Annotated in this window: 53 protein-coding genes, 3 pseudogenes and 1 other annotated feature (1 of these 57 running past the window's edge); of the genes and pseudogenes, 47 read left to right on the top strand and 9 right to left on the bottom strand. The window is 37.6% G+C overall.

The window, feature by feature from the left end; all coding sequences use genetic code 11:
• Positions 1 to 1669, top strand: partial view of a type 2 lanthipeptide synthetase LanM gene (gene lanM / locus P7J49_RS07865; RefSeq protein ID WP_408570350.1) — the 3' portion only. Its footprint begins 1277 nt before the window's first position; 1669 of the gene's 2946 nt are visible here — the last part of the coding sequence; its start codon lies beyond the left edge, outside the window; the stop codon is at positions 1667 to 1669.
• Positions 1670 to 1791: 122 nt separating this feature from the next.
• On the opposite strand, the pseudogene P7J49_RS07860 reads toward lanM, so the two are convergent.
• Positions 1792 to 2988, bottom strand: a pseudogene (locus P7J49_RS07860) (IS110 family transposase).
• A 420-nt stretch (positions 2989 to 3408) separates the two neighbouring features.
• On the opposite strand from P7J49_RS07860, the gene P7J49_RS07855 reads away from it, so the two are divergent.
• The 17 genes and pseudogenes from P7J49_RS07855 to P7J49_RS07775 all read left to right on the top strand — a co-directional run bounded on the left by P7J49_RS07855 (position 3409) and on the right by P7J49_RS07775 (position 21224).
• Positions 3409 to 5526 carry a peptidase domain-containing ABC transporter gene (locus P7J49_RS07855; protein WP_024394060.1) on the top strand — a complete coding sequence of 706 codons (2118 nt, stop codon included), beginning with the start codon at positions 3409 to 3411 and terminating at the stop codon, positions 5524 to 5526.
• Between the two features lie 1647 nt (positions 5527 to 7173).
• Entirely contained in the window at positions 7174 to 7362 is a 189-nt protein-coding gene (gene slmA, locus P7J49_RS07850) for a salivaricin M family lantibiotic (RefSeq protein WP_024394059.1), read from the top strand.
• 15 nt (positions 7363 to 7377) lie between these two features.
• Positions 7378 to 7560, top strand: a complete 183-nt coding sequence (slmA, locus tag P7J49_RS07845) for a salivaricin M family lantibiotic (RefSeq protein ID WP_024394058.1) — start codon at positions 7378 to 7380, stop codon at positions 7558 to 7560.
• An 80-nt stretch (positions 7561 to 7640) separates the two neighbouring features.
• The gene (slmA, locus tag P7J49_RS07840; protein WP_024394057.1) at positions 7641 to 7823 is read left to right on the top strand and encodes a salivaricin M family lantibiotic; all 183 of its coding nucleotides are present in this window, start codon (positions 7641 to 7643) and stop codon (positions 7821 to 7823) included.
• Between the two features lie 93 nt (positions 7824 to 7916).
• Positions 7917 to 8093, top strand: coding sequence for a salivaricin M family lantibiotic (gene slmA, locus P7J49_RS07835; protein WP_024394056.1), 177 nt, complete (start codon positions 7917 to 7919; stop codon positions 8091 to 8093).
• A gap of 263 nt (positions 8094 to 8356) precedes the next feature.
• Positions 8357 to 9091 (top strand): ABC transporter ATP-binding protein, encoded by a 735-nt coding sequence (locus P7J49_RS07830; protein ID WP_024394055.1) that lies wholly within the window; start codon positions 8357 to 8359, stop codon positions 9089 to 9091.
• 11 nt (positions 9092 to 9102) lie between these two features.
• A complete protein-coding gene (locus P7J49_RS07825; RefSeq protein WP_029187297.1) occupies positions 9103 to 11124 on the top strand; it encodes an FtsX-like permease family protein in 2022 nt (673 codons plus the stop codon).
• Positions 11125 to 11210: 86 nt separating this feature from the next.
• A complete protein-coding gene (locus P7J49_RS07820) occupies positions 11211 to 12785 on the top strand; it encodes a sensor histidine kinase (protein ID WP_408570349.1) in 1575 nt (524 codons plus the stop codon).
• Positions 12766 to 13362, top strand: a complete 597-nt coding sequence (locus tag P7J49_RS07815) for a response regulator transcription factor (RefSeq protein WP_029187296.1) — start codon at positions 12766 to 12768, stop codon at positions 13360 to 13362. The genes P7J49_RS07820 and P7J49_RS07815 overlap by 20 nt, the downstream gene beginning before the upstream one ends.
• Positions 13363 to 13440: 78 nt before the next feature.
• Entirely contained in the window at positions 13441 to 13656 is a 216-nt protein-coding gene (locus tag P7J49_RS07810; protein ID WP_024395821.1) for a helix-turn-helix domain-containing protein, read from the top strand.
• Positions 13657 to 13929: 273 nt separating this feature from the next.
• Complete coding sequence (locus P7J49_RS07805) at positions 13930 to 14070, top strand: hypothetical protein (protein ID WP_032499446.1); 141 nt, start codon at positions 13930 to 13932, stop codon at positions 14068 to 14070.
• Positions 14071 to 14168: 98 nt separating this feature from the next.
• A complete protein-coding gene (locus P7J49_RS07800; protein WP_029187295.1) occupies positions 14169 to 15743 on the top strand; it encodes a recombinase family protein in 1575 nt (524 codons plus the stop codon).
• Positions 15743 to 17359 carry a recombinase family protein gene (locus P7J49_RS07795; protein ID WP_029187294.1) on the top strand — a complete coding sequence of 539 codons (1617 nt, stop codon included), beginning with the start codon at positions 15743 to 15745 and terminating at the stop codon, positions 17357 to 17359. The genes P7J49_RS07800 and P7J49_RS07795 overlap by 1 nt, the downstream gene beginning before the upstream one ends.
• Entirely contained in the window at positions 17352 to 18788 is a 1437-nt protein-coding gene (locus P7J49_RS07790; protein ID WP_099810551.1) for a recombinase family protein, read from the top strand. Before P7J49_RS07795 ends, P7J49_RS07790 begins: the two co-directional genes overlap by 8 nt.
• A gap of 109 nt (positions 18789 to 18897) precedes the next feature.
• Positions 18898 to 19242: pseudogene (locus tag P7J49_RS07785) on the top strand (8-oxo-dGTP diphosphatase); the annotation flags it as partial.
• A gap of 200 nt (positions 19243 to 19442) precedes the next feature.
• Entirely contained in the window at positions 19443 to 20252 is an 810-nt protein-coding gene (locus tag P7J49_RS07780; RefSeq protein ID WP_079267489.1) for a transporter substrate-binding domain-containing protein, read from the top strand.
• Between the two features lie 171 nt (positions 20253 to 20423).
• On the top strand, positions 20424 to 21224 hold the full coding sequence (locus P7J49_RS07775; RefSeq protein ID WP_408570348.1) for a transporter substrate-binding domain-containing protein: 801 nt from the start codon (positions 20424 to 20426) through the stop codon (positions 21222 to 21224).
• 127 nt (positions 21225 to 21351) lie between these two features.
• Here the strand turns inward: P7J49_RS07775 and glgB are convergent, their stop codons facing one another.
• From glgB to P7J49_RS07750, 5 genes are all read right to left on the bottom strand, one after another.
• Positions 21352 to 23190 (bottom strand): 1,4-alpha-glucan branching protein GlgB, encoded by a 1839-nt coding sequence (gene glgB, locus P7J49_RS07770; RefSeq protein WP_408570347.1) that lies wholly within the window; start codon positions 23188 to 23190, stop codon positions 21352 to 21354.
• A gap of 72 nt (positions 23191 to 23262) precedes the next feature.
• Entirely contained in the window at positions 23263 to 24708 is a 1446-nt protein-coding gene (gene glgA, locus P7J49_RS07765) for a glycogen synthase GlgA (protein WP_099876364.1), read from the bottom strand.
• A gap of 8 nt (positions 24709 to 24716) precedes the next feature.
• Complete coding sequence (glgD, locus tag P7J49_RS07760; protein ID WP_009909890.1) at positions 24717 to 25832, bottom strand: glucose-1-phosphate adenylyltransferase subunit GlgD; 1116 nt, start codon at positions 25830 to 25832, stop codon at positions 24717 to 24719.
• Positions 25833 to 25844: 12 nt separating this feature from the next.
• Positions 25845 to 26972 (bottom strand): glucose-1-phosphate adenylyltransferase, encoded by a 1128-nt coding sequence (locus P7J49_RS07755; protein WP_408570346.1) that lies wholly within the window; start codon positions 26970 to 26972, stop codon positions 25845 to 25847.
• A 162-nt stretch (positions 26973 to 27134) separates the two neighbouring features.
• Positions 27135 to 28046, bottom strand: a complete 912-nt coding sequence (locus P7J49_RS07750; RefSeq protein WP_105108212.1) for a LysR family transcriptional regulator — start codon at positions 28044 to 28046, stop codon at positions 27135 to 27137.
• 174 nt (positions 28047 to 28220) lie between these two features.
• Between P7J49_RS07750 and P7J49_RS07745 the strand changes: the two genes are divergently transcribed.
• From P7J49_RS07745 to P7J49_RS07680, 14 genes and pseudogenes are all read left to right on the top strand, one after another.
• Entirely contained in the window at positions 28221 to 29033 is an 813-nt protein-coding gene (locus P7J49_RS07745) for a dihydroorotate dehydrogenase electron transfer subunit (RefSeq protein ID WP_408570356.1), read from the top strand.
• 9 nt (positions 29034 to 29042) lie between these two features.
• Positions 29043 to 29984 (top strand): dihydroorotate dehydrogenase, encoded by a 942-nt coding sequence (locus tag P7J49_RS07740; protein ID WP_105257668.1) that lies wholly within the window; start codon positions 29043 to 29045, stop codon positions 29982 to 29984.
• A 164-nt stretch (positions 29985 to 30148) separates the two neighbouring features.
• Complete coding sequence (gene pyrF, locus P7J49_RS07735) at positions 30149 to 30844, top strand: orotidine-5'-phosphate decarboxylase (protein WP_408570345.1); 696 nt, start codon at positions 30149 to 30151, stop codon at positions 30842 to 30844.
• Entirely contained in the window at positions 30837 to 31163 is a 327-nt protein-coding gene (locus P7J49_RS07730; protein WP_408570344.1) for an inorganic diphosphatase, read from the top strand. Before pyrF ends, P7J49_RS07730 begins: the two co-directional genes overlap by 8 nt.
• A gap of 137 nt (positions 31164 to 31300) precedes the next feature.
• A complete protein-coding gene (gene pyrE, locus P7J49_RS07725; protein WP_014637891.1) occupies positions 31301 to 31933 on the top strand; it encodes an orotate phosphoribosyltransferase in 633 nt (210 codons plus the stop codon).
• 108 nt (positions 31934 to 32041) lie between these two features.
• Entirely contained in the window at positions 32042 to 32968 is a 927-nt protein-coding gene (locus P7J49_RS07720; RefSeq protein ID WP_408570343.1) for a glycosyltransferase family 2 protein, read from the top strand.
• Between the two features lie 9 nt (positions 32969 to 32977).
• Entirely contained in the window at positions 32978 to 33631 is a 654-nt protein-coding gene (locus P7J49_RS07715) for a uracil-DNA glycosylase (RefSeq protein ID WP_408570342.1), read from the top strand.
• A 39-nt stretch (positions 33632 to 33670) separates the two neighbouring features.
• A complete protein-coding gene (locus tag P7J49_RS07710) occupies positions 33671 to 34939 on the top strand; it encodes a dihydroorotase (protein WP_408570341.1) in 1269 nt (422 codons plus the stop codon).
• A gap of 130 nt (positions 34940 to 35069) precedes the next feature.
• The gene (gene nt5e, locus P7J49_RS07705; RefSeq protein WP_408570340.1) at positions 35070 to 37184 is read left to right on the top strand and encodes a cell surface ecto-5'-nucleotidase Nt5e; all 2115 of its coding nucleotides are present in this window, start codon (positions 35070 to 35072) and stop codon (positions 37182 to 37184) included.
• 51 nt (positions 37185 to 37235) lie between these two features.
• Positions 37236 to 37883 (top strand): annotated as a pseudogene (locus tag P7J49_RS07700) (Maf family protein).
• Between the two features lie 51 nt (positions 37884 to 37934).
• Entirely contained in the window at positions 37935 to 38423 is a 489-nt protein-coding gene (locus P7J49_RS07695) for a YkgJ family cysteine cluster protein (RefSeq protein WP_002936504.1), read from the top strand.
• A gap of 99 nt (positions 38424 to 38522) precedes the next feature.
• A complete protein-coding gene (gene ylqF, locus P7J49_RS07690; protein WP_408570339.1) occupies positions 38523 to 39374 on the top strand; it encodes a ribosome biogenesis GTPase YlqF in 852 nt (283 codons plus the stop codon).
• Entirely contained in the window at positions 39361 to 40134 is a 774-nt protein-coding gene (locus P7J49_RS07685; RefSeq protein WP_408570338.1) for a ribonuclease HII, read from the top strand. Before ylqF ends, P7J49_RS07685 begins: the two co-directional genes overlap by 14 nt.
• 2 nt (positions 40135 to 40136) lie before the next feature.
• Positions 40137 to 41147 carry a YdcF family protein gene (locus P7J49_RS07680; protein WP_408570337.1) on the top strand — a complete coding sequence of 337 codons (1011 nt, stop codon included), beginning with the start codon at positions 40137 to 40139 and terminating at the stop codon, positions 41145 to 41147.
• A 34-nt stretch (positions 41148 to 41181) separates the two neighbouring features.
• Here the strand turns inward: P7J49_RS07680 and trhA are convergent, their stop codons facing one another.
• The 3 genes from trhA to P7J49_RS07665 all read right to left on the bottom strand — a co-directional run bounded on the left by trhA (position 41182) and on the right by P7J49_RS07665 (position 42781).
• Positions 41182 to 41832, bottom strand: coding sequence for a PAQR family membrane homeostasis protein TrhA (gene trhA, locus P7J49_RS07675; RefSeq protein ID WP_408570336.1), 651 nt, complete (start codon positions 41830 to 41832; stop codon positions 41182 to 41184).
• Positions 41822 to 42373, bottom strand: coding sequence for a DUF1836 domain-containing protein (locus P7J49_RS07670; RefSeq protein ID WP_099810565.1), 552 nt, complete (start codon positions 42371 to 42373; stop codon positions 41822 to 41824). Before P7J49_RS07670 ends, trhA begins: the two co-directional genes overlap by 11 nt.
• 96 nt (positions 42374 to 42469) lie before the next feature.
• A complete protein-coding gene (locus P7J49_RS07665) occupies positions 42470 to 42781 on the bottom strand; it encodes a rhodanese-like domain-containing protein (RefSeq protein WP_408570335.1) in 312 nt (103 codons plus the stop codon).
• Positions 42782 to 42910: 129 nt separating this feature from the next.
• Between P7J49_RS07665 and P7J49_RS07660 the strand changes: the two genes are divergently transcribed.
• The 15 genes from P7J49_RS07660 to P7J49_RS07590 all read left to right on the top strand — a co-directional run bounded on the left by P7J49_RS07660 (position 42911) and on the right by P7J49_RS07590 (position 57621).
• Positions 42911 to 43522, top strand: a complete 612-nt coding sequence (locus tag P7J49_RS07660) for a sugar O-acetyltransferase (protein WP_408570334.1) — start codon at positions 42911 to 42913, stop codon at positions 43520 to 43522.
• A gap of 144 nt (positions 43523 to 43666) precedes the next feature.
• On the top strand, positions 43667 to 44509 hold the full coding sequence (gene dprA, locus P7J49_RS07655) for a DNA-processing protein DprA (protein ID WP_408570333.1): 843 nt from the start codon (positions 43667 to 43669) through the stop codon (positions 44507 to 44509).
• Between the two features lie 92 nt (positions 44510 to 44601).
• Entirely contained in the window at positions 44602 to 46695 is a 2094-nt protein-coding gene (gene topA, locus P7J49_RS07650) for a type I DNA topoisomerase (protein ID WP_408570332.1), read from the top strand.
• 447 nt (positions 46696 to 47142) lie between these two features.
• Positions 47143 to 47277 (top strand) — a sequence feature (ribosomal protein L10 leader region).
• 26 nt (positions 47278 to 47303) lie between these two features.
• On the top strand, positions 47304 to 47798 hold the full coding sequence (rplJ, locus tag P7J49_RS07645) for a 50S ribosomal protein L10 (protein WP_002936486.1): 495 nt from the start codon (positions 47304 to 47306) through the stop codon (positions 47796 to 47798).
• Positions 47799 to 47863: 65 nt separating this feature from the next.
• Positions 47864 to 48229, top strand: coding sequence for a 50S ribosomal protein L7/L12 (gene rplL, locus P7J49_RS07640; protein WP_002936483.1), 366 nt, complete (start codon positions 47864 to 47866; stop codon positions 48227 to 48229).
• A gap of 206 nt (positions 48230 to 48435) precedes the next feature.
• Positions 48436 to 49395 carry a DUF6017 domain-containing protein gene (locus P7J49_RS07635; protein WP_408570331.1) on the top strand — a complete coding sequence of 320 codons (960 nt, stop codon included), beginning with the start codon at positions 48436 to 48438 and terminating at the stop codon, positions 49393 to 49395.
• Positions 49392 to 49739: a YSIRK-type signal peptide-containing protein gene (locus tag P7J49_RS07630; protein ID WP_408570330.1), complete on the top strand. Its 348-nt coding sequence runs from the start codon at positions 49392 to 49394 to the stop codon at positions 49737 to 49739. The genes P7J49_RS07635 and P7J49_RS07630 overlap by 4 nt, the downstream gene beginning before the upstream one ends.
• An 83-nt stretch (positions 49740 to 49822) precedes the next feature.
• A complete protein-coding gene (locus tag P7J49_RS07625) occupies positions 49823 to 51988 on the top strand; it encodes a G5 domain-containing protein (protein WP_408570329.1) in 2166 nt (721 codons plus the stop codon).
• A complete protein-coding gene (locus P7J49_RS07620; protein WP_408570328.1) occupies positions 51981 to 52475 on the top strand; it encodes a PcfB family protein in 495 nt (164 codons plus the stop codon). The genes P7J49_RS07625 and P7J49_RS07620 overlap by 8 nt, the downstream gene beginning before the upstream one ends.
• A 29-nt stretch (positions 52476 to 52504) precedes the next feature.
• Positions 52505 to 54274 (top strand): VirD4-like conjugal transfer protein, CD1115 family, encoded by a 1770-nt coding sequence (locus tag P7J49_RS07615; protein ID WP_408570355.1) that lies wholly within the window; start codon positions 52505 to 52507, stop codon positions 54272 to 54274.
• A 72-nt stretch (positions 54275 to 54346) separates the two neighbouring features.
• On the top strand, positions 54347 to 54655 hold the full coding sequence (locus P7J49_RS07610) for a single-stranded DNA-binding protein (RefSeq protein WP_024378687.1): 309 nt from the start codon (positions 54347 to 54349) through the stop codon (positions 54653 to 54655).
• Entirely contained in the window at positions 54655 to 54870 is a 216-nt protein-coding gene (locus P7J49_RS07605) for a Maff2 family mobile element protein (protein WP_014637003.1), read from the top strand. Before P7J49_RS07610 ends, P7J49_RS07605 begins: the two co-directional genes overlap by 1 nt.
• Before the next feature lie 8 nt (positions 54871 to 54878).
• Positions 54879 to 55742, top strand: a complete 864-nt coding sequence (locus P7J49_RS07600) for a VirB6/TrbL-like conjugal transfer protein, CD1112 family (protein ID WP_024378688.1) — start codon at positions 54879 to 54881, stop codon at positions 55740 to 55742.
• 12 nt (positions 55743 to 55754) lie between these two features.
• A complete protein-coding gene (locus P7J49_RS07595; protein WP_408570327.1) occupies positions 55755 to 56123 on the top strand; it encodes a PrgI family protein in 369 nt (122 codons plus the stop codon).
• Positions 56080 to 57621: a VirB4-like conjugal transfer ATPase, CD1110 family gene (locus P7J49_RS07590; RefSeq protein ID WP_408570326.1), complete on the top strand. Its 1542-nt coding sequence runs from the start codon at positions 56080 to 56082 to the stop codon at positions 57619 to 57621. Before P7J49_RS07595 ends, P7J49_RS07590 begins: the two co-directional genes overlap by 44 nt.
• The last annotated feature ends 50 nt before the right edge of the window (positions 57622 to 57671 follow it).

The raw sequence follows: 57671 nt of genomic DNA, 5'->3' as shown, positions 1-57671 counted from the left end.
TAGATACGAGGGTGAGAATATCTCTTGTTCTAATTATTTACCTCAAGTTCAACAGGGATTTGAAGAGATTTATAGAATCTTTGTTGATAATAAGTCAGTTATCTCAAAAATGATTAAGAAATATTTTAATAATTGTGAAACGAGATACATTTATAGGAATACTAATATATATGTACAATTACTAGAGACAAGTCATCACCCAGAACTATTAAAAAATCGTTATGATTTTGAAATGTATTTTCTTAGATTATATGAATATGGTGATATTTCAAATGAATTTGATAGTAAAATGATTCATGATGAGATTAATCAATTGAAAAATGATGATGTTCCGATTTTTTATTCCGATTCATCTAATAATAATATTTCAAATGGAGTTAAGGAGTATATTTTATCACTTGAGGGTGAAAGTATTGTAGAGAAAATTTTAAATAGAATAAAAATAGCATCTACTTCAAACTTAGTTCGTCAGAAGAGAATCATTAATATGTCTTTTATGGGAACAGAATTATTTGTAAAAAATATTGAACCACTTAAAAGAAAAGACTTTGGAAGAGAATTATTTGTAAAAAGACTATTATCTAGTAGGTTTGAACATGATGGCGAAATTAGTTGGTTAGCAATGCTAGCTATGGATAAAAATTATGACATATCACCTATGAAGTATGATTTATATTCAGGTACAGCAGGTATTTTACTTGGAATCAATAGTTTAGAAATCAAGGAGTTAGAAGAACTTTTTTCTGGAGTAATGAAATACACTGTTAACTACATAAAGGATTTTAGTTCTGATATTACGTATCAAAATATTGGGGCTTTTACTGGAATTTATGGCTATCTATATGCATTGTGTGTATTAAAGGAGAGTAATAAAGATATTCCTTTAGAGATTGAAACATGTATCTTTGAAACCATTTTTAGAACTAAAGATATAGTTTCAAATTTAGATAATTTGGATATTATAGGTGGGATTTCTGGTATTTTAGGTGTTTTATTGAAAGTCAATAGTACATTTAAAGGAAATTTAGATATATTAAATTTAACAGATAAGTTGATGAAACTAATTGTTCAACGTCTGCTTAAAATATATGCTGAAGAAGGGGGCTGGATTTCAGAAGATCCAGGGTATGCTCACGGGAATTACGGTGTAATTGTTCAGTTATATAAATATAGTTTAAGTTTAAGTACAGATTCAAATATTAGAAAAATGATTATTCAGTGTGTACAAGACTATTTAAGGAAAGAGAGAGAGGAGCTAGATCACAATAGAGTTCTAAAATTAAGAAAAAATGCTAAATACTACTCATGGTGTAATGGTATTGTTGGTATTGTAAAAGCTAAGCATTATTTGTTAATTAATGGGTTATCAGACAAATTGTTATCTGAAGAAGTGGAATATTACAGCAAAGATATACTAACTAATGGATTAAATTTGGATAATTCAATTTGTCATGGGAATGTGGGTAATTTGGTGATTTTGGATTCAATTTTACCTGTTCAAACTAATCAATTTGAAAATGCGATACATCAGGAAAGCAATCAATATTTATTAGAAAAAATGACCTATGAAACTGATGATTGGGGTGTTTTGACAGGTGAAATGGGAATATTGATGGCTAATTATAAGGCAGGTAGAAAATGTCTTAATGAATTGCTATTATTAAATTAAGTGGTAAAAAGTTAATAGAAAGTTGATTAATTTTTAGTTGATTTTTTAGAAAAAAGGGTGCACTAAAAACACCTAGCGAAAAACGTTTTTTCGCCAGCTTATCCAAGGACATGTGCCGATAATCACTTATCTTCCATAAGCCTCCTTGGTGGCGTATAGAGTTGGCGGTTGCGTAGTAGCGCATCCACCAGACGCACAAATTTTCTAGCGGTTAAGACGATGGCTCGTTTGTGTTGATGTTTAGGAACTTCTTGATACTTCTTCATATAAAAGGTTTGATACTCACTATCATGTCGCCTCACCGAGTTGGCGGCTTCAACTAAGTAATAGCGAAGATAGCGATTGCCTCGTTTTACAAGTTCCGTATTTTGAGAGTTAGTGTTCCTAGATTGATACTGTTTCCAATTCAATCCTGCATATTTAGCGACTTGAGGATGATCTCTAAATCGCTAAATCTGTCCAATTTCAGCGATAATTCCTGCAGCGTAAACTTTACCAACACCAGGCATAGAAGATAAACACTGGTATTCGGGAATAACTTCTACCATGTCTTCAATAGCTTTATCAATATCCTTAATCATTTGTTCCAGATTTCTGATTTCTCGAGCTAATAGCCCAAGAATGACATTGACAGAATCCTGTTGGAGTTTAGAGAGACGATAAGAACCACGAATGACCGCTTGAATAGCTTTCGCTAGCTTTTCAGTAGCTTTGAATCATCCTCTTCCTAGTTTCTGGAGAAATTCTGCCAGATCTTCGAGAGCAATAGTGGCTAATTCGTCTAGGGAGTAGTCTTCTGTCATAAGAGAGATGATTGTACTAGACCAGAGATTGGTCGAGAGGTTCTCATTCTTGATTTCAGTTGATAAGGTATTGCACTTGTAGTAGATGTTCTCAATAAAGTGCTGCTTGGTCTTGGTCAACTGCTCAATGAGTTGAAGCCTGGTTCTGGTCAAGTGCTGGAGCGCCATGTATTTCTCTTCCTTGAGAAAAGCAGGTGAGAATCGCTCGATACGGAAATAATCGGCAATATAGAAGGCATCAAGGGTATCATTCTTGTTTTCTTCAAAGGCTTCCCATTTCTTAATCTTATTGGGCTGTTCGACCATGACCTCAACCTTTAGAGCTTTCAAGTCGCTGTCTTCATGAAAGAACATGGCAGGGTGAAAGCTGTAGAGACTGGTGGCTTCCAAACCAATGACGATGCGTTCAAATGAATAGGAGTCATTGAGTTCAAGAATTTGTTTCTTGATTTCAGAAGCACCTACTAGGTCATTGGGAAGAGAAGCTGTAAAGGGAGTTGTTGTATCACTAAGCATGATTCAGACATCTAATTTGGTAGAGTTAACATCTAAACCGACAAAACATTTCATTTGGAAGGTCTCCTTTCATTTGTATTTGGAAAGTTTCTTGACTACTGTAAGGTTCCCCAGAAACACGTTGGACCAACAGCCTCGCATAAGAGAATTCTAATCACTAGCTCACCTGCCGCCTGTACGCTACTACGTACAGAAGTGAGCATAATGGAAACAGCTAGTGTGTTGGAAGTAGGAACAACGCTTGGGTAACAGACTTTAAAATGAAGTCTAAGCAACAAGGAGGAAAAGAAACAACCATGAGTCCATTCCATGACTCTATTGTTCTGGAAAACCTTGCAATAGTCAAGTTAACGTTTTTACAATTATTAAAAATTTGGAATTGAAAAATCCCCATAAACTTATTTTACGAGGAGGAATGTAATGAAGAGAAGAGTACCATTTATAGAACAGCATCAAAAAACAGAGTGCGGTTTATGTTGTGTAGCAATGGTATCAAGTTATTTTGATCATGAGATTTCTGTCAAAGCTTTACGTAATATTCAAGAAACCGGAAGGGATGGAACAAATTTTGGAAATTTAATTGATATATTAGAAAATATTGGATTTTCTATTAAGTCGTTTCGTTATCCTAAAGAACAAGTTGAAAATTTCTCTAAAATTTTGACTCCAGCAATTGCCTTATGGCAAAGTAAACATTTTGTAGTAATTGAGAAGGCAAATGAAAAATTTGTATGGATTGTCGATCCAGAGCTTGGTAGAATTAGATATAGTTTGGAAGAATTTTCAGAAGGTTTTTCAGAGTATCTAATCAGTATAGTAGATAGTTCACAAGTATCTAGTAGAAAGAGTAAAGAAAACTTTCAAGTAGTTTATAAACAGTTGTTAAAAACTTGGTCATATTTTATTCCATTACTTTTTTTAACACTAGGTAGTTATGGAGTAAATTTTATTTTTCCTCTATGGATGCAACAAATTTTAAACGAAGTATCGCAGGGAGTATTTATTAAACAATTCGATTTATTACTTAGATTCTTAGGTTTTGTCTCCATATATTTTATTATCATGTTGTGCCAGAGATATTTTGCAATTATATTAACAAGTACTATTGATGAGGGACTAAACAATAGTGTGATAAGTAACCTATTTAAATTACCTTATAAATTTTTTTCTACTAGAAGTAGCGGAGATTTAATCTACTCAATAAATGGTTTGTCTAGAATCAGACAGTTATTTACAAATCAGTTTATACTTGGGATTTTAGATATAGGGTTTGCTATTTGCATTTTAATCTATTTTGCTAGATTTAATTATATTATATCCTTATTAGCTATTCTATTGCTTTTTTTGAATCTTTCTATATTATTCTTGACCAAACAGAGTTTAGAACAAAGAAATAAGTCATTTATAATTTCTCAAAATGACTTACAGAATAAACAAATTGAAATGGTTTATTCTATGATGGGAATTAAAATGGAAGGTTTTGAAGACCAGACATATAAGCAGTGGAAGAGTTTATTTGATAAAAATATATATAGGTATAAATGTAGCGAAATTTTTTCAGGATTTGTGAATTCGTTATTTACTATTATCACATTTATTTCACCTTTTGTATTGCTATTTGTTTCCTTACAATCAAATAGTAGTGTTGGTATAGGAAGTGTATTTGCACTTTATTCTTTAAGTACTCTTTTATTCAGTAAAACTAATAATATTTTTGAAACAGTAGTATCATTTTATAATAGTAAAACGTTTTTAGCTAGGATAGTTGAAATTTTAGAAGAAGACATGGAGGAAAATGGACAATTAAAATTTGATTTAAAAGGTGATATTGAATTAAGAAATGTATCATTTTCATATACAAAAGATAGTAAAAAAGTTTTAGAAAATATTTCTTTAGAAATAAAACAAGGAGAGCAGGTTGCAATTGTCGGATCATCTGGTTCTGGAAAAAGCACTCTATCTAAGTTATTAATTGGTCTATATCCAGCAAGTTCAGGAAAAATATTGTTTGATAATATAGATTATGATGAATTTGAGAAAAAATACTTACGTCAACAAATTGGAATTGTGCCTCAAGATATGACGCTTTTTAATAAAACTATTCTTGAAAATATTATAGGTGATAATATTATTTCACAAGAAGAAGTAGAGGAAATTTGTAAATTAGTAAATATTCACGATGAAATCCAAAATATGCCTATGGGGTATCATACGATAGTTTCGGAGATGGGATTGAACTTGTCTGGTGGGCAACGTCAAAGAATTATTTTGGCTAGAGCATTAGTCAAGAAACCTCGAATTATGCTCTTAGATGAAGCGACAAGCTATTTAGATAATGTAAACGAAAAACAAATAATGAGAAAATTTAAAGAGCAGAATATTACTATAATTTTGATTGCACATCGTTTATCTACAATTATTGACTCTGATCAGATTTTTGTTATGGACAATGGAAAAATTTCTGAGAGAGGGACGCATAGAGAGCTATTAAATAATAGAGATGGTTTATACAGTCAACTTTATCAAATGAATTATTAATTTTAATAAAAAATCTCAAGTTTAAGTTATTTTGCATCAAATGAGTTGATTATGCTTATCATTTGTATCATACTTCCAAGAAAAGTAAGAATAATCTTATGTTTCAGAGATATGGAGTTTAATTTTATAGTATCACTTACTAACAATATTGGAAAATGTAAAAAAAATTGAAAAGAATCCTACTTCGTCAAGGATAGTGAGTGATTTACCATAACATACGAGAGAATCAAGATGGTTCTCTCTTTTTATTAGATTTCCTGCAAAACAAAATAATTATTTAGAATTTTAGAAAATTTTGCAAAACCTCATTTGTCAAATTAAGTTAGATATTTTGAAATAACTCAGAAAAACTTGGTGTAGAGTTTGGTAGTTCAAGGATTTTCTAGAAATTAGATTTCTTTTACCGATTATAGCTGATAATAATTCTTGGGAAATCTTATTGAAGGCTATCTGATTTGGAAGCCCATGTTTCCGTAGTGAGCCAGGATGTTCATTGAAGCCTCGTTAACCAAGGGGTTGTATTGACCCCAAAAAGTTGGATACTTAATAAATGCTTGCTAGACTTTAAAATCTCGGAAATCTCTGTTACAATAGTCATAAGTTTTATATCTTTCTAAGGGAATGTGGTGTTCTCCTAGGATATAGGACTTTTTTCGTTTTGTAAAGGTGTTTCCGAGATTTATTTTACACTAACTGAGAGTATACTGTCATTTGGGAGAGCGTAATCGCGTGAAACTTGTCTTAAAGAATAGCTCTGAAGGGACACTGTATCCATTATTTCTTTAACTCAAGAGAGTAGTATGTATTTTTGGTCTTTTTGACCACTTCAATACCATAGCGGTCCATCAAGCGAATCAGATACTTCAGTCCACTGACGTTGACATCAAATTGGCTACAAATCTGTGACCAACTAACTCCTTGTTTTTTTAGCTTGTATATCTCTAATTTATCCTCATGGGTCAATTGGAGATTTTTCGTTATCGGTGATTGTCTTGTATAATCTTAGCTTATGTAAATAGGCTCTTAGAACTTCTTTTTGTTAGTGTATTCTCATTGGGAAAATGTTTTAGAAGATAGGTGGTATATTTTTCTAAATCAAGCTTATGTTGCTTGGTAATTGCCAAGAGGTTCATAATGATATTTCTCTGAAAGAATAGCCAATTTTGTTAGTCAAATTGCCATAGATTAATACCTTATTCAAAATGGTTTCTATTGTTTCTTGATTGAGAGCTTGAAACAAGGTAAGTTTTAATTTAATTTTCTAATACGAACTTTAAGAACAGATTATTTTTGTTTTTCTGATAACAACGACAAGATTGTGGAATTTCCAAAGAAATACTCCATTGTGACATCAATATAGCCTCCAACTTTAGCAGTATGCTGAAGGTGTGAGAATTATGATAGATACATTGTCATAGAGCTAAATTGATTGTTCCATTTTAATTGTTCAAGCTAGCTTGACATAGATAGAAAAAGATACTTCACACGGAGTCTATTACTATATTAGAATATATAGCTAATCAATCTGTATTGTCATTTTTAAAGCGTTCAATATTATTGCACGATTTACTCATTACTAAAGCTATTTAACGATGTATACTTAGTAGTGTAAAGATGATCATCTAAAAAAAGAAAGGAGAGTTGTTTATGACTAAAGATATTCATAAACGTGAAGAAATTGATAGTCTTGATTTTGAAGTAAACGAGCAAGAGCTTTCAGGCAAATCAGGTTCAGGCTGGTTCACGGCAGTTCAATTAAGTCTAGCAGGTCGTTGCGGTCGATGGTTTACGGGTTCATTTGAATGTACTAGTAACAACGTAAGTTGTGGTAAATAAAAATAGGAGAAAACGATGGAAAACAAGAAAATGTCATCAGAGATTGATAATTTGGATTTTGAAGTAAAAGAACAAGAACTTTCGGGTAAATCAGGTTCAGGCTGGTTTACGGCAGTTCAATTAAGTCTAGCAGGTCGTTGTGGTCGATGGTTTACAGGTTCATTTGAATGTACTAGTAATCATGTAAAATGTGGTTAACTAAGGATTAGAAAATTTTATTCTGATAAATAGAGTTTGTTAAATTTACTATAAACAAGGAAAGTTTTGCGAGGGACAATATGAAAAATAAGCAATATAATTCAGAAATTGACACTTTAGACTTTGAAATTAGCACTCAAGAATTGGAAGGAACTTCTGGTGCAGGAGGCTGGTATTCAGCATTTAAAATGACTCTGGCTGGTCGCTGCGGTCGATGTTTCACATGTTCTTATGAATGTACAAGTAATAATGTTAATTGTTAATTTAGGAAGTATATATGTTTCTTGAGATGTGTAAACTTTCCTTGTTATAGTTGACAGAGATAGAGTTAAATGATAAATTATAGGAGGAACAAAATGAAAGAAAATTATGTAGAAGTTGATAGCTTGCGTCATGAAATTGACAATCAAGAACTATCAGGTAATTCCGCAGCTGGATTCAGAACTGCAGTTCGAATGACTAGTCAAGGTCGCTGTGGGTGGGCTTTCACTTTTTCTTATGAATGTACATCACCAAATGTCCGCTGTGGATAGAATGAACAAGATTGGAGGGTAAGATGGAAGGAATTATTGGAACACTTGAGTTTTATGCTCCCGTATTGATTTTAGGAGTATCCATTATTGGTGTCGTCTACGTTATGAAAAAACGGAAAGAACGGAAATGATGTATATTTAAAAAGCCATACTAGTTTATGGCTTTTTTACTTGTCTTTAGAGAGATTATGCACGAATTACTCATGATATTAAAGAACAGATTGATTATAATAGTCTTGTAAAATAGAAATGGAGGAATACTTATGTCACAATTAGTTGTAAAAAATTTAAATAAAGAGTTTGGGGAGGGAGATAGTCTAGTTCATGCTTTATCGGATGTTAATCTCTCTGTAAAGACAGGAGAATTTCTTGCTATCATGGGAGCAAGCGGCAGTGGAAAAACAACTTTGTTAAACTGTATTTCAACAATTGATAAGCCGACGTCAGGTGATATTTCCTTTGAGGGATTTGATATAATCAATGCAACAGATAATCAGTTGGCAAACTATCGCTCACAAAATATTTCCTATATCTTTCAATCTTATAATTTAGTTGAAACTTTAACAGTTTATGAGAATATTGTCTTACCGTTACAGATTCAAGGAAAAAAAGTTTCTGATTGTCATTTAAAAATAGAAAATATCCTAGAAAAATTATCAATTGGTCAATTACGAAATAAATTTCCCAATCAATTATCAGGAGGACAAAGACAGCGTGTTGCAACTGCACGTGCTCTAATTGACGAATCTAAACTGCTTATTGCAGATGAACCAACAGGTGCTTTAGATTCGGCTAACTCAGAAAATTTAATGGCTCTTCTGCAAGATATTAATCAAGATTTTGGCATTACCATTTTAATGGTGACACATGATCCAGCAGCAGCTAAGTATTCATCACGGATTATTCTATTAAAGGATGGGCAAGTTACAGCAGATATGTACCGCCACTCTTTATCAAATGAAGAATATTTACAAGAAATTTATAAACATACACGATAAGGAGAAGTAAGATGTATCCAAAATTAATTCTTAGAAATGTTCAAAGAAATTTACAGACATACACAGTTTACTTTCTTAGTTTGACGTTAATTTATAGTCTACTCTATGCATTTAATGCTTTGCCAAATCATCCTGTCATGCAAAGTTTATCAGGTGCTAAGGAGATGATGACAACCATTATGACACAATATATGGGGCTATTATCTTACGTTGTATTGAGTACAATTGCTTTTTTAGTTGTTTACTCCACTGGTTTCGTATTAGGCCGAAGAAAACAAGAGCTAGGTCTATACGCAACATTGGGGATGAAAAAACGTCATATTGTAGGAACGCTTTTCTGTGAGACAATGGTTGTTAATCTGTTTGCTTTGCTTGCAGGATTTATTTTAGGGTTAGGAGTACTGATTGTTCTAGCACATATTGCCTCTAATTTTTTTATGGGGAATTATTTTGGTAATATGTTTTTCCTAGACATGAAATCAGTGAATTTACTAGGAATATCATATTTAGCAACAAGTGTAATTATTGGTGTGATGGACATATTTACCTTTAGAAAGCAAGCTATTATTTCTCTTATTCAAGAAAATGGTGTTAAAAGTTCTATTTTTTCGAAAGGAGAAACAAAGTGGCAAGTGCTATTATTTATCTTATCGGCACTAGTTATTTGCTTTGGATGTGTCTATCTATCAGACTATACTCATATTTCAATTCTTAGAAATTGGGGAATGTTACTTATAACACTGTTTGTACTAGTTATATTTATTTTTTACAGTACATTAAGCCATTCTTTGATCCGCTTAACTTATTCATTGCCAAATTGGTATTTCAAGAAATATAATTCATTTAAACTCAGACAACTATCTAAACAGGCAGATCGTAATTCGGTGACTATATCGGTATTATCGCTTTCCTTGACATTAGCAACTAGCTTATTGATTTTTAGTGGTAGCGCCTACAGTTCATTGAGTAATGATTTAAATAAATTTATTCCTTATGATATTGATGTGCAGATGTTTAAGGGAGAAAAATACCATTATAACAATATAGATGTAAAGAGTAAGTTAAAAGAAGATGGTTTTGACTTTTCGATTATTGATAAAGAGTTTGAGTATCCAACTTATATAAGTGAATTGACTTATAAAGATATTATTGATACAAGCAATTTATGGGATTTAGATAAAGAATTAGGAGATTCGTTCGTTAATATTGTTTCGCTTACTGATTACAATTCTTTATTAAGACTTCAAGGGAAAAAAGAAGTCAGTTTGTCAGACAATGAATTTTTAATAAATGCAAACTATAAAGGCACTAGGAAGCAGATTAGGGAATTTCTCTCTAAAAATAACGAATTGACTGTTTCCGGTGTAAAGTTAAGGTCAAGTTCTAAAAGTGCTTTGGAAAATGTTTATTTTGTTACTACAGTAGAAAATAATGATCGAGGGACATTGATCGTTCCTGATAAAGTAGCGAAAAAATTGACTGTTAACAGTTTACATTATGTAGCCTTATATAAAAAAGGGATTGATAAACGAAATGTTGAATCATTTTTAGAGAACTGGATTGAAAATTATTATTTTACGGATCAAGAAGGAAATCAATCTGATTTTGTATATCAAACAAAAGTTCGATCAGCAGAACTATATCTAGGATTTATGGGAGTCATTGTGTTAGTTCTAATTTTTGTGGGAGTTATTTTTACAGTCATCACATTGAGTATTCTGTCGTTGCAGGCTTCTACAAATGCATTAGAAAGCGTTAATGATTACAATATACTTTATTTACTAGGAAATCAAAGAAAGCAAAATAAAAAAATTATTTTTCAACAGATTCTTGCCTATTTTCTAATCCCGTTGCTAATAGCTGTTCCATTGAGTTATTCACTTAGTAACAGCTTATTAGGCTACTTTGAAAATTTCGCGAATACGACAGTTGTCATTGATGCAAAATATTTATTGTTTATGATTGGCTTATTTGCAGTTTATATCTATTTTACCTATAAAGTTTGTTTAAAGGCTAGTAATCAGACCCGATGAGTGAAAACCAGAATAGGATATTAGCTATCCTTATTCTGGTTTTGTGATATAATGATAATAAAAAATCATAGTAGGAAATTTTAAATATGAAGACGTGGTTAAAGAATATTTCTGATAACTCACTATTGTTATGGTGGATCACTTTAATAAATCATTTTATATTAATGATTTATATATACCTTCAAATTCCATTTGACTTTTCATCAACTTTTACTCAAAAATTTGCAGTTGTTTTTATTATTTTGTTGATTATTTCTACTTACATTTGTAATTTCTTAAAGTTTAAATATAGTGAATTGAAGTTGTGGCTATTACTATCGCTATTTTTAATTAGTTGGCAATTGGCTCTGAATTTGAATGTTGAACACACATTATTCCATTTTTTAGATTTACTTCATCCCATTAATTCTTTTCTATTAGTTTATAGTTCAGTATCTATTATTTTGTTAGGTAAAAAAATAGGTGAGGAACTATTTTTTGTAACTTTTATTGTTATAATTATTACAGAGATATCTTATTTTTTTAGCAAGCCCCTCTTTTTATTTTTATCTATATTTACATCATTTTTCATTTCTTACTTACCTATTATTCTGTTAATGATGTATAAAAAAGAGTTGAAATCTTTTTTAAATTACCAGAGGAAAAATTTAACCTTCCTTTCATTTTTCCTACCAGTTACTTATATTATTTTATATATTAATACGACTGATATTGGTATTTTAAACTTTTTATGGTATGTAGAAATTCTTTTGGTACTTGTTGCGTTCCACTTGAAAACAATTTATATGAGTTTTCAAAAAAAGATAGATGAGTTGAAACTATTATATATTGAGGCAAGTTTAAAAGTACTACTGGGGGTAAGTATCCTTTTGGTTACTACATTTATTATTGTAAGGCTAGACTTAAAACAAAGTTTTATTTGTTTTAATTTACTTGTGCTGATAGTTGGATTTCTAACGGAAGAATTTATTAGATTATTTAGAGGTAAGCGGCTAACGGGTGCAAAAGATTATTTAGAAGTTTTATTTTTGAAAAGAAATAAGATGGTGAAGAATTTGTTAGCTAATGAAGATATAGAGCAACAATTCGCAGAATTTCTTCATAACGAAGTATTACAAAGCGTGATGGCTATTAAAAATTTTAATAAATATGGAGAAGATGAGAAGTTTAGAACTCAGATTGGATATGTCTCAGATGAACTAGTTCAACGTATCCGAGAGAGAATGGATTATTATCAACCAATGAGTAGTGGCAATGAGGAGTTAACTAAAAAATATACATCATTAATTGATAGAATATTGAGGAGATATGAGACTATGAAAAAAGTTGAAACAGATTTTCAGTCTGATTTTTTTCTAATGGAACCGTATGATAAGATTCTTTATCGCTTTATTGAAGAGTTAGTGACCAATGCTGTTAAATATTCGTCAGGCCATATTATTTCGTTATCTCTCTCTGTATCTGACGATATTATTTATTTATCTTGTAAAAATGATTATGATATTTTTAGTAACCATCTTGGTTATGGGTTAAAGAATTTAGAAAATCGTGTCAGTGTTTTAGGTGGAACAATAGAAATTCAGACAATGGATGCTATGTTTCAAGTAGAAATCCAATTACCAATAGATAAGGAGTTATGCTATGAAAATTTTATTAATTGATGATCACAAGTTGTTTAGTCAGAGCATAAAAATGATTTTAGAGCTATCAGAAACAATTGATTATGTTGATTTAATTGAAAATTTTCAATCAGTAGATGATATTGATTATAGTCGATACGATATCATTTTGATAGATATTAATTTGACTAGTATTTATGAAACAGATGGATTAGCCTTGGCAGAAGAAATGATAAAAAAAGAACGAGGTATTAAAATCGTTATTTTAACAGGATATAGCAAAAAAATTTATGAATATCGAGCTCAGAAGATGGGAGCTTATGCTTTTATTGATAAAAGTATCGATCCAGATAAGCTTCTTACTCAATTAAAAGGTATATATAGTGGAAAAAAGTATTTTTCGGTAGAAGAAATCGTGGATATCTTGTCTGAACGAGAGATAGAAGTGTTAGAATCGGTCAGAAATGGTTTAACAATTGATGAGATTTGTGAAACCTTATTTTTAAGCAAACGGACTGTTTCGAATCATTTGGCAAATGTATTTTCAAAGCTAGGTGTTAATAATAGGCAGGAGGCAATCCATAAAGCAGAACTTTTAGGATATTTCTCTCCAGAGTAGGATTATCTGTTATGCCAATTTGGCATAAAATTTAAGATTCGTTCAAATCTTAATTATAATTTCATTAGGAGTGAACGAATGTATAGGCGACTAAGAGATTTGAGGGAGGATTCTGACTATAGTCAAGAGTTTATTTCAAATTATTTGAGTTGTAGTCAATCCTTTTATTCTAGAATAGAAAGTGGCACCAGAGAATTGCCAGTAGATATTTTGATTAAGCTTTCAAATCTTTATAGTGTGAGCACGGATTATTTGTTACATCTAACAGATTTTCGTAAAAGAATACAAAAATAGAAGTCTCTCCTTGTTTGTTCATTGACAACTGAATAAACCAAGGTGGGACTTTAATCATTTGTGGAGCAATTTAGCCTGGTACGCCGTGAGATGAGCGAGAATTATCGGCTATAAAATAGGTTGGTTACCTATCTGCCATGAGACAAATGAGGATAATGATACTTCTGAACGTTCAGGCTGCCATCGAGAAAGGACAGCGGGTGCAATCCCCATGTAGGACTTAACCAGTTCTTCCCACTGAGGTCAATATTTTGAAGTAAAGGAAAAACGTTTATGGAAAAAATACAAACAGGTGCGGAATTACCGCAGGTTGTGATTGAGGGTTATAAGGTGACGGTGCAAGTGACGAATAAGTCACTTAGTCTGACGGATATTTTAGATGATTTATTAGGTCGAAAGCTTGAAAAAATTTGAGGTTTTAGCGGACATGTTTTTAGAAATGATGTAAAATAGAGTTGTAGAACCTCAATCCTTAATCGGTAAGCACCTAAATACTGATTAAGGAGATACATATGACAAAAACCTGTATTTATTTACGCTTATCACGAGATGATGGGGATAATGTGGAAAGTAATTCCATCATCAACCAACGCTCACTTTTGAGAGATTATGCCAGAAATCATGATTTCACCATTTTAGAAGAATTTATGGATGATGGTATTAGTGGCTTAACCTTTAACCGCCCTGACTTTAACCGTATGATGGCTATGGTGAATGATAAGACAATTGATACTATTATTGTTAAGGACTTGTCACGCTTCGGTCGTGACTATATTGAGACTGGGAAATACCTTCAGCGAATTTTTCCTGCTATGGGAGTTAGGTTTATCTCGGTTAATGATCACTATGATAGTATGACTGCTGATACAAATGAAACACACTTGGTTATGCCCATTAAAAGTCTAATTAACGATAGCTACTGTCGAGACATTTCAACCAAAGTTCGAAGCACTCAAAAAGCTAAACGACAAAAGGGCGAGTTTATTGGAGCTTTTGCCCCTTATGGCTATCGCAAAGATGAAAAGCAACGGAATCATCTAGTGGTTGATGAGAATGTACGCCCTACTATTGAGAAAATCTTTACTCTTAAATTAGAGGGATATTCGTCAAACGCTATTGCAGGGTTTCTTAATCAAGCTGGGGTAGAAACGCCTCTACAACGTAAGAAAGCCTGTCAAGAAAAGATTAAAGGTTTTCATGGTCATAACTACAAGTGGGACACGAAAATGGTCAATCGTATTTTGACAAATCGTGTCTATACAGGTAGTTTGGAACAGGGGAAGCAAACCAAACTCAATTACAAGTCACAAAAGTCTGTAGCTGTGAATCCAGCAGATTGGGTACGAGTTGATGATACACATGAGGCGATTATCTCAAAAAGTACGTTTGAGCTTGCTAATAATCTCTTACTCAGAGATGTCAAACATGGGAAGAAGCTGCCTGACCTATTTGCAGGATTATTATTTTGCAGCGACTGTCAAGCTCAGCTTGTACAACGAAAGCTCCGCTACAAGGATAAAGAGACTGTTCAGTATATTTGTAGCACCTACAATAACGGAAGAGGATGTAGTCGCCATGCAGTCAAGCAAGTGATATTACTTGACTTAGTATCGACCTTTATTCATCAACATCTTGACTGGAAGTCTTATCTGATTAAAGCAGTTCCTGATTATGTTAATCAAGAACAGTTTTTGGAAGTCGATTTTACTTCTCTACTTGAGAATCGCAAGAAGTACGAACAGTTGCTCCAGTCCTTGTATTTGGATTTAGACGACGGTTTGATCAATGATACAGAATACCAAGAGTTTCAGCGATGCTATCGCCAAAAACTAAATCAAATTGAAGACACAATCATTCAAAAGAAAGAGTTAGCTCAAATCCTGTATGATAAACTTCAGGATAAGGAGAAGTGGTTAGACCAGTTGAGTACCATACAAAATAACCGAGAGCTCAATCGCCTCACTCTAGTTTCCTTGCTTGACCGCATTGTCATTCACGAAAATCAGGAGCTGACCTTGGTGTTTCATGATATGGCAGAACTCGAAGTCCTCCAGCAGTTTTCTCATCGAGAGAAGGAGGTGGTCTAATGGCACGTACCAAGAACCGCTACCGTAAGGAAACAGAAGAAGGGTTATCTCTTAAAACCTATCGAACAGGCATTTACATTCGTTTGTCGAATGAACGTACAGAAAGTTGGCGAAACAAATCGCACTCCTTAGAAACGCAAGAAAGTCTGGCTAGGAACTTTGCCAAGGAAAGGGGGCTATTTGTAACCAAGTGTTACATCGACTATGAGTATTCTGGGACAAACTTTAATCGACCTGCCTACCAGGACATGATGGAAGACCTCAAAAAAGGGATTATCAACTGTATCTTGATTCGAGACTTATCCCGCTTGGGTCGAAACTACATTGAGATGGGACGACTGATTGACAAAGTATTCCCCTTTATGGGGGTTCGCTTTATCTCAATCAATGACAATTTAGACACACTCAACGGATTAGAAGATAAGAAATCCTTTGAAGTGGAAATCAAGAATTTGGTCAACGACTTATATTCTAAGGATATTTCAAAGAAAGTTACCGCTAGTCATATTCAGAAAGCAAAGCAAGGTTATTTCATCGCTGGCTTTGCTCCCTATGGATATAAGTTAGAAAGAAGAGAGGGTGGTAATCGTTTAGTCATTGATGCACTAGTTCAACCTGTTATGGTAGATGTCTTTGAAAAGTTAATGGCAGGCCAATCTATCAACCAGGTGACAAAATACCTTAATCAGCAGAAAGTTGCTACGCCAATGGCCTATCGCCAAACAGGAGAAAGGTATAGAACAGAGAATGATACACGACAATGGCAAAGTGCGAACCTTCAGCGACTTGTTCAAAATCCTGCGTTTTATGGTAGCCTCATTCAACGTCGGCATAATAAAACTTTATCTGAAAAAGATTTTATTCAAGTAGATGATTGTCATGAGGGTTATATTACAAAAGAAGAATATCAAACCCTTCAAAAACTAATCAGGGAACGTCGTTCCATAAGAAAACAGACTCAACCTCGTACTACTAATCGTTATAAGGGGCTTATCTATGTCAAGGGGCAATCAACTCAAATGCGAAGGTACTGTAAGCATTTCTCAAATTCCAAATCAGAGTATGATTACTATTACTTTATGGAATATCTTCATGGTTCAGCACCTTCAGAGAAACAAACTGTCTATATCAGTGAACAAGCCTTAGATAAGATTGTGTTGAGCTTGGTTCAGGCAGAGATGAATCGGCTTGGCACGGTTAAAAACTTATTGCCCAAATTAGAAATGAAGAGGAATGAATATCTTAGAGATTGCCAAAAGAAAATAAAAAAATTTCAAAGGACTTTGGCTAGTCTACAAGCTGAGCAAAGCGAGCTTTATCTGAATTACCGCCTTGAGGCTCAGGAACGAGAGACTTATTTGTCTCAAAAGGCGACGATTACCTCAAAAATTGAAACCCTCTCAACAGAAATAGCCCATTATGAGGCTTTAGCGATGAAAATTGAGGAGAAACACAGTCAGCAGGTCAGTTGGGTTAAACATCTTGCTAAATGCCAAAATCAATCAGTTTTAACGGCAGAACTGCTTAATGAAGTGATAGAACGGATAGATGTTGAAGTGGATAAGTCTGTGATAGTAACTTTTACCTGCCTGATGGGAGGTGATGACCATGTCTAAAATGGCTTTATACCTTCGTCTTTCCGTCGATGAGGACGGGACAGACGAAAGTAACTCCATTACCAACCAACGCTATCTTTTGAATCAGTACCTTGATCAGTCATCAGACTTTAATCATTGGGAACGCTTGGAGTTTGTGGACGATGGTTTTTCAGGAACAAGTCTTAATCGGCCTGCTTTCCAACGCTTAATGGCTGATGTAAAGTCGGGAATTATCCGTCATATCATTGTTAAGGATTTGTCTCGTTTTATGCGTGATTATCTGGAACTAGGGAATTATTTAGAAAATATTTTCCCTTTTCTCGGAGTTCGCTTCATAGCTATAAATGACCAATATGATAGTTTGACATCTGAACAAAATGGACTGGATATTGATGTTCCGTTTAGAAACCTCCTCAATGATTTCTATGCCAAGGATGTTTCTGAAAAGGTTAAGAGTGCGATGAACAGCATGAAACGCTCGGGCAAAAACATGAGCTGGTTGCCCCCATTTGGTTATCTCAAGGATCCAGAGGACCGTTTCAAGATTATTATTGACGAGACAGTTGCACCAATTGTTCGACGGATTTTCACCTTGTATCTTGATGGTAATAGTTACCAAACAATTGCTCGACTCCTGAATGAAGAACAAGTCATTACTCCAGCAGAACGAAAGATGCAAATCAGTCAGGCACGTTACGCAAAGTCACTCCGTTTAACAACTGAGCAAAAACGAAATGTTTGGAGTAGCACTACCGTTGGTCAAATTTTAAAGAATGAAGCCTATAAGGGAACTTATCTGTTTAATACTCGGACGTATGTAAGGGGGAAGCATGTTTTCAGACCAAAATCAGAGTGGGAGCGGATTGAGAACAATCACGAAGCGATTATTTCATCAGAACTATTTGAACAAGTTGCTCGATTAAAAGCTAAGAAGGTTATCCAGAAAAAACACTCTCATCCTCCGAAAATTCCTAGCATTTTAACAGGACTGATTCGTTGTGAGCATTGTGACCATTCTTTGATTGGTTCATATAACCATCAAGGTTATCAGTATTTTTCCTGTCGCTATTGTAAAGGACAGGGAGAAAAAATGAAGTCATGCCGAGCAGACAAGATTGAGCAAGCAATCAAGGAGAAACTTGGGTATGAGGAGGATAAGTCCCGCCCAAAAGCTTCTAAGACTAGAGTTCTTAGAGAGATTGAGCGATTAAAGAGACAAAAACTATCCTTTTTCCAAGACTACAAGGATAGCCTGATGACTAGGGAAGATTACATTACTAAGAAAATGGTAATAGACAAAACTGTTAGGAATTTAGAAGAACAGCTGAAAGAAGTTAATACATTTCAGTTGTTGAGTAATGATAGGTTAACAAAAGAAATAGTTAGCACTCACATTGAAAAAGTAGTTGTTGACTGCCTCGGATTTTTTACAGTTATCTATAAATAGTTGAAGAGGAGACTTGAATCGTATCAAGTCTCTTTCTTGATAGGTTGATTTGTGATACAATTAGTGTGAAATCTAGTAAATAAATAGTGTCAGTTACTTGACATAAGAGGGACATATTGAAGAAGGCGAGAATTTCCATGATTCGGTTGTTCGTGAGGTCTTTGAGGAGACCGGCTTGACGATTGGAAATGCACGATTAGTCGGAATAAAGCATTGGCCGGACAAGGAAGGGCATCGTTACATTGTATTTCTCTATAAGGCAACAGAGTTTACAGGAGCTATCCGATCAACTGAAGAAGGTGAAGTGCGTTGGGTCGAGAAGTCGGACCTGCCTCAGATGGATTTGGCCTATGATTTGCTAGAAATACTGAAAGTCATGGATGAGCCAGATTTGTCCGAGTTCTTTTATACTAGAAAAAATGAAGATGGAGAGTGGGATAAGAATTTTAGGTAGAAGCTAGAAATAGCTTCTTTTTTATGTTGTTTGAATAAAAATACAATAAATAAGTTGACAAATGTATAAAAATGACATAAAATGTTTTTATCTTTCAAAAAAGGAGAAAAAATATGCATTTCACTACAATGAAAGTCCGATGTTTTATATAAAAAAACGGTATAAGTATGCACAGGATTATTTTAAAGGAGAATATGATGATGAAAAAATATATTATGACAGGCTTGGTTTTACTAGCAACGATGACCCTAAGCGCTTGTAGTGGAAATGCTACTCAAGAAGATACTTCTTTGAAGGATGTTCAGGAAAAGGGAAAACTAATTGTTGCATTAAATCCAGAATTTCCACCATTTGAGTTTAGAACACTGGTTGATGGCAAAGATACAATCGTTGGAGCTGACATTGAGCTTGCAAAAGCCATTGGGCAAGAATTGGGTGTAGAAGTCGAATTTTCAGCGATGAGTTTTGATAATGTTTTGAACAATGTCCAGTCAGGGCAATCGGATATTGCCATTTCAGGAATTTCAGCCACTGAAGAGCGTGCAAAAGTGTATGATTTTTCCATTCCTTACTACACCTCAACCAATAAAGTTATTATAAATAAAGAGGATTTTGCACAATATACATCGCTTGATTCTCTAGCTGAGGCAAATATAGGAGCACAAAAAGGTTCTATTCAAGAACAAATCGTTAAAGAACAGCTTCCGTCTTCCACGGTTATTGCTCTAGCTTCGAACGGAGAGCTGATTAATCAATTAAAATCACAGAAGGTAGAAGCAGTTATTTTTGAAGAGCCGATTGCGAAAGCCTATGTTGCTAAAAATGATGATTTGGTTATTTTAGATACTGAGATAAAAAGTAGCTATTCAGATGCCTATGCTATTGCCTTGCCAAAAGGAAGTACAGCTTTAAAGGAAAAAGTTGACTCTGTCATTACAAAACTAGTAGAATCTGGACAGATGGATCAATTTGTTCAAGAAGCCTATGAATTATCCATTGCTAACAATTAAATTTTATACAATTAAAGTGAATAAAAATAATATTTTCTTGACAAATGTATAAAAATGAATTAAAATGAGAATACATTCTGAAAAACTGCAAGAAAATACAATGAAAATCAAAAAGCTTGTGTTTTTTAGAATAGGTATTTTATTAAAATAAAGAGAAGGTAGTTAGGAAATATGAAAAAAATCTTGGCATTAGTAGCAACAGTTTTAGCAGGACTGACATTGGCAGCTTGTTCTTCGACGTCATCACAATCTGCATTAGATAAAATTAAAGAAAAAGGAACATTGGTAGTGGCAACTAGTCCGGACTATGCTCCATTCGAGTTTCAGGCACTAGTTGATGGAAAGAATGAAGTTGTTGGTGCAGATATGATGTTGGCTCAAAAAATAGCCGACGAACTTGGGGTCAAGCTTGAAGTTTCAGCAATGAGTTTTGACAATGTATTGTCTAGCGTTCAAAATGGCAAAGCTGATATTGCAATTGCTGGTCTTTCTTACTCTGATGAACGTGCAAAAGTTTTTGACTTCTCAGAAAGTTACTATCAAATTTCTGATGTATTACTTATCAAAAAAGATAATGCCAGTTCACTCACTTCAATTGATGCTATGAGCGGAAAAACTCTCGCTGTACAAAAGGGGTCAACACAGGAAGCTTACGCACAGGAAAATATTAGTCAAGCTAACCTAATTTCTTTAACCTTGATGGGTGAAGCTGTAAATGAGCTCAAATCAGGAAAAGTTGATGCTATTTTAATGGATTCTCCAGTTGCTGCTGGTTATGTTTCACAGAATTCAGATTTAGCCGTTGCATCCGTTGAATTTCCAACGATTGATGAGAATTCGAAAGTCATTGCTTTGCCAAAAGGTAGTACAGAACTAAAAACTGCGATAGACAAGGTTATCGCAGAAGTAAAAGCAAGTGGTGAGTTTGATACTTTCCTTGAGAAAGCTGCAACATATACAAGTGTTGAATAAGAGAAACGAACAATCATCGGAAACGGTGGTTGTTTTTGCATGCAAAAAGAATGGAATAAGTGAGCCACACCCCAAAAGTTAGACAGAAAATTGGGGTCGGTTCAATACTCCATTCTCATATATTATATTATTTCACACGCTCTAGATAAAAACTGGTCAAACGTGGTACAGTAATTCTAGCTCCATTTTCATCGGGATAGAGGCTAAATGTGTCCATTGGAATAGCATTAGATGAGAAGACAAGTTTATATTCGCTGTCAGCTGGCAAATCCAAGTGTACATCAAATAGTTCTTGATCATTAAAGTTATGAATAGTCAAGATTTCTTGCTCATCACTAGTGCGAGAAAAAGCATACAGGCTTGCTTCTTCATCTATTTTTACCCAATTAAATCCTTTTTCATAGGCTTGGTAGTCATATTTCCAGAAAGCATCATGTTCTTTATAGAAAGTAGATAATGTTTTCATCATTTGATAGAAAGAATGGTGGATTGGAAATTGTAGCAGTCCCCAGTCCATTTCTGTATATTCGTGCCATTCACGGATATGACCCCATTCATTTCCCATGAAGAGTAATTTCTTTCCAGGATGGGCAAAGTAAAAGCTGTAGTAGACTCGAGCCAGATGGAACTTATCTTCGTAGTCGCCATTCATCTTCTCGATAATGGAGTGCTTCCCATGAACAACTTCGTCGTGCGAAAGTGGTAGTAAGAATTGCTCGTTTTGGTTATAGTACATACCAAAAGTGATTTCATTTGAGTGATATTTTCGATAAATAGCAGGGCGTTCCATGAATTTTAGTGTATCATTCATCCAACCCAAATCCCATTTCATATCAAAACCGATACCACCTTCTTCTAAAGGATGGGTTACTTTAGGGAAACTTGACGAATCTTCCGCAATCATCAAGACACCCTTATAGTCTGTATGAACCATGGCATTGACACGTTTGATAAAGTCAATAGCGGCATGATTTATCTTATCTTCATCTGTTTCACCACGCCAATAGAGGAGATAAGATAGTGCATCAACACGGATGCCATCAAAATGGAAATATTCCAACCAGTATTTTAAATTAGAAAGAAGGAAAGAACGAGTCAGTCCTTTTCCAAGGTCAAAATTAGCAGTCCCCCACTGGTGGTTTTCACGATCTTGTTCGTAGGAGTATTCGTATAGCCAACTACCATCAAACTGGTAGAGCCCATGAGCATCTTTACAGAAATGAAGTGGTACCCAGTCAAGAATCACTCCGATTCCTGCTTGGTGACATTGGTCAACTAAATACTTAAGTTCATCTGGCTTGCCATAGCGACTAGTTGGACTGTAGTAGCCTGTTACCTGATAGCCCCAAGACGCATCGAGAGGATGCTCGGTAATTGGCAATAATTCAATATGTGTGTAGTTATTTTCCTTGATATGTTCGATGAGAAGTGGAGTAATTTCCTTATAACTATTGAAAGCTTCCACAGGAGCTCCTCCTTCATTCTTATTAGCAAATTTTTGCTTCCACGAACCTAAGTGCACCTCGTAGATGGATACTGGCTGTTCTTTAAAATCATAGTTAACACGATGATACATCCAGAGGTCATCTTTGAATTTATAACGCGAATTGTAGGTTGTAGAGGCAGTGTCTGGACGAACTTGGCTGAAAAATGCATAAGGGTCAGCCTTATATATTTCACGCCCATCGTGTGTGATAATCAGATATTTATAATCTTCAAGGGATTTTAATCCGTCTACATAAAGTTGAAACACACCATCAATTTCACGCTCCATAGAGTGACTGCGTTGCCACTCATTAAAGTTGCCAACTAAGAATACTTCTCTGGCATTTGGGGCATAGACACGAAATTGGGTTCCGATAATTTTGTTTCCTTCTTTTATAATATGAGCACCCATTTTTTCGTAAAGAGTGGTATGCTCACCAGCATTCATATAATATAAATCTAGGTCAGTAAATTCTGTCATAGCAATCTCCATTGCCGAAAAGGAGTGGACTAGGGTCCCACTCCGATTCAGTTTATTTTTTCATCTTATTTCCTAACCACTAATTTCACGGTAGAGCCAGATGTATTTCTCTGCCGAAGCTGTCCAACTAAAATCACGCTTCATAGCTTGTTCAACCATGGCATGCCAGTCATCGGGACGATCATAGTAGGTTTGAAGGGCTAAATCATAGACTTGTCGCATATTGTAAGCGTCACGCCCTCCAAAGCTAAAACCAGTTCCTTCTTTGGTAGACATATTGTATGGTGCTACAGTATCAACCAAGCCACCTGTTTCACGCACTAGAGGGAGTGTTCCGTAATGCATTGAAATCAACTGGCTAATGCCGCATGGTTCAAACATAGAAGGCATGAGGAAAAGATCGCTTGCTGCATAAATTTGGTGGGCAAGTGGTTCATTGTAACCACGGTAGAATGCAAATTTATCAGGATAAGCGTGTTTAAAGTGATTAAAGGCATTTTCAATGTCTTCCTCACCATTGCCTAAGATAACAAATTGGACATGGGCTTGAAGAAGATGACCAAGTACCTCGGTCAAGAGGTAGAACCCTTTTTGCCATGTCAAACGAGAGACGATACCTATCAATAGGACATTCTCATCTTGTGGAAGGGCAAATTGTGCTTGCAGGGCCAGTTTATTAGCCTTTTTACTTTCAATCGTTTCAAGACTATAATTTCTCACAAGGTACTGGTCTGTTTGACTATCCCAACTGTCATAGTCGATACCATTGACAATACCAACCAAGTCATATTTGCGCAACTCTAGTACATGTTGCATGTTTTCGCCGAATTCTTCCGTTAGGATTTCGCGAGCATAAGTTTCAGAAACTGTAGTAACCTTGTCAGCGTATAGAATACCAAGCTTCATGAAGCTGATACATTCATCATGAAAACGAGCAATACCATCCAAATAGTAGCTATAGTCCATGCCAAGCGCTGACCAAAGTGCTTGTTTGTGGAAAATTCCCTGAAAAGCCAAGTTATGAATAGTGAATACATGCTTGATATTGCGGAATTCTTCGCGGTAGCTATAGAAAGTACGGCAAAGGAATGGAAGGGCAGCAGTGTGCCAGTCATGTGTGTGCATGACATCCGGGAAGAAATGAAGTGCTTCTAACAGACGACATGTAGCATGTTGGAAATAGCCAAAACGCATAGCATCATCGTCGTATCCATATAGTTCATCGCGTTCAAAGAAATCGCGGTGCTCAATAAAATAGAATGTCACTCCATCAACAACCTGACTGTAAACATTTGCCATAGATTGGATGTCGCCAGCCCGCACATCAAAACTTGATACGTAATCGAAATCAGCATGGTTATTGATAGCAATTTTCTTATAGAGAGGAAGTACCACTCGGACGTCCAACCCCTGTTTTACCAATTCTTTAGGTAAGGAACCGATTACATCGGCCAAACCACCAGTCTTGATGAACGGAAGTCCCTCGGATGCTACAAAGAGAACAGATTTTTTTGTCATGTTAGCTCCTAAATGATTTGGTGTGGTTTCAAGTATGAAGGCGAAGTTTCGCTTCCCTTGATGTCAATTGGGTGAATAATTTTAGTTGCTTTATCGATAATTGCATTTTCAATATTTGCCCCACTCTTGATTGTCACGCCATTGAGAATGATTGAGTTTTTGATAACAACGCCTTCTTCGATGATAACATCGCGGTCAATGACTGAATTTTCGACTTGACCATTGATGTTTGCCCCGTTTGAAATTAGGCTACGTTTGACCTCTGCCAATGGACCATACAAACATGGTGAGCTATCACTTGTTTGGGTATGGATTGGCCAATCATGTTTGAAGAGGAGTTTGCGGGTATCTTGGTCAATCAATTCAATTTGAGTATTGAAGTAGGAAGCAGTCGTATTGATACATGCGACATAATCACGATGTGCATAGCCCATAATCTTGTACTGGTCAACTGTATCACGTAAAATATCTTTTAACCAGTAGAGAGACGACACTTTGTTAGCACGTTTAATCAAGTCGATAAATGTAGTCCGTTTCATAATGTAGGCTTCAAGGGAAACGGGACGGTTTTTATATTTACCATGGTTTTCCTCAAAAGCTACGACACGATGGTCTTCACCAAATTTGAGAGTTTGGCAGCCGATGAAATTTTCTTTAGCATCTGAAACGTTTTTATAAAGAACGGTAATATCAGCATCCGTTGCGATATGGTCATCCATGACTTTTGAAAAATCCTGGCTATAGATAAAGTAAGATGGAGCAACTAGCACATAATCTTTTGTAGAATTTTCGATGTAGTGGATGTTTTCTGTGAAGGCATTAATATCATGACGATAGACACTATTTGGGTCTGTTGCGCTATTGAGCAAGCGAAGGGTACCGCGTTTACTGTTGATATTATAGTGTTTGCCTGTACCAACGTGCTGAATTGTTGAACGCATTTCGGCAGGCATGTACACTTGGAATTCTGTAATTCCAGAGTTTGACATATTGGATAGAGCAAAGTCAATTAGGCGATAACGACCTAAGAAACCGAAAGCTTGTACGCCACGGTGCTTCATCACATCACCAAAATGTACATTGTTTCCTTCAATATTTACAATTCCGAGAGTATTTCTTAGCATAGCAGTCCTTTCTTACTTGGTCACATTCTTGTCAATCAAGAGGATATGGTCGATGTCTCCTGTGAGTTTAACTCCGTCGGCAATTTTAATATTTTCAGCGACGATGACGTAGTCAAGTTCAACTCCTTCACCAATAATAGCTCCCGGTAGAAGAACTGAATTTCTTACAACAGCATCTTGGTTTACTTGCACATCTGTAGAAATAACAGAGTGTTCAATTGTTCCGTCAATGACAGCCCCCTTATCAATATAGGCTGATTTTACAGTTGCAGTTGCACCAATTACTTGAGCTGGTGAGCCCTTGTCTTCGGAATAGATTCTCCAAGAACGGTCGGACAAGTCTAAGTCACCTGCATGGTCAATCAAGTCCATATTAGACTCCCAGAGGCTATTGACAGTACCTACGTCTTTCCAATAGCCACGGAATGGATGTGCAATCAAAGTACGGCCATCTTCAAGGTATTTTGGAATGATATCATGTCCAAAATCGTGTGAAGAAGTATCTAATTTGTCATCTTCCTGGAGGTATTTTTTCAAGGTCTTCCATGTGAAGATATAGATACCCATTGAGGCCAAGTTACTCTTTGGATTTTCTGGTTTTTCTTCGAATTCTTCAATGCGGTAATCTTCATCCGTATTCATAATACCAAAGCGAGAGGCTTCTTTGATTGGTACTTCGATAACAGCAATTGTCGCATCAGCTTTTTTCTGAATATGAGTATCAAGGAGTTTGTCGTAGTTCATCTTGTAGATATGATCTCCTGAAAGAATGAGGACGTATTCAGGGTCATGAAGATCGATGAAGTCAATATTTTGAGTGATTGCATCAGCTGTGCCCTTGTAAAGACCAAAACCTTCAATCTTCTCACTTGGTGGCAGGACAAAGATACCAGAACCTTGTACGTCCAAGCCCCAACGTTGGGATTGTGCAACATAAGAGTTTAATAGTACAGGTTCATACTGGGTCAATACACCGACAATATCGATACCAGAGTTGGCACAGTTACTGAGGGGAAAATCAATAATACGGTATTTTCCTCCAAATGCGACCGCTGGTTTAGCGACTTTCTTTGTCAAACCTTCAAGACGAGTACCACGTCCACCAGCAAGAATCATAGCTAACATTTTATTTTGAGCCATCTAACCACTCCTTAATATATATGATACATGTATTATAGCATAAACTATAAAAAAATGAAAGCGTTTCCTAGAAGAAAAGTGAAATATTCCAAATTTCTTTTCAAAAGCTTTCATAAATATATTATAACATATTGTTTTGTGTATGTCTATATAAGAATAGATTTATTTTTTACCGAATTTTACTTCTTCAAGCAAGTAATTGATAAATTTTTCACCCATGTCTGATAACATGGCTTTCTCATGTTGAATGTAGACCAATTCAATCTCATCATCAAATTCAAGTGGAATAGATACGATATTATCTCCATTAAGATTTGAATTGAGGATACCTGTTGCGATTGTATAGCCATCCAGACCGATTAAGAGATTAAAGAGGGTGGCTCGGTCGGAAACAACGATCGATTTTTTATGGTGTTCCTGAGCCAAAATCTCTTCGGCAAAGTAGAAGGAGTTGTGGATACCTTGCTCATAGCTGAGATAGGGGAAATCCACTAAATCATCAAGAGTGATTGATTTCTTCTGTGCTAAAGGATTTGTCTTGCTGACAAATACATGTGGTTTCGCAGTAAATAGATGCGTATAAGATAGGCGGTTATCGTCCAAGAGTTTTAACAAAACATCTCGGTTGAAATGGTTGAGGAATAGGACACCGATTTCTGAACGGAAGTTCTTAACGTCATCAATGATTTCCCATGTCCGCGTTTCCCGTAGAAATAGTTCGTAATCCTCCAAGTCTGTCTCTTTCAATAAAGAAACGAATGCGTTGACCACAAAGGCATAGTGCTGGGACGATACACTAAATAGCTGCCGTTTGGCATTTGGATTTTTATAGCGATCTTCCAATAGTTCTGTTTGTTCTACGATTTGACGGGCATAGGAAAGAAACTCCATACCATCTTTGGTCAGTGTAATCCCTTTTGAATTGCGTAGAAAAATCTTGATATCCATTTCTTTTTCCAAGTCACGAACGGCATTGGAAAGGCTGGGTTGGGTGATGAAGAGTTGCTTGGCAGCCTCATTCATACTGCCAGTTTCTGCGATTTTGATAATATAGTATAATTGTTGGATTCTCATACTTCTATTGTAACATGATTTGACAAATTATTTTAAAAAATGTATAATTCTAACAATTTATCCTTTAACTGAGTCCAGAGAGGCGAAGAAGGGAACGTGATAAATAGGGCAAATGCTGCCTTCTTTTCGTGTAACCTTGCTAGCCAGCAAGGTTTTTTCTCTATATCGACTTTCTTGTTTTCTGTGTCATTGTTATATAGAATAGGAGAAAAGATGATTTTAAAAGAACAGATGTTACTGGTGGACCAAGTCCAACTAGCGCCACGAATTTTTGCTATGACCTTGCAGGGTAATATGGTCCAAGATATGAAAATGGGTCAGTTTATCCATATTCGTGTCCCAGATGATTCCATGCTCTTGCGGAGACCAATATCTATTTCCGAGATTGATAGGAATAAGTCTCAATGTCGGATTATTTACCGAGTGGAAGGTCAAGGGACGGAAGTCTTTTCGAAAATGACTGTTGGGCAGTATTTGGATGTTATGGGACCGCTTGGGAAAGGGTTTGAAGTAGACTTTCTCAAAGAAGATGACCGCATTCTCATCATTGGAGGAGGAATCGGTGTTCCTCCCTTGGTGGAAGTGGCGAAACAGGCGGCGAACCGTGGCGCCAAAGTCACGTCAATCATTGGTTTTGCCACCAAAGAGGCCGTCATTTTGGAAGAGGAACTGGCAAGCTACGGGGTGGTCTATGTCACAACGGATGATGGTTCCTATGGGCGTAAGGGGAATGTCGCAACGGTCGTTGAACAGCTGACAAACGAGTTTGCAGCCATTTACTCATGTGGGGCGCCTGCTATGATGAACTATGTTGACCAACGCTTTCAGGACCATCCTCATGCCTACATTTCACTGGAGGCTAGGATGGCTTGCGGGATGGGGGCGTGCTATGCCTGTGTTGTCAAACCTAAAGAGGGACAAGAACACGAGAACAAGCGTGTCTGCAAGGAAGGTCCAGTCTTTGCGACTGGCAGTCTGATTTTATAGGAGGTTGAAATGACAAAACGATTAGCGATTTCCTTACCAGGCTTGGACTTGAAAAATCCCATCATTCCAGCCTCTGGCTGCTTCGGTTTTGGTCAGGAGTATGCAGATTATTATGACCTTAACCAGCTTGGTTCCATTATGATTAAGGCGACTACCCGTCATCCTCGTTATGGCAATGCGACTCCCCGTGTAGCCGAGACACCAGCAGGTATGCTCAATGCCATTGGACTTCAAAATCCAGGTGTTGATGCAGTCTTATCCGAAAAATTACCATGGCTAGCGCAACATTTTCCAGATTTGCCAATCATTGCCAATGTGGCTGGTTTTTCTAACGAAGAATATGCCTATGTATCTGGAAAGATTTCAAAGGCCCCAAACGTAAAAGCTATCGAGCTGAACATTTCCTGTCCCAATGTGGACCACGGAAATAATGGTCTCTTGATTGGACAGGTGCCAGAATTAGCCTATCAAGCAGTAAAAGCAGCAGTCGAAGCCTCATCTGTACCTGTTTACGTTAAGCTGACACCAAGTGTGGCAGACATAACCTTGTTGGCCAAGGCTGCTGAGGATGCTGGAGCGACTGGCTTGACGATGATAAATACCTTAGTTGGTATGCGATTCAATCTCAAAACTCGACAACCAATCTTGGCAAATGGTACAGGAGGAATGTCAGGTCCAGCAGTTTTTCCGGTTGCTCTCAAACTCATTCGTCAGGTTGCTCAGATGACTGATTTACCGATTATTGGTATGGGTGGTGTGGATACGGCGGACAAGGCTATAGAGATGATGGTTGCAGGAGCTTCAGCTGTAGGGGTAGGAACAGCCAACTTTACAGACCCATTTGCTTGTCCAAAGATTATTCAAGACTTGCCAAAACGCATGGAAGTTTATGGTATTGATAGTTTGGAAGGTTTACGCCGAGAAATCAGACATAGCTTGGGTAAGCGTTGACAAAGGTAAAATAAAAGAGTAATATAAAGAAAATATCTCCTTTAACTAAGTCCAGAGAGGCTAGGAAGGTGTCATGTAATAGGCTTGAAAGGTGATTTTCAAGCTGAATTCGTGCACATCCCTGACCGATTTGGCAGGGATTTTTGTGTAAATGAAAGGATTTTATGAAAGAAACAAGACCAATTATTGCCCTTGACTTTGCAGGAATAGAAGAAGTTCAGTCTTTTCTGGAACAGTTTCCAGCAGATGAGAAACTCTATGTAAAGGTTGGAATGGAGTTGTATTATGCGGAGGGACCAGGTATTATCAATTATTTGAAAGGCTGTGGTCACAGTATTTTTCTAGATTTGAAACTGCATGATATTCCTAATACCGTCGAGTCTGCTATGAAAGTCTTGGCAAAACTCGGTGTGGATATGACCAACGTTCACGCTGCTGGTGGTGTTGAGATGATGCGGGTAGCACGAAGGGGATTGGGTAAGGATGCTGTTTTAATAGCGGTCACTCAGTTGACCTCTACCTCAGAGGAGCAGATGAGAACAGACCAGAATATACAGACTAGTTTGCAGGAAGCGGTTGTTCATTATGCTCAAAGAGCACAAGAAGCTGGTCTTGATGGGGTGGTTTGTTCAGCGCATGAGGTGGCTTTGATTAAAGATGCCACAAGTTCTGATTTTGTGTGCCTGACGCCAGGGATTCGTCCGACTGGCGGTGAAGTAGGCGATCAGAAACGAGTTATGACACCAGCAGATGCTGCTCGAATCGGTAGTGATTACATTGTGGTAGGGCGTCCGATTACAAAATCAGAACAGCCTTACCAGACCTATTTGTCTATTAAAGAGGAATGGAATCGTGAATAAGGTTTATCAGGTTATAATCGATAGACCTATCGGGTATATTGATAAATTTGGCAACCAGTACCCCATCAATTATGGCTACATTCCAAATCTATTGGCTGGAGATGGTGAAGAGCAAGATGTTTACATCATTTCCAAAGATGTTCGGCAGCCTTTGACAGCTTTCGAGGGGAAATTGGTCACGATTATCCATCGCAGAGATGATGTTGAGGATAAATGGGTTCTGACAGGTCTTGATGAAAAACTTACCGTGACAGAAATAAAAGAGAAAACCAATTTCATTGAACAGTATTTTAATTCATGGATTGAAATGGTGGACTAGGAGAAGTCTGTAAGAATTCAACAGGGATAAATATAGTTTTTTGTAGGGTTCATAGATTGAACCAATACTTTAGGAGTGACAGGCTATTCGGCGGGATGGTCATGTTGGAATGGTACGCATTTAGAAGGAGGTCTATTATGACACTAGCAACAGAAATCGCATCACACTTATTGGATATTAAGGCAGTTCATCTGCGCCCTGAAAAGCCGTTTACATGGGCATCAGGTATCAAATCCCCTATCTATACAGATAATCGTATTACACTATCTTATCCTGAAACTCGAAATTTGATTGAAGATGGCTTTGTCCAACGCATTGAAGAGGAATTTCCTGAGGTTGAGGTGATTGCCGGAACGGCCACAGCAGGTATTCCTCATGGCGCTATCATTGCAGATCGGATGAATTTGCCATTTGCTTATATCCGTAGCAAACCAAAAGACCATGGTGCAGGGAATCAATTAGAGGGGCGCATCGTCAAGGGACAAAAAATGGTTGTCGTTGAAGACTTGATTTCTACTGGAGGGTCTGTTCTAGATGCCGTAGCAGCAGCTGAGCGTGAAGGCGCTGACGTTATTGGTGTTGTGGCAATCTTTACTTATGAATTGCCAAAGGCAGATCGTAATTTTGACAATGCTGGCGTGAAATTGGTGACGCTCAGTAATTATTCAGAGTTAATCAAGGTCGCAAAAGTACAGGGATATATCAATGCAGATGGTTTGAATCTGCTTAAAAAGTTCCGTCAAAATCAAGAAACTTGGCAGGAAGACTAGATTTAAAACGAGCCCACGCACGATTTCTGGGAACTTATCCTGTAAAATGGTATAATAGTCTCTAACGTATTTTGAGAATACAATAATTGACCGTATGAGGAGAAGAACATGATTTCAGTTATCGTGCCTTGTTTTAATGAAGAAGAGGCAATTCCCTATTTTTACGATGCTATGGAGAAAGTTCGTAAGGAGATGGGGGAACAATTTGAGTATATTTTTGTCAATGATGGTTCAAAGGATAGGACATTAACGGTTTTACGCCAATTGTCTGGTCAAGACCGAGCTGTTCGCTATCTTTCCTTTTCAAGGAATTTCGGGAAAGAAGCCGCTCTCTATGCAGGTCTACAAGCTGCGAAAGGTGAGCTAGTGACTGTCATGGATGTTGATTTGCAAGATCCACCTGAAATGTTGATGGAAATGAAGGCTATGTTGGATGGAAATCCAGATTTAGATTGCGTTGGAACCCGTCGTGTCAGTCGTGATGGTGAGCCCCCGATTCGTAGCTTTTTTGCGAAATTATTCTACAAATTGATGAATAAAATCAGCCAGGTCGAGGTAGTAGACGGTGCCCGTGATTTCCGTCTCATGCGTCGTCACATGGTAGATGCTATTCTATCTGTGTCTGAATACAATCGCTTTTCAAAAGGAATTTTTGCCTGGGTTGGATTCGAGACAGAATACTTGCTATATGAAAATGTTGAGAGGGTCGCTGGTGAAACTAGTTGGTCTTTCTGGAAATTGCTTTCTTATTCTATTGAAGGAATCATCAATTTTTCAGATACACCTTTGAATATTGCCTCCTATACAGGTTTTTTCACCTTCCTATTGTCGCTAGTTCTAATGGTTTTTGTGGTTTTCAAAACCTTGGTGTTCGGAGATCCTACAATTGGCTGGCCGTCGACTATTTGTATCATCCTATTTTTGGGAGGTCTGCAGTTGATGACCATTGGTATTCTCGGTAAATATTTGGCAAAAGTTTTCTTGGAAACGAAGAAACGTCCGATTTATATTGTTAAAGAGAAAAGTTCAAACTAGGAGCAGTTTATGGAACATTCAGCTTGGCACGAATTGATAAAGGCACAGTTGCCAGAGCATTATTTTGGTAAAATTAATCAGTTTTTAGATCATGTTTATGCTGGTGGAACCATTTATCCGCCTCGTGAGAAGGTATTTGCTGCCATTCAAACAACGGATTTGGAAGAGGTTAAAGTGGTTATTTTGGGACAGGATCCCTATCACGGACCTGGTCAGGCACAGGGCTTGTCATTTTCTGTTCCGAACTCGGTACCAGCTCCGCCATCTCTTCAAAACATCTTAAAAGAATTGACGGATGATATTGGCGTCAAACAAGATCATGATTTGACAGCATGGGCGGAACAAGGTGTGCTTTTGCTCAATGCTTGTTTAACTGTTCCAGCAGGTCAGGCAAATGGACATGCAGGGCAAATCTGGGAGCCTTTTACGGACGCTGTTTTTAAGGTGGTCAATAGCTTAGATCAGCCTGTCGTCTATATTCTTTGGGGTGCTTATGCTCGCAAGAAAAAGGCGTTGATAACCAATCCAAAACATCTGGTTATCGAATCTGCTCATCCAAGCCCTCTTTCAGCCTATCGAGGTTTCTTTGGAAGCAAGCCCTTCTCACAAGCAAATGCCTACTTGACTTCACAAGGCAGAACAGGAATTGATTGGCTTCGATAGTAGATGGTAATGGCTTTGGTACTACAAAGGAGAATATGAATGTTATTAGTGAAAAATGGTCGAGTGTTGGATCCGCAATCCGGTTTAGACAAGGTTTGCGACATCTTGATGGACGGAAGTAAGATTGTTAAGATCGCGGAGTCGATTTCTGCTGACGTTGAACAGGTGATTGATGCGACAGGATTAGTCGTTGCTCCTGGTTTGGTCGATGTTCATGTGCATTTTCGGGAGCCTGGTCAGACCCATAAAGAAGATATTCATACAGGAGCTCTTTCTGCAGCAGCGGGTGGTTTTACTTCTGTTGTCATGATGGCTAATACCAATCCGACGATTTCAAATGTTGAAACCTTAAAAGAAGTATTGGATTCCGCTAAAAAAGAAGCTATTCACATTTATAGTGTGGCAACCATTACAGATCATTTCGATGGGCAAAACCTGACCGATTTTCCTGCTTTGCTAGAAGCTGGAGCGGTGGCCTTTTCGGACGACGGTATTCCTTTGACAAATGCTGGTGTGGTTAGACAAGCTATGAAATTAGCCAAAGAGCAGGGCTGTCTCATCAGTCTGCATGAAGAAGACCCTGACCTGAATGGTGTCTTGGGCCTCAACGAGCAAGTAGCTGAAAAACATTTTCATGTTTGTGGAGCAACAGGCGTAGCAGAATACAGCATGGTCGCTCGCGATGTCATGATTGCCTATGAAACGGGTGCGCGTGTTCATATCCAGCATCTATCCAAAGCCGAGTCGGTCAAGGTGGTTGAGTTTGTTCAAGGTCTCGGAGCAAACGTCACGGCAGAAGTAGCCCCCCAACATTTTTCACGAACTGAGGACTTACTTCTAACAAAAGGTGCCAATGCTAAGATGAATCCGCCATTACGCTTGGAAAGTGACAGATTAGCGGTTATTGAGGGGTTGAAATCTGGTGTTATCTCTGTCATTGCGACGGATCATGCTCCTCATCACGCAGATGAGAAAAATGTAGAAGATCTCACAAAGGCCCCATCAGGAATGACAGGCTTAGAAACCTCGCTTTCACTTGGTTTGATGCATCTGGTGGAAGAAGGGCATCTGACACTCGTGCAATTGCTGGAGAAAATGACTATTAATCCAGCCAAGCTCTATGGTCTTGATACTGGCTATCTTGCTGAAAATGGCCCAGCTGATCTTGTTATTTTTGACCCCAATGCAAATCGGTTGGTCACAGCGGATTTTGCCTCGAAGTCTGCTAATTCTCCGTTTGTTGGTGATAGTCTGAAAGGACAGGTCCTTTACACCATTGCAAATGGACAAATAGTATTTGGTAAATAGGAAATGAGCGGATTAGATAGCTAATTCGCTTATTTCGAACCTTTTTGACGTGTAAGCGATTTTAATGTTTTTGTTTTTTGTTAAAAAGTGTATAATAGAGATATAAAAAATGCCGAAGAAAGGTCTATTTATGAAAAAGAAAAAAATCTTGTTGCCTGTAATGTCCACACTCTTGTTGGCTCCATTTGTTTTAGCTCAACAAGTACAAGCTGCTGAGACAACGACTGCAGCTACCACAACCAATCAGCCAGCAACGACTGATGCAACTGCTACGGTACCAGCAACGTCAGTTGAAAACGTAGCAACGGAGGAAACTGTTGTCCCTGCTGTGGAAGAGACAGTAGAGGCAGTCATTATCCACACAAACGACGTTCACGGTCGTATTCTTGAAGAAAAGAATGTCATCGGTGACGCTAAGGCTGCGGCAGTCATTGAAGAAGAACGTGCCAAAGTAGAAAATACAATTGTAGTAGATGCTGGTGATGCCTTCCAAGGACTTCCAATTTCCAACTCTACAAAAGGTGAAGACCGCGCCAATATCATGAACCAAGTCGGCTATGATGCAATGGCTGTTGGTAACCATGAATTTGACTTTGGGATGGATCAAGCAATCAAGTACAAGGAAACTTTGAACTTCCCGCTATTGAGTGCTAACACTTACGTTAATGGCGCTCGTGTTTTTGAAGCTTCAACTATCGTCGATAAAACTCCAACTGTTGTAGGTGATGAATTTGTAGTTATCGGTGTAACAACACCTGAAACTGCTACAAAAACCCATCCGAAAAATGTTGAGGGAGTAACATTTACCGACCCAGTCACAGAAGTCAATAAAGTGATTGACGAAGTGGAAGCACGTGCTCTAGCAGATAACCGTGTTTACAAGAACTATATCATTCTAGCTCACCTAGGTGTCGATTCTACAACACCTGTTGAATGGAGAGGCTCAACTCTTGCTGAAGCACTTTCTAAAAATAGTAAATTAGCTGGTAAACGTGTTATTGTTATCGACGGTCATTCCCACACGGTAGAAGCGACTACCTATGGAGATAACGTTACTTATAATCAAACAGGTTCTTACTTGAACAATATCGGTAAAGTAACCTTGAAATCCGATAAATTATTGGGTGAAGCTGGTTTGATTTCTGCCGCAGATACTAAGAATGTGACGCCAAATGCTAAAATCGCAGCCTTGGTTGATGAAATTAAAGCAAAATATGAAGCTGAAAATGCTCAAGTAGTTATTGAAAATAACCCAGTGGAATTCAACGGAGACCGCTCAAACGTGCGTGTTCGTGAAACCAACTTGGGGAATGCAGTGACGGATGCAATCTATGCCTATGGTCAAACAGGATTTTCAAACAAAACTAGCCTTGCTGTGACTAACGGTGGTGGTCTGCGTGCAACAATTGCTAAAGATCAGCCTGTTACAAAAGGTGATATTATTGCAGTCTTGCCATTTGGTAACATTGTTTCTCAAATCACTGTGACTGGTCAGCAAATTTATGATATGTTTACCAAGTCTTTATCATCTACTTTGCAAGTGAATCCAGAAACTGGCGAGATGCTTTTAGATGAAAATGGTATGCCACTCTTTGAAGCTAGTGGTGGATTCCTACACATTTCAGGAGCAAATGTATTCTACGATCCAACTCTTCCTGTAGAAGAACGTGTTCTTCTTATCGGTATTCTTAATCCAGAGACTGGCGAATATGACGCCTTGGATCTTGAAAAAACGTACTATTTAGCAACAAATGACTTCCTTGCTGCTGGTGGTGACGGCTACACAATGCTTGGCGGAGCACGTGAAGAAGGTCCTTCAATGGACAGCGTCTTTGCTGAATACCTAAAGACAGCTGACTTATCAGCTTATGAGGTTGTCAACCCATATTCACGTATCATTCCTGTAAATTCAAGCATTGATACGGATGAAGATGGCTACCCAGACTTTATCGAGATTTTATTGGATACTGATCCAGAAAATCCAGCATCAAATCCAGAAACTGTTCCAGCCGAAAATACAGATTCACCATCTAATCAAGCACAAAATACTTCAGCAACGGACAAGAAGGTCCCAGTTGATTCTCCAAAAGTAGGAGATAAAAAACCAGAAGTAGCAAGTCCAGTAAAAACTACAAAAGCAGGAGTCTTGCCAAATACTGGTGACCAGATGAATCTGACGCTCAGCCTGTTTGGTTTAGGTCTTGCAGGACTGGCCATGGCAGTAGGTCGTAGAAAAGAAAATTAATCAATCATCTGAAAACAGGGTCTTCGGACTCTGTTTTTGACTGGAGGAAACATGCAAACTGTATTTCAATATCAAAAAGAGGGGGATCGTGAGCAGATTAGTACTTACGTTCTGCTTAGCAACTCCCCACGTCGTAAACAATTATTGGGATTTTTACAACCACAAATCGCATCAGTTGAAGTGGATGAGCGTGGTATCGAAGAACATTTTATGAAACAATTCGCTACAGATGATTTTCTCACTCGAGCTGCAAAAACCTGTTGTGAAATTTCCAAAGCCAAGTCGGACATGGATTTGGTAACTGGCCATCTCTACATTTCTGCGGATACAATCGTCGTGTCAGATGGGCAAATTTTTAACAAGCCTCAAGATTTGACAGAAGCTGAAACCATGTTACGTTCCTATTTTGGAAAGAGCCATCACGCTGTCACATCTGTCTGCCTACGGACAAGTCACTCACTGGATGTTTTTTATACGGTTGCGTAGATTGATTTTGTCGACTATTATCCAGCCCTTGAAGAGGTTATTCAGTCGTATATCCGTGAAAAGCAGCCACTGGATAAGGCCGGTGCCTACGGTATTCAGGAGCTTGACCCACGCTTTGTGGCAGGTATTTCTGGGGATATTCACACCATTATTGGTCTACCTGTAGCAGAAGTTTCCCGCAGGATTTTTTCTGAAGAAGGTTTTGAAAAATAGCAGAGCTCAATAGCTAGTTTGTGGTATAATAGTGGTCGAAAAGGAGAGTTTATGACCGTCGACATTGAAAGATACAAGCAATTGGCCCAGCAGAAGCAAGGAGAACATCGAAAATTTCTAGCAAATTTGAAGAAAAAAGCACCTAAAAATTTGGATAGAATTGTTCAAGATATTCATGCCGAAGTATTTTCTGAAATCGACTGTACAGAGTGTGCCAACTGTTGTAAAACATTGGGACCACTCTTTACAGAAGCAGATATTACCCGAATTGCCAAGCATTTACGCATGAAACTTCCAGTTTTTGAGGATATGTATTTGCGTGTGGATGAGGACGGAGATAAGGTATTTCAATCCATGCCCTGTCCCTTCCTTGGAGGCGATAATCTATGTAGTATCTATGATGCTCGTCCCAAAGCCTGTCGAGAATTTCCGCATACTGACCGCAAGAAGATTTATCAAATCAATAATTTAACAATAAAAAATACTCTGATTTGTCCCGCAGCCTATCTCTTTGTCGAAAAGTTACGGGAGAGAATTTAAGAGGAACAAGTAAGACAAAATATTGATTTTCTGCTATAATAATAAAAAAACAAGCCGTTTTTACGGCTTTTTTCAATGAATCATATTTAGGAGGACCCCATGGCAATTATTCAATGGTTTCCGGGCCACATGTCAAAAGCTCGCAGGCAGGTGCAGGAGAACATCAAGCACGTTGATTTCGTGACCATTTTGGTCGATGCCCGCCTGCCCCTATCTAGCCAAAATCCTATGCTGACCAAGATTGTCGGCGACAAGCCCAAGCTTATGATTTTAAATAAGGTTGATTTGGCAGACCCTGTCCGTACGAAAGAATGGCAGAGCTACTTTGAAGGTCAGGGCATTCGTACCCTTGCCATCAACTCAAAGGAACAAGCGACGGTGAAAAAGGTGACCGACGCAGCCAAGAGTCTGATGAAAGACAAGATTGAACGCCTCCGCGAGAGAGGTATTCAAAAAGAAACCTTGCGGACTATGATTATCGGCATTCCAAACGCAGGCAAATCCACCCTCATGAACCGTCTGGCTGGAAAGAAAATTGCCGTTGTCGGCAACAAACCAGGTGTGACCAAGGGTCAACAGTGGCTCAAGTCTAACAAGGATCTTGAAATCCTTGATACACCAGGTATTCTCTGGCCTAAATTTGAGGACCAGGAAGTTGGTCTCAAGTTGGCTCTGACTGGTGCCATTAAGGATCAGCTCTTGCCCATGGACGAAGTGACTATTTTCGGTCTGGACTATTTCAAGGCCAACTACCCAGAACGTCTACAAGATCGATTCAAGGGCATGGATTTGGAGCAGGAAACGCCTGAACTCATCATGGACTGGACCAAGAAATTGGGCTTTCGTGATGATTATGACCGTTTTTATAACCTCTTTGTCAAGGATGTTCGGGACGGTCGCTTGGGTACTTATACATTAGACAGGGTGAGTGACTTAGATGGCAACGATTAAGGAAGTGGCAGCTCTGCTGGCTCAGGTGGACAGTCTGGACAGTCCAGTCTGGGACCAACTATCTCAGGATGAGCGAGCAGGGGTCCAGGCTGCCATCAAGAAACGCCGTAAGGAGTTGGAAAAAGTAGTAGCAGAAGACGCTCGCTTAGAAGCTATGCTATTTTACGAAAAAGACCTTTATGACAATGGGGTGGAGTTCATCGCTGGTATCGACGAAGTCGGCCGAGGGCCTCTAGCAGGTCCGGTGGTGGCAGCAGCAGTGATCTTGCCCAAGGGTTGTAAAATCCGCTACCTCAACGACTCCAAGAAAATCCCCAAGTCCAAGCATGAAGCTATCTACCAAGAGGTTATGGAGCGAGCGGTGGCAGTCGGTGTGGGAATAAAAGATGCAGCTGTCATTGACCAGGTCAATATCTACGAGGCAACCAAGTTAGCCATGTTGGAAGCTTTGGGGCAGTTGAGCCAAGAGCCTGAACACCTTTTGATAGACGCTATGAAGTTGGATACGCCCATACCGCAAACTTCCATCATCAAGGGAGATGCCAATAGCCTGTCTATCGCAGCGGCTTCAATCGTTGCCAAGGTGACGCGGGACAAGATGATGGCGGACTATGACAAGGAGTTTTCTGGCTATGGTTTTGCCAAGAATGCAGGTTACGGAACAGCAGAACACTTAGAAGGCTTGAACAAGTTAGGCATCACGCCTATTCACCGTAAGACCTTTGAGCCCATTAAGTTTATGGTAGCAGGGGGAAACTAGTCTTGACAGTCTTTTTCTGGTTATTTTTAGCGGCTATCGGCCTGTTTGCTCTCGTCTATTTCTGGGAGCGGCGGTCGATTTTTATCTCACTGTTTGCTTTGAACATCCTCGTCTGGGCCTTAGCATGGATTATCTCAACAGGCATTCTCGAAAACAATGAAATCTTGCGCTTGCTGGCTATAGCAGTGGCTATGGTGCTCTTTTTAGCCTTGTTAAGTGGTCCATTTGTCTTGCTTTTCACACTTTATCTAAATGGTTTTCAGATTTTGAAGAGAGAAGGGGTTCGCTTCCATAATTTCCTATCCATGGGACTGGCAGTCGCCCTGACTTTCTATCTCTTCATCGCTCCCTTTGTGGTTCAATCCCTGTCTGGTATTAGTTTGTTAAACATGGTATTTGTCTATGTTGGATTTTTAGTGTCCTATGCCATTATCATCAGCATGCTCTATACCACGTCTAGCTTTGTCAACTTGGTCAATCTTTTCCCAGGCAAGCTTGATTATGTAGTGGTCTTAGGAGCAGGTCTGATTGGTGACCAGGTGACGCCACTTTTGGCTTCGCGGATTGAAAAAGGCATAGCGATCTACCAGAAACATCCTGGCAGTAAGCTCATCATGTCAGGCGGACAGGGTCCTGATGAACTCGTAGCAGAAGGTCAAGCTATGGCAAATTATGCCTTGGAGAAAGGTGTGCCTGCTGAAGACATTCTCATCGAAAACCAATCAACCAACACAGAAGAAAATTTGAAATACTCCTATGCCTTGATGAAATCAGGCAGTCGATTTGCACTTGTAACCAATTACTATCATGTTTTTAGAGCTCTGCTATTGGCACGACAATTGAAAATCAAATGTATCGGCTACGGCGCAAAAACCAAATTTTACTTTAGCCTCAATGCCTTCATTCGGGAATTTGTAGGCTATGTTGTCATGAGCCGAAAGGCGCATTTGGTATTTTTGGGCATCGTGTCAGTCCTTTACTTGCTTGGTATGATAGTTAGTTTAATGCATTAAAAACAGCCTCTAGAACAATCTAGAAGCTGTTTTCTTATAGCATAAAATAGACAATGGCCATATATTGTAGTGCGGAAGCCAGTAGAATAAAGAGATGCCAAATCATGTGGAAATAAGGCTTTTTCTTGGCATAAAAGAGGGCGCCGACGGTGTAAGATAAGCCACCAGCCAGCATGAGAATGCCGAATGTTATCCCAGTTTTTTGCAGAATAGCAGGCAGGATAAAGACAACTAACCATCCCATGAAAAGATAGAGGAAGAGGCTGAATTTTTCGTTGATTTTCTTAGCGAAAATTTTATAGAGAATACCGAAGATGGTCAATCCCCATTGCAAACCTACAATCAGATAGCCCAGCCAACCACCGACTAAGGATAGGGCGACGGGTGTGTAACTTCCGGCAATGGCAATGTAAATCATGCTATGGTCGATAATCCTCAGGATGTATTTGTGAGTAGAAGCATAGGGCATGGAGTGGTAGATAGAGGATGACAGAAACATGAGGAAAAGACTGATAACAAAGATAGACATGCCGACCACCGCTGTCACGTTATAATCTTGATAGGAATGAATAGCAGTAATAGGGAGTAAAATCAGCATAAGCAAGGCCCCAACTGCATGTGTGACACTGTTAGCAACCTCCTCTCCAAAGGATAGTTGCAGGCTCAATTTTAAACTAGGATTCATGGTGACTCCTTTCTAACTCCATAGTGAGTTGACGGGTTTTGTAGTAGAGTTTGACGGATTGACAAGCGTAGCGAATGATGTCAGGCGTTTCTTCATTTTCCTCGTTTCGCATGCAGTCAACAAAATGATTGTATAAGGTTTCTGAATTGCTATATTGAAGAAGAAGATGTAAGGTCTGACTGATTTCTTGAATGGAAAAGACATTTTTTAAGATAGTCAAGGCAATCAAGCGGGCAACTTGCTGTTTTTGGTATTTTTTCTTAACAGGTTTTTCGAGCTGCTTGTGCTTGACATAGTTGTTTATCATGGCAGCCGTTAATACTCTTCGAAAATCAACATTATCAGTTGTCAACTTGCCTTGATGAACCCCAGTTCTATCATCGGCTTCGTTTCCTAGGCTACTGTTGATTTTCATTGAGTATAAACTCTTCTGTTCAAGGCTTTCCTGAGAATTGACTACTTGATTAACATACAGCAGAACTTGGTCCAAATATAAATCTAAATCAGGTAATTCATGCCAGTAGGGAATAGTTTGTTTCATGATTATCTACTTTCTTTTATCTAGTATCCATAACTAGATTATATAATTTTTAAAAAATAAAGTAAAGAAAAAGGGTGTTTCCTTTCCGAAATACCCTTATTTCACAATCAATCCGTCCCAAGCATCCATGCCGCCTGCAATATCATTTGCCTTAAATCCTTTAGATGACAGGATTTCTCTGGCCTGCTTGCTACGTTTTCCGCTCTTACAGATGAGGAGATAGTGTTGGTCGACTGGTCCATCAAATGTGGCAATCCGATCCATGGGACAATTAATAGCACCATCAATATGACCAGCTGAATATTCTTCTGGGTCACGAACATCTAGTAATTGCACCGATTCAGTTTGTATCAACCCAAGCAATTCTGCAGTAGTCAAAGTTATAGTTTGTTCATGTTTTTCTTGCATGATTCCCTCTTTCGTTGGTTTAAATTAATAAGAACAATACCAAATCTTAGCTGGACTTGTCAAGAAGGATTGACTTTTAGAATGAGAAATCCTATGATTAGTAGTAAGAATAAAAAAAGGAGTAAATATATGCCTACAGAAAAAGAAAAGATGATAGCTGGGCAATGTTATATGGCGGCAGATGCTGAATTGAGAGAGATGCGAACCTTTGCCCGCCAACAGATGAAAAAATTTAACGAAGAATTAGATGGTCAAGCCCGTTCGGAGCAATTGAAAAATTGGTTTGGAGCTACAGGTGAGCGGATTTACATGGAGCCAAATTTCTACTGCGATTACGGAAGTAACATTCATGTCGGAGAGGATTTCTATGCTAATTTTAACTGTACTATGCTTGATGTCTGTCCGATACGAATTGGGAAAAATGCCATGCTCGGTCCCAATGTGCAATTGTTGACACCCTTGCATCCCTTGGACCCTGAAGAACGTAATTCTGGTTTGGAGTACGGGGCTCCAATTACCATTGGAGATAACTTCTGGGCTGGTGGCGGTGCCATTATCTTACCAGGTGTGACCTTGGGCGATAATGTGGTTGTTGGAGCAGGAGCAGTTGTGACCAAATCTTTTGGTGATAATGTTGTTTTAGCGGGTAATCCTGCGCGTGTGATAAAAGAAATACCTCAAAAATTAAGGGGACAGCGTCACTTCTCAGAGTTCTTGTCAACATCTCAGCGCAGTGGTTGATTGGCAGATTTGTTCGTGTCTCACACTCCAAATCTGACCTAATCAACTGTGCGGGGGTGGGAAGACGAACTCTTTTTGGGGTCGAGTTCTTTCCCACTCCCATTTTTTCTTTCCTTTGCGAATAATAATAGTGAGGTGAAGAAAATGAATAATTTTGAATTGTTTAAATGGAAAAAAGCAGGCTTGACCAATCTTAACATTAATAAAGTTTTGGCCTATCAAGAAAAACATGGTAAAAAATTGACTTTACGCAATGTTGTTGTAGTGTCTGAATGCAAAAATCCAGTGCTATTTATGGAAAATTATAAGAATCTAGATACAAAAGCCTGTCGCGAGGAATTTAACAAGTATCCTTCCTTTTCAATCTTGGATGACATCTATCCTTTGGCACTGAAACAGATTTACAATCCACCTGTACTTTTGTTTTATCAAGGGGATTTAGAATTGCTGGAAAAATCAAAGCTGGCAGTTGTTGGAACTCGAAATGCCAGTAAAAATGGAGTTCAGTCAGTTCAGAAGATTATCAAAGAACTCAACAATCGCTTTGTCATTGTTAGTGGTTTAGCGAGAGGAATCGACACTGCAGCACACATCGCCAGTTTGAAAAATGGAGGCCGAACCATTGCTGTAATTGGATCAGGTTTGGATAAGGTCTATCCCAAAGAAAACAAGGACTTGCAGACCTACATTGGCAAACACCATCTGGTACTGACAGAGTATGAACCGGGTGCCCAGCCACTCAAATACCATTTCCCTGAACGGAATCGGATCATTGCTGGTTTGGTAGAAGGGTTAGTGGTTTGCGAGGCAAAATTGCGGTCTGGTAGCTTGATTACTTGCGAACGTGCCTTGGAAGAAGGAAGAGAAGTTTATGCCATTCCGGGTTCTATTTTAGATGGAAAATCAGATGGCTGTCATCATTTGATTCAAGAGGGGGCAAAGTGCATTACATCGGGCTTGGATATCCTTTCGGACTATCAATTATAAAATAAGTTTTCCTATAGGAAAATAAAAATCTTGACACTGATTAAAAAATAGTATATTCTTTGTGAGGTTAAAAATAATTGTAAGGTATAAGAATGGCTACGAAATCAGTTACTAAGAAAAAAACAGCAACCAAGAAGAATCTTGTCATTGTGGAATCGCCTGCCAAGGCCAAAACGATTGAGAAGTATCTTGGTAAAAATTATAAGGTTGTTGCCTCAGTTGGCCACATTCGTGATTTGAAAAAATCAAGCATGTCCATCGACTTTGACAACAACTACGCACCAGAATACATCAACATTCGAGGTAAAGGACCACTTATCAATTCTTTGAAGAAAGAGGCTAAAAATGCCAAACAAGTCTTTCTGGCGAGTGACCCGGACCGCGAAGGTGAAGCAATTTCATGGCATTTGGCACATATTTTGGGACTAGATGAAAATGACAAAAACCGTGTTGTTTTCAATGAAATTACAAAAGATGCTGTGAAAAATGCCTTTAAGGAGCCACGTGCCATCAATCATGACTTGGTCGATGCCCAACAAGCTCGTCGTGTCTTGGACCGTATTGTAGGGTATTCCATTTCGCCAATTCTATGGAAAAAAGTCAAAAAGGGCTTGTCGGCAGGGCGAGTACAATCCGTAGCCCTCAAGTTGATTATTGACCGTGAAAATGAAATCAACAATTTCAAACCAGAAGAATATTGGACAATTGATGCAACTTTTAAAAAAGGAAGCAAGAAATTCCAAGCTAGCTTTTATGGCTTAGATGGTAAAAAAGTCAAGGTTGAAACCAATGAGCAAGTCAAGGAAATTTTGGCCCGATTAAACGGTGACGATTTCTTGGTAGAGCAGGTGGAACGTAAGGAGCGCAAGCGCAATGCTCCTCTTCCATATACAACCTCGACCATGCAGATGGATGCGGCCAATAAAATCAATTTCCGTACCCGTAAAACCATGATGGTTGCCCAACAGCTCTATGAAGGGGTTAGTCTTGGAACAGGCGGTACTCAAGGTTTGATTACCTATATGCGTACGGATTCAACCCGTATCAGCCCTGTTGCACAGGCTCAGGCAGCAGAATTTATCACGGAGCGTTTTGGCGAAACCTATTCAAAACATGGTAGCAAGGTCAAAAATGCGACAGGAGCCCAGGATGCCCACGAGGCCATTCGTCCGTCAAATGTTCATTTGACACCAGAGTCTATTGCCAAGTATTTGGATAAGGACCAACTTCGTCTTTATACCTTGATTTGGAACCGATTTGTAGCTAGCCAGATGGCAGCGGCAGTCTTTGATACCATGAGTGTTCGCCTAGGGCAAAATGGTGTCATTTTCTCTGCCAACGGTAGTCAAGTAAAATTCGATGGTTACATGGCAGTCTATAATGATTCTGATAAGAATAAGATGTTGCCGGACATGGAGCAAGGAGATACAGTTGTTAGAACAACAACAAATCCTGAACAGCATTTTACTCAACCGCCTGCTCGCTATTCAGAAGCAACTTTAATCAAGACCTTAGAAGAAAACGGTGTTGGTCGTCCGTCAACCTATGCACCAACCATTGAAACCATTCAAAAACGGTACTATGTTAAGCTTGCTGCTAAGCGATTTGAACCGACAGAGTTGGGTGAGATTGTCAATAAACTCATTGTCGAATTCTTCCCAGATATTGTCAATGTCAAATTTACAGCCGATATGGAGCAAAAATTGGATGATGTAGAAATCGGGAAAGAGCAGTGGCAGAAGGTCATCGATGGTTTCTACCAACCGTTCAAGGTTGAGCTATCTAAGGCTGAAGACCAGATGGAGAAAATCCAAATTAAGGATGAGCCAGCTGGTTTTGATTGTGATGTTTGTGGTCATGAAATGGTCATCAAGTTAGGTCGTTTTGGAAAATTCTACGCTTGTAGCAACTTCCCAGACTGCCGCAATACCAAACAAATCACCAAGGAAATCGGTGTGACTTGTCCGGTTTGCCAAAAAGGTCAGGTGATTGAACGCAAGAGCAAACGCAATCGTCTATTCTATGGTTGCGATCGCTACCCAGAGTGTGAATTTACATCTTGGGACAAGCCCGTCGGACGTTCCTGTCCAAAATGTGACCACTATCTCGTTGAGAAGAAAGTTCGTGGTGATGGCAAACAAGTTGTCTGCCCAAATGGCGACTACGAAGAAGACAAAATTAAATAAGATTAAACTGCTATTCTCAAGGGAATGGCAGTTGTTTTTTTATAGTCATGTTTAGTTTATCTTAGCTTACTTCGACAAGCGAGGAAACTTCGTTTCCTTATTTTCAACTTTAAACGAGGCTGGTCAAAAAATTCAAAGTCAATTCTCAGTGCAGTGGTTGATTGGTTTTAACAGGCCAGTGGAGTGAAACTGTTCAGTGAACTGTTTCAGCCTGAGCTTAGAAATGAAAAAATCGAGGTAAAAAGGTTGGAGATAAGATTTGCGAAGCAAATCACAGCAATTCGTGTTTCACATTCCAAGTCTGACCTCTACAACTAAAACTAACTAAACGGCACTGCTGCTTGAAAAAAATTGAAAAAAATGAAAAAAATATTAAAAAATATTAAAAAATATTAAAAAAATAGGAGAAAAGTCTTGCATTATTGAAAATACTGTGTTATGATAATTGAGGTTTGAAAAAACTGACCTAAGACAGTAGGGGAGCTAGACTCGTAAACATCCTACCGAGGCACAAAACGATTATTGAGATAAACGTATTTGTACTTTCGTGTCTAGGTTTAGGTGCGATTTTTTTGTGCCTAGCCCAAAATAAAAACGGAGGTAAAAAAATGAGTGAAGCTATTATCGCTAAAAAAGCGGAATTAGTAAATGCTGTTGCTGAGCAAATGAAAGCTGCAACATCTATCGTTGTTGTAGACGCTCGTGGTTTGACAGTAGAACAAGATACAGTTCTTCGTCGTAACTTGCGTGGTGCAGAAGTTGAGTACAAAGTTATCAAAAACTCAATCTTGCGTCGTGCTGCTGAGCAAGCTGGTCTTGAAGGTCTTGCAGAATTGTTTGTAGGTCCATCTGCAGTTGCATTCTCAAACGATGCAGTTGCTCCAGCTAAAACAATTTACGATTTCGCGAAAACTGCTGATGCTCTTGAAATCAAAGGTGGAGCTGTAGAAGGTAAAGTTTCTTCTAAAGAAGAAATCGAAGCACTTGCTACATTGCCAAACCGCGAAGGCATGCTTTCTATGTTGCTTTCTGTACTTCAAGCGCCAGTTCGCAACGTTGCATACGCTGTCAAAGCTGTTGCAGAAAAAGAAGACGCAGCTTAATGCGTCAGAGCGTAGCTGCTTAGTGCTACAAACTATTTAAAAACCTAAATTGGAGGAAAATCACAATGGCATTGAACATTGAAAACATTATTGCTGAAATTAAAGAAGCTACTATCCTTGAGCTTAACGACCTTGTTAAAGCTATCGAAGAAGAATTTGGTGTAACTGCGGCTGCTCCTGTAGCTGTTGCTGCAGCTGGTGGTGCTGCTGAAGAAGCTAAAGATTCATTCGATGTTGAATTGACATCTGCTGGCGACAAAAAAGTTGGCGTTATCAAAGTTGTACGTGAAATCACTGGTCTTGGTCTTAAAGAAGCTAAAGAGCTTGTTGACGGTGCACCAGCTATGGTTAAAGAAGGCGTTGCAACTGCAGAAGCTGAAGAAATCAAAGCTAAATTGGAAGAAGCAGGCGCTTCAGTTACTCTTAAATAATATATTAGAGTATATTTGGAGTGAGAAACCAAGTAATAAGGCTTTTACAGCCTTTATGGTGATTTAAATTGGTTTGGAATCATTTGATTCCCCACCACAAACCCCACCACGATTAAACGTGGTGGGGTTTTATTATAATTTAGATTATCGAGCAATCAGAATATTCTGGTTGCTTTTCTTTTTGAAGAATGATGTAGGAGGTGTGTATGAACGCACTATTGTTTGATGAGCGACCTATAGTCGCAAATCCTGTCTTAGCCAGAGAAATTGGATTGAACGAGGCTATCGTTCTTCAACAAATTAACTTTTGGCTAGAAATAAACAAACAGAACGGGAAAAATTTCCATGATGGTAAATATTGGACTTATAATTCTATTCGGGCTTGGCATGAGTCCGATTTTTCTTACCTAAGTTATGAAACTGTTAAACGAACCTTTTCAAAATTAGAAAAAGCAGGCTATTTATTTACGGGTAATTACAATAAAGACCCAAGGGATAAAACAAAATGGTATTCATTAAACTACGACAAAATTTTCACATTACAAGAGGAGGTAAATCAAAAGAGAAATATCGTGGCGAGCAAAGCTTTAGAAAAAGCACATGAGAATGGTGAAAACAATGCATTGGGTCAAATTGACCCAATGGAAAAGTTCAAATTGATCCAATGCAATAATTCAGAAAGAACTGAAGGATTGGTTCAAACTGAACCAATGCAAAGTGTCAATATGAGCCAACCATTACCAAATAATACTTCAAATAATACAACAGATAATACTTCATTTTATATCAATCAATCTATCGAGGAGGAGGATGAGCTAGAAAAATTAAAAAAACAAGTTCAGTATGACTTATTGAAAGAATCAGGTTGTGTTGAGAAATTATGTGAATGGGATGAGGTGCTACCTATCATTGCTGATGTGTTTTACCAAAATGAAGGCACAATCTCTATCAATCAAATGAGATTGCCGATAGATTTTGTAAAAGAACGTTTTAGACAATTAAATATGCACCATATTGACTATATCTGTGAGTGTTTGTCAAAGGTAGATACAAACATTCGTAATATCAGAGCCTATATTCTAACAACAGCATTTAACGCACCTCAAACAATAGGTGCTTATTATTCAAACCAAGTAAAACAAGATTTTGGAGGAAGTATTTTATGATTTCAAAAATAAATAAATTTTGCATACGTAAATTAACTATTGGATTGGTTTCACTTTCCATTGGTTTTATTAGCTTAAATTCTATTATTCTTAGTCCTAATAATTTATTCACAGTTCATGCTAATGAAGTAGCATCTCATCGAAATGATATAGCTGGGAGTAGTAAAGAATGGGGGACTTTAGCTGGGAATCAATTCATTATCGATTATTCAAATACGAGTTTTGAAGTTTCTAAAGGAGCACATTCTAGTCTTTCGGAGAATTATCATGCTATCCGTATTCCAGAAACTTATCCTTACAAATTATTTGTCAATGGGCAGCCCCAAAGACATTATCTGATTTAAAGCGTGATAAGATTGGTCATCTAACTGCTGTTATAGATGGCAGAGAAGTACCTTTGCTTGACTACGGTATGGTAGAGTATCAGATGAATCGCTACCTAGGTAAGGATATTTATAATATTTACGGTAATCTATCATATACTGCATACGCATTTCTTTCAACTCGTACTTCCCACCATGGATACTTTGAATTAACTGAAGCAGATAACGTAAGGGATATTAGTGGTCAGTTAGTAACTGGATTCTTTCAAACACCTGAGTACCGTGATATGGCATCTGCCTATCATAAATCAAATTCAGGATACTTAAAAGTACAAGTGGGTGATCAAGAACTTTCTACGAATATTATTAACGGTCGATTGAATGGACTGAAAACTGCTAAACAACATTTTTATCTAGTATCAAATGGTGAATTTTCAATGGATCCACAAACTGGAAAACCAATGAAACAATTAAGGGAACTAACTGAAGATGAAGTTCATCAGTTGAAAGTAACTGAAACAAAAGTAAACTCAGAAATCGAATTTGACGTAAATGGTAAAACATATCAGACAACTGGACGATTAAATTTTTGGAAAAACTCGACTATTAATCCATTAAAAACACGACTTGCAGTTATGTCAATTGGTGATGGAAATAATATACATGGTTTTGATTTGTATGCCTCAAATAACAATTACATCGAAGTTGTAGAAAAGATAGCGGAAGAACCCTCAATTCCTGAGTCTATTTCTAAAATGATTGAATTTGTTACTGAGGACGGTGTAAAGGTAAGTGATGGGCCATCTGTTACTGGTAACAAAGGAGAAGAAGTCACATTAGAGATTACACCACCTGATGGATATACATTTGTTTCAATACCTCCTACAAGTATTGTTCTGGAGGACAGTAATCCAATTCAAATCATTGTTAATGAGAATTCAGGTCAGGAAACATTAGAAAGAGTAGAAGAGATAGATTACCGTGTTATTCGACAAGAAAATCCTGATATGTATGTTGGAGATGAAGTTATCGTTAGAAAAGGAATAAGAGGCACAAAGACTATTCAAGATATTTTTGAAACAAAAAAAGGTATCAGAACGGATAAGCTTTTAAGCTCAAGTGTTATTTCTAAGACTGCCCCAAGTGATGAAATAATTCACTATGGCACAAAAGCGATTGAAGGTGAGGAAATTATTACAAGAACTGAGATTACACCATATAATATCATCGAGGAGGTAGATCCAAATCTAAACGAAGGTGAAATTGTAACAATAGTCGAGGGTCAAAACGGTGAGTTTACTTTTTACGATTATTACCGGACAATTAAAGGTACAAAAGAACTCGCCCCTTTCAAATCAGAAGCTAAGGAAATTAAGCCAAAAATTGATAAGGTCGTAAAAATTGGGACCAAGCAAATTGAAGGTGAGATAATAGAAAAATCAAGCGAGAAGATTCCATTTGGAATGATTATTGAAGAAGATAATTCTTTATTTGAGGACGAACGTGTCGTTATTAGAGAAGGAGTCCCTGGAATCGTAGAGGTGGTAACAACATATAAAACTAGTAAGGGTGAAAAAATCGGAGAGCCAATCAATGTTCAGTCATTTATACAACGTGAAGGAGTTGATGAATTGGTCAAGGTTGGTACAAAGCCTATAAATACCACTTCTAAAGTTGAGAATTTGAATGAAATTCCTTTTACTGTTGTGAAAGAGTATGATGATAGCCTTGAAGAAGGTGTTGAGAAGATAATCAAAGTTGGGAAAAATGGACAGAAGAAAATTATTGTGACAACAAATTATGTACGTGGGATACAAGATGGCGAATCTATCGTAGAAGAAATTACGATTGAAGAGCCACAGAATCAAGTTATCCTAGTAGGAACAAAAACATTACAGAAAGAGTCCCCTTCTCCAAATAAAGATAATACAGACAGTCAGACTAAGATAGATATTCCATCATCAGATGCTAATCTTCCTAAAGTACCAAAAATACCAAATAATCCGCAGAGTGATATAGAAAAACCAATCGAGAAAGAAACTAAAAATAGTTCAGAAATTAATCAGAAAGGTTCTAGTCAAACTGATGAAAATAAAAGTAAAACTACAACAAAATTGGATAGTAACACCACAAATAACACACATGGTTCAAAATTGCCAGAAACTGGAGAATCACTTGTAAGTCCTCTGTTGATTATCATCAGTAGTATTTTTTGCTTATTTACTTCATTGGGGATGATTATTTGGAAGGGACGGAAATCAAATGATTAACGAGGAGGTTGGCAATCGTCTTGTAACACTAAATCTAAGGTTAGCAAAAAGTTCCGCCAAAATGATAATTGCAGCTTTAAAGCTAGTTACTAAAGAAGCTGAATCAAAAAAATTATCAGTCAAACAATACATATCTCAAAAAAGTTTACAAGGGGAAGTTCCCTTAAAAGATTTAGTTGGAAAGGGAACGTTAGAAAATTTGCCTATGAAACAGCCTGAACTTCTTGAATTGAAAAAGGAACTAAATAAGCATGGAGTTCGATTCTCGGTATTGAGGAATAAGGAGAATAAACAGTTTGAGGTATTTTTTCAGGCTAAAGATACGGCTGTCTTAGAACATTCTTTTAAGCAGGCAGTTGAACGTGCAGAGAGAAAAACAAAAATTAAGCAGTCAACTCTTAAGAAAATACAACAATATCAAAAATCACTTGGCCAACATATCATAAAACCAAAAATCAAACAAAAACATCAGGAACAATCCTTATAGGAGGTGGTAGGATTGAAGTATTAAAACAAATCAAACAAGATATACTTAATGTTTTCCCATTCGGAGATAGGAGATTACTCGCAAAGAGTTTATTACCCTATCTCCTTTTTTCGTATCTCGGTACCTGTCTAGGACATCATGTCAATAACTTTTCTGATGGGGATTTCCTTGATAGGTTATTTCAAGCAATCCTAGAAATTGAAACGATGCGGTGGATATTCTTTCCTAGCCTTGATGAAATAATAATTGGCTTAACCTTGTCAGTTGTTGTTGGAATAGTACTTTATTTTAGAAAAAAGAATGCAAAAAAGTTTAGGAATGGAGTGGAATATGGGTCTGCCAGATGGGGTGATAGGAAAGATATTCAGCCATATGAAGATCCAGTATTCGAGAATAATATTCTTCTGACAGATAGTGAGAAATTAACCATGAATTCTCGACCGTCGAATCCAAAGTTTGCTCGGAATAAAAATATCTTGGTTGTCGGAGGGTCTGGTAGTGGAAAGACAAGATTTTTTGTGAAGCCGAATCTAATGCAAATGCATTCTAGTTACTGTGTCACAGATCCAAAAGGAACAATCGTTCTTGAATGTGGCAAAATGTTAGAAAAAAATGGCTATCAGATAAAAATACTGAATACTATTAACTTCAAAAAGTCAATGAAATATAATCCTTTCTCTTATCTAAAAAGTGAGAAGGATATTCTTAAACTAGTTCAAACTATTATAGCCAACACCAAGGGAGAGGGAGAAAAAGCGGGAGAAGATTTTTGGGTCAAAGCCGAGAAACTCTACTATACAGCCTTGATTGGTTATATCTACTATGAAAGTCCAAAAGAAGAACAAAACTTTAATACCTTATTGGCCATGATTGATGCTAGTGAAGTTCGTGAAGATGATGAAAATTTCAAGAATGCCATTGATTATTTATTTCTGGCCTTGGAAAGAAGAAAACCACATCACTTTGCGGTCAAGCAATACAAAAAGTATAAACTAGCGGCGGGTAAAACTGCCAAATCTATTCTCATATCCTGTGGAGCTAGATTGGCACCGTTTGATATTCAAGAGTTGAGAGAACTTATGAGCGATGATGAGTTGGAATTGGATACTCTGGGAGATAGAAAAACTGCCCTATTTGTCATCATTTCTGATACAGATGACACCTTTAACTTTGTTGTGTCCATCATGTATTCTCAGTTATTTAATTTACTTTGCGATAAAGCTGACGATGTTTATGGTGGTCGACTACCAGTCCATGTTCGCTGTCTGCTGGACGAATTTGCAAACATTGGTTTAATTCCGAGATTTGAAAAGTTAATTGCTACAATTCGCTCTCGTGAAATTTCTGCGGCAATCATCCTTCAAGCGAAATCTCAATTGAAAGCCATATATAAGGATAATGCTGACACAATTATTGGAAACTGTGATACCGAGTTATTTCTTGGAGGAAAAGAAGGTACTACGCTAAAAGAATTGGCTGAAAACTTAGGTAAAGAAACTATTGAACTCTACAATACAAGTGAAACCAGATCCAATCAGAAATCATTTGGTCTTAATTACCAGAAACTCGGAAAGGAGTTAATGTCCAGAGATGAGTTAAAAGTGATGGATGGAGGAAAATGTATCCTGGAGATTCGTGGGACACGGCCATTTTATTCTGATAAGTATGATATTACTAAGCATAAGCATTACAAACTTTTAGAGGATTTTGATAAGAGAAACAAGTTTGATATTGAGGCCTATCTCAAGAATAGAGGCCAAGCCAAACTGTCTGAGAATACTAAAATTATTCAGTTGTAGGAGGTATGTGATGAGGATTAGGGAACCGCCAATATGTTTTATGTATTTAGAAATCATAGAAAGAGGAAAATTATGGAACATGAAATGATTAATATTAATGCTCATCTTGTCAAAGATGTCGTTTTTTCTAGCTTTGAAACTGAGGAGGGTATCGTCCCAGTTGTAAATTTCTCACTAGTAAAAAAATACGGAAAGGGCAAGGAATACACTAATTGTTCTGCCTATGGCGACAAGGTAGAAATTGCGAAAGAATTTGAAAAAGGTGACCTCATCCATGTATTTGGTTACTTCAAGGAAAATCGAAAAGGTGATAAAGTCTACAAGAATTTTATCGTAAAATCAATGAATAAAATTGAAACAGAACAAATGGAGGAAGAGTAATGGATTTTTTTACACAAGGCGTTGATGTCTTAAAAACGTTGGTAATTGCTATTGGTGGTGGTTTAGGTGCCTGGGGTGTTATCAACCTCATGGAAGGTTATGGTAACGATAACCCTGGAGCAAAGTCACAAGGTATTAAGCAACTAATGGCTGGTGGAGGTATTGTGTTAATTGGTTTAAAACTAATCCCGCTTCTTGCTAACTTAATCCAGTAGGAGGAGCTATGTTTGATATTTTTGGAAAACTAGAAGAAATGATTCAAGAAATCCTTTTGGATATGATAAAAGGGACATTGACAAGTATGTTTACTGACTTGAATCATCAATTAGATTTTGTATCTGGCCAAGTAGGTCAATCGCCTAGTCAGTTCAATGGAGAAGTGTTTTCCTTTATCAAACACATTAATGATAGTGTCGTACTACCAATCGCTGGATTGGTTATTACAGCTGTTTTATGTTTAGAGTTAATTCAAGTAGTGATGCAGAAGAACAATATGGCAGAAGTTGATACGTTTGAATTTTTCAAATATGTCATCAAGATGTGGGTTGCAGTGTATTTAGTCTCCCATGCTTTTGAATTTGCGATGGCAGCCTTTGATGTAGGTCAACACATGATAGGACAAGCAACAGGAGTCATTCATAGTGAGACATCTATTTCATCTGAGCAGATTACTGCCATGGTTGACAGTTTGAAAGAGAAGAACATTGGGGAATTAGTAGGAATAGTCTTTGAACTTCAAGTAGTAAAACTAACTATTCAAATAATTTCATTGATTATTCTCATTATCACATATGGAAGGATGTTTGAGATATATGCCTATAGTTCAGTTGCTGCTTTGCCATTTGCTACACTTGGCAATAGAGATTGGGGTCAAATGGGACATAACTACATTCGTGGGCTGTTCGCATTGGCTTTACAAGGATTGTTCCTGGTCATCTGTTTTGGAATTTATGCTGTATTACTAAGAGGTGTAAAAATGACGGATATTCATATGTCCGTCTTTTCAATTTTAGGTTATACAGTATTACTTGGATTCATGATGTTGAAAACTGGTTCCCTTGCAAGGTCAATCATGAATGCCCATTAGAGAGGAGATAATATGGCATATGTTCAAATTCCAAAGGATTTATCCAAGGTAAAAACAAAAATAGCTTTTAATTTAACCAAGCGTCAGCTAATTGGTTTTTCGGTGGCAGGCTTTGTAAGTCTGCCTGTTTATTTGTCTATTAGGGAAAGTGTCGGTAATGATTTGGCTATGCTCGTCTTTATTTTACTGGCTTTCCCATTTTTATTCTTAACGTTTTATGAAAAGGATGGATTAACTAGTGAAATCTATCTTAAGTATATTTTCTTACAACAACACTATCAGCCATGTGTGAGATATAAGAGAACACTCTACAAAAAGATGCACAAGGAGGAGGTACATGAGACCAGAAAGAAAAAGAAAACAGGCACAAGAGTTTCTTGAAGCAAAGGAAGCCCAATTAAAAAAGATTCAAAAGGAACCTCTAAAACAGGATAATAACACGTTACTTGGTTCTATTAAATCATTTTTTGAATTAGGAGATAAATGTTTGACTGCTGAAGATACAATACCAATTGAAAAAGTATATGAAAATGGAATTTTTCAATTAACTGATGGCTACTATACAAAAATGATTGCCTTTGAAGATATTAACTATCAATTAGCATTGGAAGAGCAACGAGATTTCATTTTCAATCAGTTTGCTGCATTCTTGAACAGTTTTGATAACTCGACCAGATTGCAACTTTGTTTTACTAACCAACTTGGAAGATTGGATGAATTAGCAGATGCAATTACAATCCCATCTAAAGATGATGGATTAGAGGCTATTCGTTGCGAATTTAGAGTTATGCTTCAAAATCAATTGGAGAAGGGGAATAACGGCTTAAGGCAAACAAAATATATTGTTTTTGGCGTAAAAGAAGATACTTATCGTCAAGCAAAGGTTGTTTTATCCAGGTTGGAAATTGATCTACAATCTCATTTGAAAGGGATGGGAATTCGTTCTATTGTCCTAAATGGTTTTGAACGATTGATTGTACTTCATCATATTTTGAATCCGACAGAGCAAGTTTCTGAATTGCCAGAGGATTTGGGCAATAGTGATTGTCGTTCTTCGATTGTGCCAGATAAATTTCACTTTCAGAAGAAGTATTTTTCTATGGATAATGTTTTGTGTCAGACCAATCATGTGCAGATTTTAGCATCAGAATTATCGGATAGGTTTTTAACGGAATTACTTTCTCTTGAGGAGAATATGGTTCTATCGCTACATATACAAGCACTAGATCAAGTTGAAGCGATTAAGTTAGTTAAACGAAAGTTTACTGATGTGCAACGGATGACGATGGAAGAGCAGAAAAAAGCCTACCGTTCTGGTTATGATTTAGATATTATCCCTTCCGATTTGATGACCTACGGTACTGATTTGAAACACCTCTTGAATGATTTGCAGAGTCGTGATGAGAAGATGTTCCTTGTATCGTTTATCATCCTTAATCAAGGATTATCAAAATCAAAACTGGATAATGCAGTCTCTCAATTAGCAACTATTTGTAGCCGACATAATTGTATGCTGAAATGTCTGGATTACCAACAGGAGCAAGGATTAATATCAGCTTTACCGTTAGGTATGAATTGTATCAAAATCAAGCGGCAATTAACGACTTCAAGTACGGCCGTCTTCATACCCTTTACGACTGAAGAGCTTTTTATGACTTCAAGTACATCTATCTATTATGGATTAAATGCTATAAGTCATAACTTGATTATGGCAGATAGGAAGAAACTAAAGAACCCCAATGGCTTAATCTTAGGCACACCAGGTTCTGGGAAATCTTTCTCAGCCAAGCGTGAAATTTCCAATGCCATACTTGTAACAGATGATGATATTCTTATCTGTGATCCGGAGGGAGAGGTGCGACAAGAAGTCGTGTTGTAAATTGCTAGTTTAGCTACTCTATCCATTTGGGGTAATCCTACCACAGCCTG

It is taken from the genome of Streptococcus suis (genome assembly GCF_046032515.1).
Classification (GTDB): Bacteria; Bacillota; Bacilli; order Lactobacillales; family Streptococcaceae; genus Streptococcus; species Streptococcus suis_AL.
Note: the sequence above shows the minus strand (reverse complement) of the source record. Positions and strands in the feature narration are given on the sequence as shown.

Coding starts and splice junctions, on each gene's coding strand:
- glgD (WP_009909890.1), bottom strand. CDS start 25,832: ATGCTAAGAAATACTCTCGGAATTGTAAATATTGAAGGAAACAATGTA.
- P7J49_RS07790 (WP_099810551.1), top strand. CDS start 17,352: ATGTCTAAAATGGCTTTATACCTTCGTCTTTCCGTCGATGAGGACGGG.
- P7J49_RS07810 (WP_024395821.1), top strand. CDS start 13,441: ATGTATAGGCGACTAAGAGATTTGAGGGAGGATTCTGACTATAGTCAA.
- P7J49_RS07805 (WP_032499446.1), top strand. CDS start 13,930: ATGGAAAAAATACAAACAGGTGCGGAATTACCGCAGGTTGTGATTGAG.
- P7J49_RS07635 (WP_408570331.1), top strand. CDS start 48,436: ATGAACGCACTATTGTTTGATGAGCGACCTATAGTCGCAAATCCTGTC.
- dprA (WP_408570333.1), top strand. CDS start 43,667: ATGAATAATTTTGAATTGTTTAAATGGAAAAAAGCAGGCTTGACCAAT.
- P7J49_RS07815 (WP_029187296.1), top strand. CDS start 12,766: ATGAAAATTTTATTAATTGATGATCACAAGTTGTTTAGTCAGAGCATA.
- P7J49_RS07695 (WP_002936504.1), top strand. CDS start 37,935: ATGACCGTCGACATTGAAAGATACAAGCAATTGGCCCAGCAGAAGCAA.
- P7J49_RS07605 (WP_014637003.1), top strand. CDS start 54,655: ATGGATTTTTTTACACAAGGCGTTGATGTCTTAAAAACGTTGGTAATT.
- trhA (WP_408570336.1), bottom strand. CDS start 41,832: ATGAATCCTAGTTTAAAATTGAGCCTGCAACTATCCTTTGGAGAGGAG.
- pyrE (WP_014637891.1), top strand. CDS start 31,301: ATGACACTAGCAACAGAAATCGCATCACACTTATTGGATATTAAGGCA.
- P7J49_RS07660 (WP_408570334.1), top strand. CDS start 42,911: ATGCCTACAGAAAAAGAAAAGATGATAGCTGGGCAATGTTATATGGCG.
- pyrF (WP_408570345.1), top strand. CDS start 30,149: ATGAAAGAAACAAGACCAATTATTGCCCTTGACTTTGCAGGAATAGAA.
- P7J49_RS07830 (WP_024394055.1), top strand. CDS start 8,357: ATGTCACAATTAGTTGTAAAAAATTTAAATAAAGAGTTTGGGGAGGGA.
- slmA (WP_024394057.1), top strand. CDS start 7,641: ATGAAAAATAAGCAATATAATTCAGAAATTGACACTTTAGACTTTGAA.
- P7J49_RS07600 (WP_024378688.1), top strand. CDS start 54,879: ATGTTTGATATTTTTGGAAAACTAGAAGAAATGATTCAAGAAATCCTT.
- P7J49_RS07740 (WP_105257668.1), top strand. CDS start 29,043: ATGACAAAACGATTAGCGATTTCCTTACCAGGCTTGGACTTGAAAAAT.
- slmA (WP_024394059.1), top strand. CDS start 7,174: ATGACTAAAGATATTCATAAACGTGAAGAAATTGATAGTCTTGATTTT.
- P7J49_RS07750 (WP_105108212.1), bottom strand. CDS start 28,046: ATGAGAATCCAACAATTATACTATATTATCAAAATCGCAGAAACTGGC.
- rplJ (WP_002936486.1), top strand. CDS start 47,304: ATGAGTGAAGCTATTATCGCTAAAAAAGCGGAATTAGTAAATGCTGTT.
- P7J49_RS07665 (WP_408570335.1), bottom strand. CDS start 42,781: ATGCAAGAAAAACATGAACAAACTATAACTTTGACTACTGCAGAATTG.
- P7J49_RS07780 (WP_079267489.1), top strand. CDS start 19,443: ATGAAAAAATATATTATGACAGGCTTGGTTTTACTAGCAACGATGACC.
- P7J49_RS07625 (WP_408570329.1), top strand. CDS start 49,823: ATGAATCGCTACCTAGGTAAGGATATTTATAATATTTACGGTAATCTA.
- P7J49_RS07710 (WP_408570341.1), top strand. CDS start 33,671: ATGTTATTAGTGAAAAATGGTCGAGTGTTGGATCCGCAATCCGGTTTA.
- topA (WP_408570332.1), top strand. CDS start 44,602: ATGGCTACGAAATCAGTTACTAAGAAAAAAACAGCAACCAAGAAGAAT.
- P7J49_RS07800 (WP_029187295.1), top strand. CDS start 14,169: ATGACAAAAACCTGTATTTATTTACGCTTATCACGAGATGATGGGGAT.
- glgA (WP_099876364.1), bottom strand. CDS start 24,708: ATGACAAAAAAATCTGTTCTCTTTGTAGCATCCGAGGGACTTCCGTTC.
- nt5e (WP_408570340.1), top strand. CDS start 35,070: ATGAAAAAGAAAAAAATCTTGTTGCCTGTAATGTCCACACTCTTGTTG.
- P7J49_RS07795 (WP_029187294.1), top strand. CDS start 15,743: ATGGCACGTACCAAGAACCGCTACCGTAAGGAAACAGAAGAAGGGTTA.
- P7J49_RS07820 (WP_408570349.1), top strand. CDS start 11,211: ATGAAGACGTGGTTAAAGAATATTTCTGATAACTCACTATTGTTATGG.
- P7J49_RS07715 (WP_408570342.1), top strand. CDS start 32,978: ATGGAACATTCAGCTTGGCACGAATTGATAAAGGCACAGTTGCCAGAG.
- P7J49_RS07610 (WP_024378687.1), top strand. CDS start 54,347: ATGGAACATGAAATGATTAATATTAATGCTCATCTTGTCAAAGATGTC.
- slmA (WP_024394058.1), top strand. CDS start 7,378: ATGGAAAACAAGAAAATGTCATCAGAGATTGATAATTTGGATTTTGAA.
- slmA (WP_024394056.1), top strand. CDS start 7,917: ATGAAAGAAAATTATGTAGAAGTTGATAGCTTGCGTCATGAAATTGAC.
- P7J49_RS07590 (WP_408570326.1), top strand. CDS start 56,080: ATGAGACCAGAAAGAAAAAGAAAACAGGCACAAGAGTTTCTTGAAGCA.
- rplL (WP_002936483.1), top strand. CDS start 47,864: ATGGCATTGAACATTGAAAACATTATTGCTGAAATTAAAGAAGCTACT.
- glgB (WP_408570347.1), bottom strand. CDS start 23,190: ATGACAGAATTTACTGACCTAGATTTATATTATATGAATGCTGGTGAG.
- P7J49_RS07775 (WP_408570348.1), top strand. CDS start 20,424: ATGAAAAAAATCTTGGCATTAGTAGCAACAGTTTTAGCAGGACTGACA.
- P7J49_RS07630 (WP_408570330.1), top strand. CDS start 49,392: ATGATTTCAAAAATAAATAAATTTTGCATACGTAAATTAACTATTGGA.
- P7J49_RS07825 (WP_029187297.1), top strand. CDS start 9,103: ATGTATCCAAAATTAATTCTTAGAAATGTTCAAAGAAATTTACAGACA.
- P7J49_RS07620 (WP_408570328.1), top strand. CDS start 51,981: ATGATTAACGAGGAGGTTGGCAATCGTCTTGTAACACTAAATCTAAGG.
- P7J49_RS07855 (WP_024394060.1), top strand. CDS start 3,409: ATGAAGAGAAGAGTACCATTTATAGAACAGCATCAAAAAACAGAGTGC.
- P7J49_RS07755 (WP_408570346.1), bottom strand. CDS start 26,972: ATGGCTCAAAATAAAATGTTAGCTATGATTCTTGCTGGTGGACGTGGT.
- P7J49_RS07670 (WP_099810565.1), bottom strand. CDS start 42,373: ATGAAACAAACTATTCCCTACTGGCATGAATTACCTGATTTAGATTTA.
- ylqF (WP_408570339.1), top strand. CDS start 38,523: ATGGCAATTATTCAATGGTTTCCGGGCCACATGTCAAAAGCTCGCAGG.
- P7J49_RS07720 (WP_408570343.1), top strand. CDS start 32,042: ATGATTTCAGTTATCGTGCCTTGTTTTAATGAAGAAGAGGCAATTCCC.
- P7J49_RS07595 (WP_408570327.1), top strand. CDS start 55,755: ATGGCATATGTTCAAATTCCAAAGGATTTATCCAAGGTAAAAACAAAA.
- P7J49_RS07685 (WP_408570338.1), top strand. CDS start 39,361: ATGGCAACGATTAAGGAAGTGGCAGCTCTGCTGGCTCAGGTGGACAGT.